48 protein-coding genes, 1 tRNA gene and 1 pseudogene are annotated in these 54,778 nt (G+C 67.0%); 17 read left to right on the top strand and 33 right to left on the bottom strand.

The annotated features are described in order from the left end of the window. Positions 1-137 precede the first annotated feature (137 nt). From ABD243_RS00720 to ABD243_RS00800, 17 genes are all read right to left on the bottom strand, one after another. Complete coding sequence (locus ABD243_RS00720) at positions 138-1,310, bottom strand: flagellar hook protein FlgE (RefSeq protein ID WP_344360922.1); 1,173 nt, start codon at positions 1,308-1,310, stop codon at positions 138-140. Positions 1,311-1,341: 31 nt separating this feature from the next. Further along, positions 1,342-1,776, bottom strand: coding sequence for a flagellar hook assembly protein FlgD (locus tag ABD243_RS00725; RefSeq protein ID WP_344360925.1), 435 nt, complete (start codon positions 1,774-1,776; stop codon positions 1,342-1,344). 18 nt (positions 1,777-1,794) lie between these two features. Next, on the bottom strand, positions 1,795-3,969 hold the full coding sequence (locus ABD243_RS00730; RefSeq protein WP_344360927.1) for a flagellar hook-length control protein FliK: 2,175 nt from the start codon (positions 3,967-3,969) through the stop codon (positions 1,795-1,797). Continuing rightward, entirely contained in the window at positions 3,966-4,688 is a 723-nt protein-coding gene (locus tag ABD243_RS00735; protein ID WP_344360928.1) for a C40 family peptidase, read from the bottom strand. Before ABD243_RS00735 ends, ABD243_RS00730 begins: the two co-directional genes overlap by 4 nt. Continuing rightward, positions 4,685-5,119 (bottom strand): flagellar FliJ family protein, encoded by a 435-nt coding sequence (locus ABD243_RS00740; RefSeq protein WP_344360929.1) that lies wholly within the window; start codon positions 5,117-5,119, stop codon positions 4,685-4,687. The genes ABD243_RS00735 and ABD243_RS00740 overlap by 4 nt, the downstream gene beginning before the upstream one ends. Beyond that, on the bottom strand, positions 5,116-6,444 hold the full coding sequence (locus ABD243_RS00745) for a FliI/YscN family ATPase (RefSeq protein ID WP_344360931.1): 1,329 nt from the start codon (positions 6,442-6,444) through the stop codon (positions 5,116-5,118). Before ABD243_RS00745 ends, ABD243_RS00740 begins: the two co-directional genes overlap by 4 nt. After that, positions 6,441-7,151, bottom strand: a complete 711-nt coding sequence (locus ABD243_RS00750) for a FliH/SctL family protein (protein WP_344360933.1) — start codon at positions 7,149-7,151, stop codon at positions 6,441-6,443. Before ABD243_RS00750 ends, ABD243_RS00745 begins: the two co-directional genes overlap by 4 nt. Continuing rightward, positions 7,141-8,157, bottom strand: coding sequence for a flagellar motor switch protein FliG (fliG, locus tag ABD243_RS00755; RefSeq protein ID WP_344360936.1), 1,017 nt, complete (start codon positions 8,155-8,157; stop codon positions 7,141-7,143). Before fliG ends, ABD243_RS00750 begins: the two co-directional genes overlap by 11 nt. Further along, entirely contained in the window at positions 8,154-9,764 is a 1,611-nt protein-coding gene (gene fliF, locus ABD243_RS00760) for a flagellar basal-body MS-ring/collar protein FliF (RefSeq protein ID WP_344360938.1), read from the bottom strand. Before fliF ends, fliG begins: the two co-directional genes overlap by 4 nt. Then, positions 9,764-10,069 carry a flagellar hook-basal body complex protein FliE gene (gene fliE / locus ABD243_RS00765; RefSeq protein ID WP_116767006.1) on the bottom strand — a complete coding sequence of 102 codons (306 nt, stop codon included), beginning with the start codon at positions 10,067-10,069 and terminating at the stop codon, positions 9,764-9,766. The genes fliF and fliE overlap by 1 nt, the downstream gene beginning before the upstream one ends. After that, complete coding sequence (locus tag ABD243_RS00770) at positions 10,069-10,461, bottom strand: flagellar basal body rod protein FlgC (RefSeq protein ID WP_116767007.1); 393 nt, start codon at positions 10,459-10,461, stop codon at positions 10,069-10,071. The genes fliE and ABD243_RS00770 overlap by 1 nt, the downstream gene beginning before the upstream one ends. Further along, positions 10,461-10,802 (bottom strand): flagellar basal body rod protein FlgB, encoded by a 342-nt coding sequence (locus tag ABD243_RS00775; RefSeq protein ID WP_344360946.1) that lies wholly within the window; start codon positions 10,800-10,802, stop codon positions 10,461-10,463. Before ABD243_RS00775 ends, ABD243_RS00770 begins: the two co-directional genes overlap by 1 nt. 145 nt (positions 10,803-10,947) lie before the next feature. Next, positions 10,948-11,373 (bottom strand): hypothetical protein, encoded by a 426-nt coding sequence (locus ABD243_RS00780; RefSeq protein WP_344360949.1) that lies wholly within the window; start codon positions 11,371-11,373, stop codon positions 10,948-10,950. After that, entirely contained in the window at positions 11,366-11,857 is a 492-nt protein-coding gene (gene fliS, locus ABD243_RS00785) for a flagellar export chaperone FliS (RefSeq protein WP_344360952.1), read from the bottom strand. Before fliS ends, ABD243_RS00780 begins: the two co-directional genes overlap by 8 nt. Beyond that, positions 11,854-12,306 carry a flagellin hook IN motif-containing protein gene (locus ABD243_RS00790; protein WP_344360954.1) on the bottom strand — a complete coding sequence of 151 codons (453 nt, stop codon included), beginning with the start codon at positions 12,304-12,306 and terminating at the stop codon, positions 11,854-11,856. Before ABD243_RS00790 ends, fliS begins: the two co-directional genes overlap by 4 nt. Before the next feature lie 523 nt (positions 12,307-12,829). Then, entirely contained in the window at positions 12,830-14,224 is a 1,395-nt protein-coding gene (gene fliD / locus ABD243_RS00795) for a flagellar filament capping protein FliD (protein ID WP_344360956.1), read from the bottom strand. 133 nt (positions 14,225-14,357) lie between these two features. After that, complete coding sequence (locus ABD243_RS00800) at positions 14,358-15,212, bottom strand: flagellin N-terminal helical domain-containing protein (RefSeq protein ID WP_344360958.1); 855 nt, start codon at positions 15,210-15,212, stop codon at positions 14,358-14,360. A 318-nt stretch (positions 15,213-15,530) separates the two neighbouring features. Here ABD243_RS00800 and ABD243_RS00805 point away from each other — a divergent pair, with 318 nt between their 5' ends. Genes ABD243_RS00805 through fliW form a run of 4 tightly spaced genes read left to right on the top strand, consistent with a single transcriptional unit; the run spans position 15,531 to position 18,739 of the window. Further along, positions 15,531-16,019, top strand: coding sequence for a flagellar protein FlgN (locus ABD243_RS00805; protein WP_344360961.1), 489 nt, complete (start codon positions 15,531-15,533; stop codon positions 16,017-16,019). Positions 16,020-16,029: 10 nt separating this feature from the next. After that, positions 16,030-17,448, top strand: a complete 1,419-nt coding sequence (gene flgK, locus ABD243_RS00810; RefSeq protein ID WP_344360963.1) for a flagellar hook-associated protein FlgK — start codon at positions 16,030-16,032, stop codon at positions 17,446-17,448. Positions 17,449-17,450: 2 nt separating this feature from the next. After that, positions 17,451-18,338 (top strand): flagellar hook-associated protein FlgL, encoded by an 888-nt coding sequence (gene flgL, locus ABD243_RS00815; RefSeq protein WP_344360965.1) that lies wholly within the window; start codon positions 17,451-17,453, stop codon positions 18,336-18,338. Then, a complete protein-coding gene (fliW, locus tag ABD243_RS00820; protein ID WP_116767016.1) occupies positions 18,335-18,739 on the top strand; it encodes a flagellar assembly protein FliW in 405 nt (134 codons plus the stop codon). Before flgL ends, fliW begins: the two co-directional genes overlap by 4 nt. A 48-nt stretch (positions 18,740-18,787) precedes the next feature. Here the strand turns inward: fliW and ABD243_RS00825 are convergent, their stop codons facing one another. The 3 genes from ABD243_RS00825 to ABD243_RS00835 form a co-directional block, all read right to left on the bottom strand. Next, a complete protein-coding gene (locus ABD243_RS00825) occupies positions 18,788-19,333 on the bottom strand; it encodes an AMIN-like domain-containing (lipo)protein (protein ID WP_425547101.1) in 546 nt (181 codons plus the stop codon). A gap of 370 nt (positions 19,334-19,703) precedes the next feature. Beyond that, complete coding sequence (locus tag ABD243_RS00830; protein ID WP_090956868.1) at positions 19,704-20,006, bottom strand: DUF4193 domain-containing protein; 303 nt, start codon at positions 20,004-20,006, stop codon at positions 19,704-19,706. 265 nt (positions 20,007-20,271) lie between these two features. Beyond that, positions 20,272-20,766, bottom strand: coding sequence for a GyrI-like domain-containing protein (locus ABD243_RS00835; RefSeq protein ID WP_344360971.1), 495 nt, complete (start codon positions 20,764-20,766; stop codon positions 20,272-20,274). Positions 20,767-21,146: 380 nt separating this feature from the next. Between ABD243_RS00835 and ABD243_RS00840 the strand changes: the two genes are divergently transcribed. Next, the gene (locus ABD243_RS00840) at positions 21,147-22,718 is read left to right on the top strand and encodes an APC family permease (protein ID WP_254788267.1); all 1,572 of its coding nucleotides are present in this window, start codon (positions 21,147-21,149) and stop codon (positions 22,716-22,718) included. A gap of 714 nt (positions 22,719-23,432) precedes the next feature. Here the strand turns inward: ABD243_RS00840 and ABD243_RS00845 are convergent. Together ABD243_RS00845 and ABD243_RS00850 are read right to left on the bottom strand one after the other, a co-directional pair. Then, positions 23,433-25,280 carry a hypothetical protein gene (locus ABD243_RS00845; RefSeq protein ID WP_344360976.1) on the bottom strand — a complete coding sequence of 616 codons (1,848 nt, stop codon included), beginning with the start codon at positions 25,278-25,280 and terminating at the stop codon, positions 23,433-23,435. 191 nt (positions 25,281-25,471) lie between these two features. Then, the gene (locus ABD243_RS00850) at positions 25,472-27,346 is read right to left on the bottom strand and encodes a hypothetical protein (RefSeq protein ID WP_344360979.1); all 1,875 of its coding nucleotides are present in this window, start codon (positions 27,344-27,346) and stop codon (positions 25,472-25,474) included. Between the two features lie 750 nt (positions 27,347-28,096). On the opposite strand from ABD243_RS00850, the gene ABD243_RS00855 reads away from it, so the two are divergent. Further along, the gene (locus ABD243_RS00855; protein ID WP_344360982.1) at positions 28,097-30,706 is read left to right on the top strand and encodes a phosphatidylglycerol lysyltransferase domain-containing protein; all 2,610 of its coding nucleotides are present in this window, start codon (positions 28,097-28,099) and stop codon (positions 30,704-30,706) included. Between the two features lie 135 nt (positions 30,707-30,841). Here ABD243_RS00855 and ABD243_RS00860 read toward each other — a convergent pair whose 3' ends face one another. After that, on the bottom strand, positions 30,842-31,921 hold the full coding sequence (locus ABD243_RS00860) for an alpha/beta hydrolase (protein ID WP_344360985.1): 1,080 nt from the start codon (positions 31,919-31,921) through the stop codon (positions 30,842-30,844). Between the two features lie 534 nt (positions 31,922-32,455). Between ABD243_RS00860 and ABD243_RS00865 the strand changes: the two genes are divergently transcribed. The 3 genes from ABD243_RS00865 (at position 32,456) to ABD243_RS00875 (ending at position 34,903) form a co-directional block, all read left to right on the top strand. Then, positions 32,456-33,751, top strand: a complete 1,296-nt coding sequence (locus tag ABD243_RS00865) for an alpha/beta hydrolase (RefSeq protein ID WP_344360988.1) — start codon at positions 32,456-32,458, stop codon at positions 33,749-33,751. A gap of 212 nt (positions 33,752-33,963) precedes the next feature. Beyond that, on the top strand, positions 33,964-34,128 hold the full coding sequence (locus ABD243_RS00870; protein ID WP_344360991.1) for a hypothetical protein: 165 nt from the start codon (positions 33,964-33,966) through the stop codon (positions 34,126-34,128). Positions 34,129-34,339: 211 nt separating this feature from the next. Further along, positions 34,340-34,903: a DUF805 domain-containing protein gene (locus ABD243_RS00875; RefSeq protein ID WP_344360994.1), complete on the top strand. Its 564-nt coding sequence runs from the start codon at positions 34,340-34,342 to the stop codon at positions 34,901-34,903. A gap of 34 nt (positions 34,904-34,937) precedes the next feature. Here the strand turns inward: ABD243_RS00875 and ABD243_RS00880 are convergent, their stop codons facing one another. Both ABD243_RS00880 and ABD243_RS00885 read right to left on the bottom strand, forming a co-directional pair. Next, complete coding sequence (locus ABD243_RS00880; protein WP_344360997.1) at positions 34,938-35,099, bottom strand: hypothetical protein; 162 nt, start codon at positions 35,097-35,099, stop codon at positions 34,938-34,940. A 2-nt stretch (positions 35,100-35,101) separates the two neighbouring features. Then, the gene (locus ABD243_RS00885; protein ID WP_344360999.1) at positions 35,102-35,281 is read right to left on the bottom strand and encodes a hypothetical protein; all 180 of its coding nucleotides are present in this window, start codon (positions 35,279-35,281) and stop codon (positions 35,102-35,104) included. Between the two features lie 170 nt (positions 35,282-35,451). Between ABD243_RS00885 and ABD243_RS00890 the strand changes: the two genes are divergently transcribed. Beyond that, positions 35,452-36,102, top strand: coding sequence for a hypothetical protein (locus ABD243_RS00890; protein ID WP_344361001.1), 651 nt, complete (start codon positions 35,452-35,454; stop codon positions 36,100-36,102). A 238-nt stretch (positions 36,103-36,340) separates the two neighbouring features. Further along, a pseudogene (locus ABD243_RS20920) lies at positions 36,341-36,469 on the top strand (SHOCT domain-containing protein); the annotation flags it as partial. 124 nt (positions 36,470-36,593) lie between these two features. On the opposite strand, the gene ABD243_RS00895 reads toward ABD243_RS20920, so the two are convergent. Continuing rightward, positions 36,594-36,670, bottom strand: a tRNA-Thr gene (locus ABD243_RS00895). Positions 36,671-36,913: 243 nt separating this feature from the next. Beyond that, positions 36,914-37,804: a DsbA family protein gene (locus tag ABD243_RS00900; RefSeq protein ID WP_344361003.1), complete on the bottom strand. Its 891-nt coding sequence runs from the start codon at positions 37,802-37,804 to the stop codon at positions 36,914-36,916. Between the two features lie 181 nt (positions 37,805-37,985). On the opposite strand from ABD243_RS00900, the gene ABD243_RS00905 reads away from it, so the two are divergent. The 4 genes from ABD243_RS00905 (at position 37,986) to ABD243_RS00920 (ending at position 43,245) form a co-directional block, all read left to right on the top strand. Beyond that, the gene (locus tag ABD243_RS00905) at positions 37,986-39,506 is read left to right on the top strand and encodes an alpha,alpha-trehalose-phosphate synthase (UDP-forming) (protein ID WP_344361006.1); all 1,521 of its coding nucleotides are present in this window, start codon (positions 37,986-37,988) and stop codon (positions 39,504-39,506) included. Continuing rightward, positions 39,496-40,332: a trehalose-phosphatase gene (otsB, locus tag ABD243_RS00910; protein ID WP_116767021.1), complete on the top strand. Its 837-nt coding sequence runs from the start codon at positions 39,496-39,498 to the stop codon at positions 40,330-40,332. The genes ABD243_RS00905 and otsB overlap by 11 nt, the downstream gene beginning before the upstream one ends. A 276-nt stretch (positions 40,333-40,608) precedes the next feature. Continuing rightward, positions 40,609-41,691, top strand: coding sequence for an ABC transporter ATP-binding protein (locus tag ABD243_RS00915; RefSeq protein WP_116767022.1), 1,083 nt, complete (start codon positions 40,609-40,611; stop codon positions 41,689-41,691). A gap of 135 nt (positions 41,692-41,826) precedes the next feature. Next, positions 41,827-43,245, top strand: coding sequence for a DUF4032 domain-containing protein (locus ABD243_RS00920; RefSeq protein WP_344361009.1), 1,419 nt, complete (start codon positions 41,827-41,829; stop codon positions 43,243-43,245). A gap of 46 nt (positions 43,246-43,291) precedes the next feature. On the opposite strand, the gene ABD243_RS00925 is transcribed toward ABD243_RS00920, so the two are convergent. The 5 genes from ABD243_RS00925 to ABD243_RS00945 all read right to left on the bottom strand — a co-directional run bounded on the left by ABD243_RS00925 (position 43,292) and on the right by ABD243_RS00945 (position 50,850). After that, on the bottom strand, positions 43,292-44,662 hold the full coding sequence (locus ABD243_RS00925; RefSeq protein ID WP_344361011.1) for an FAD-binding oxidoreductase: 1,371 nt from the start codon (positions 44,660-44,662) through the stop codon (positions 43,292-43,294). Between the two features lie 34 nt (positions 44,663-44,696). Beyond that, positions 44,697-46,763 (bottom strand): glycoside hydrolase family 13 protein, encoded by a 2,067-nt coding sequence (locus ABD243_RS00930; protein ID WP_344361014.1) that lies wholly within the window; start codon positions 46,761-46,763, stop codon positions 44,697-44,699. A gap of 17 nt (positions 46,764-46,780) precedes the next feature. Continuing rightward, positions 46,781-47,770 (bottom strand): sugar ABC transporter permease, encoded by a 990-nt coding sequence (locus ABD243_RS00935; RefSeq protein WP_344361016.1) that lies wholly within the window; start codon positions 47,768-47,770, stop codon positions 46,781-46,783. Further along, positions 47,767-49,416 (bottom strand): ABC transporter permease subunit, encoded by a 1,650-nt coding sequence (locus tag ABD243_RS00940; RefSeq protein ID WP_344361019.1) that lies wholly within the window; start codon positions 49,414-49,416, stop codon positions 47,767-47,769. The genes ABD243_RS00935 and ABD243_RS00940 overlap by 4 nt, the downstream gene beginning before the upstream one ends. 135 nt (positions 49,417-49,551) lie before the next feature. Beyond that, positions 49,552-50,850: a sugar ABC transporter substrate-binding protein gene (locus ABD243_RS00945; RefSeq protein WP_116767027.1), complete on the bottom strand. Its 1,299-nt coding sequence runs from the start codon at positions 50,848-50,850 to the stop codon at positions 49,552-49,554. Between the two features lie 337 nt (positions 50,851-51,187). On the opposite strand from ABD243_RS00945, the gene ABD243_RS00950 reads away from it, so the two are divergent. Both ABD243_RS00950 and ABD243_RS00955 read left to right on the top strand, forming a co-directional pair. Beyond that, positions 51,188-52,978, top strand: coding sequence for a glycoside hydrolase family 13 protein (locus ABD243_RS00950; protein WP_344361022.1), 1,791 nt, complete (start codon positions 51,188-51,190; stop codon positions 52,976-52,978). Positions 52,979-52,980: 2 nt separating this feature from the next. Then, entirely contained in the window at positions 52,981-54,015 is a 1,035-nt protein-coding gene (locus tag ABD243_RS00955) for a LacI family DNA-binding transcriptional regulator (protein WP_116767028.1), read from the top strand. Positions 54,016-54,076: 61 nt separating this feature from the next. Here ABD243_RS00955 and ABD243_RS00960 read toward each other — a convergent pair whose 3' ends face one another. Beyond that, positions 54,077-54,583 (bottom strand): SRPBCC domain-containing protein, encoded by a 507-nt coding sequence (locus ABD243_RS00960; RefSeq protein ID WP_344361027.1) that lies wholly within the window; start codon positions 54,581-54,583, stop codon positions 54,077-54,079. Positions 54,584-54,778: the final 195 nt, after the last annotated feature.

Below are 54,778 nucleotides of genomic sequence, written 5' to 3' on the forward strand. Positions count from 1 at the left end.
CCCGACCCACCCTGAACCTGGAGACCCCAGCCAACCGGCTGAACCAGCTGCTGCACGCAGCCTAAACCCCGGCGTTGCTCCAACCAGTTGACTTTGCCGCTCGAATAGCAGCCATAAGTGATAGAGCAACCCCGGGGCTAGCGCTTCAGCTGGGTCAGTTCCTGCAGAACCTCATCCGAGGTGGTGATGATGCGGGCGTTGGCCTGGAAGCCGCGCTGCGCGACGATGAGGTTGGTGAATTCCTGGGACAGGTCCACGTTGGACATTTCCAGGGATCCGGCGGTCAGGGTGCCCATGCCGGGGTCGCCCGCAGCACCCAGCTGCACGCCGCCGGAGTTGCCGGTGGCCACGTAGGAGGAGCCACCGGCCTTCTCCAGGCCACCGGGGTTGGTGAACTTGGCGAGGGCGATCTTGGCCAGGACCTGCTTGATGCCGTTGCTGAAGGACCCCACCAGGGAGCCGTCGTTGCCCAGCGTGTAGGACTCGAGCTTGCCGACGGCTGCGCCGTTCTGGCCGCTGACGGTCAGGGAGCTCATGGAGGCGTAGCCGGAGACCTTGGAGAGGTCCACCGTGATGCCGGATACGCTCAAGGCCCCGCTGGGGGTGAGCTGGCCGTTCGACTGCTGCGCGAGCTGAATGGTCGACGTCGTTGCCCCGTCTTTTGCGGTGACGTTCCAGCCGCTAGCGCTCTTGGCGAATGTCACTGTCAGGCTGCGCTCGGCGCCGGCCGCGTCGTAGACATTGACGACGCGGTCCAGTGGAGCGTCGGTAACGAGGGCATCGCTGGGCAGGTTCCCGTCCATGGTCACCGTGTCCGTGGCCTTCGCAACCATGGTGTTGGGGTTCAGCGTGATGTCGCCGACGGGAGAACCGGCGTTGATCACGCCGTTGGTGGCGGTCCAGCCCTGGAGGATGCCGCCGTCGGGGCTCACCAGCTGGTTGGCCGCGTCGGGGCTGAACGAGCCGGCGCGGGTGAAGAGCTGCTGGCCGCCCTTGCTGGTCACGAAGAAACCGTCGCCGGAGATCATCATGTCCGTGGCGCGGCCGGTGCTCTGCGAAGAGCCCTGGCTGAAGTTGGTCGTGACTCCGGCCACGCGGACGCCGAGACCGATTTGGGCGGGGTTGCTGCCGCCGGTTCCGGCCTGCGGACCGGAGGCGCCCTGCTGCAGCTGGGACAGGGTGTCCTGGAACTGGGTGGAGGATGCCTTGAAGCCGGCGGTGTTGACGTTGGCAATGTTGTTGCCGGTGACGTCGAGCATGGTCTGGTGGGCGCGAAGGCCGGAGATTCCGGAGTACAGCGAGCGGAGCATGGGAACTGCCTTTCTACGGGTAAAGAACTGGTTAGGATGCGGCCGGAGCAGTAAGCCCGGTGATGGAGTCGAGGGGAACGGTGATGTCGCCGACCTTGACGGCCGGGACCGAGCCCGCATAACTGACGGAGCTGGCGATGCCCGTCCCGGTGGTGCCGTCCGCGAGGGTGTAGCCCACCGACTGGCCGATCAGCTGGGCTGCCGCCGTCCGCATCTGGAGGGAGAAACCCTCCTTGCTGTTGGTGGTCAGTTCAGTCATTTTTTCCATCGTGGAGAGCTGGAGGGTCTGGCTCATCATCTGGTTGGTGTCCATGGGCGCGCTCGGGTTCTGGTTCTTGAGCTGGGCCACGAGCAGGGTCATGAACACGTTGGCATCCATGGACTGAGCGGGTGTCCGGGCAGCAGACGCCGGGGCGGCTGCTCCCGCCGGCGTCACTGGCTGGGATGCGATCGGCTGAATCGTCATATGTCGCGTTCCTTCGTGTCAGACAAGAATGTCGAGGGTGGTCTGGGGGCCGTTCAAAATCCTGGCGGCGCGCACGGCTTGGCCATCAGCCAGCGCGTCCCAGCGGTGACCGGGGCGCTGCTCGGCCAGGTCGTTGCGGCCGCTGGGACCAGAGCCGTTTCCGCCGCCGCCGGACTCCCGTCCGGCTGCGTACTGGGTGCCCGCCCGGTCCTGGGCCGTGCCGTGCTGGCCTCCGTGCTGACCCCCGTTCTGGCCGAGGCCCATGGGACCGCTGTGATCGGACAGGTCAAGGCTGGCCCCGAATCCGGCGTCGGCGAGCTCCTTGCGGAGTTCGGGCAGGATTCCCCGGACCGCCTCACGTCCAGCCTCGCCCGGCGCGAAGAGTTCAATCCGCACACCCGCGGCGTCGATCTGGGCCCGTACCGTCAGCGGACCCAGATCTTCCGGGCTGACCTTGAGCGTCATGATGTGCTCGCCGCGGGGCGCCCCCACCAGGGTGAAGAGCGGTTTGGCCAGCTGAGGCTGAAGGGGTTCCGCGGGCTGGGGCGCCGGCTGCGACGGCGGCTGGGCAGCGGCCTGCGCAGCCGGCTGGGGCATGGTTGTGCCGGCTGTCAGCGACTGAACAGGTACCGCCACTGCGCCAGCCGGACCTCCACTCACCTGATCCGTCAGCGCTTCCGCGGTGCTTGGTGCCTGTGCCTTTGCTTGTGCAGGGTCCGTTAGGGCTCCATGCGGCACCACGGCGGCTGCGGGGGCCACTCTGCTGCCCAGGACATTGCTGGCTGCGGTGCTGCCGGCCGAGGTAATCGCCGATTGTCCGGCGGCTGACGGAGCGACGGCGGTGGCTCTGACGGTCGCTACGGCGGCGGCCTCTCCCCTGCCCGAAAGCGGAGCTCCCGCCATGGCAACAGGAGTGCTGGCCGCCGGGTTGACCGGTGTCGAACTGCCAAGCACCGCACTGCGTCCCGGCCCTGCCTGGGCCGATTCACCTGCCGTGGCCTTCGTTGGCGCCTTCGCTTGAGCAGTGGCCGCCGCGGCCTCGCGCGGCAGCGTGGTTGCCTCGGCCGTGGCGGAAACTGCACCGGCGGGCGAGCCAGCGAGCACCGAGGCGGGACCCGCTGCAGACGCGGCACCTGCCGCGCCGGTGGCGGGCGAGGCCGCTAGCGCACCCACACCGGGCTCCGGTGCAGCCGCCAGGGCAGGAACGGGTGCAGCGGACGCGGCACCGGCTGATCCGCCAATGGCTGCCGTCGGCCCCGAGGACGGTACCGCGCCCGCGATCTGCGCGGCAGCAACGGCAGACGAATCACCGCCCGCGACGGGACGAACGGGGATCGCGCCGGGCATCTGGAGCCGGGCGTCGGGCATTCCGAGGGCGGCGGGTGCGGCTGTACCCTCTGCCGCGGCGGCCGGCACGCCGGCGGGACCCGCTGCCGCGGGCGTAGGGGCGGGTGCGCCTGCTGCCGCGGGGGCGGGGAAAGCCGGTGCCGCAGCGCGGGGGCTACCGTGACCGTCCGAGGCCACGGCCTGGGCTGCTTGTCCGGGCTGCGCTGGCGGTCCCACCGGGGCTGGCTGTCCGGGTTGCGCGAAAGCGGCAAATTGGGCGGGGACCCACTGGGCGGAGGCATACTGCGCCTGCCATGCAAAGCCGGCAACGGCGGGAGAAGCGGCGTCGGACGGCGCGGAACCTGCTGCAGAGGGCGCGGAATCGGCTTCGTCGTCGGCCGCCGTCGTCGGTTTTGCAGCGGCGCCTGCCGCTGAAACACCGGTCAGGTCGCCGTCACGCACGGGCACGTCTGGCGTCCGCTCGCCGACCGCCGTTGAGGCGGCTTCGGGGAAGCCGGCGTTGGCGGGCACCCAGTCGGACGCATTTTCCGTGAGTCGGCCGGATGCCTGATTGGCCGGACGGCCGGCGCCCTGAAGCTCGGGCCGTCCGGGCGTGGCGTTGGACTCGTTGTCAGTAGCGGGCTCGGGGTTGGCGGCGGGCTCTGCCTCGGTGGCGGGGTCCGCGAGGTTACCGTTGCCTGCTGGGCCGATCCCTGCCGAACCCTGGACGTCGGTGAGAACCGAGTCGAAGGACGCAGTGTCCGGGCTGCCGTTGCCGGGCCGCGGGTCTGCTCCCTGACGTGCTGCCCGGGCCGGTGCCGAGGCGGCCAGCGCGGTCGCGAGATCCCCCGATGCCGCGGCCTTCACGATGCCGTCCCGGCAGGAACTATGCGCCGGATGGAAGTCAGGTTGGACTGCTGCTCCCAGGCGTCGCGGATCTGGATGGTCTTGCCGGGTACGGGTGCGTCGATCGCCTTGCCGTTGCCCAGGTAGATGGAAACGTGGTTGCCGCCGAAGCTCACCAGCAGGTCGCCGGGTTTCGCTTCGGCGAGGGAGGCCACCGGGGTGCCTTGGCGCATCTGGTCGCTCACCACGCGGGGAATCTCCACGCCGAGGTCTTTGAACACCCGCTGTGTGAAGCCGGAGCAGTCCATGCCGGTGGCCGGATTGGTGCCCCCCCACACGTAGGGAACACCGATGTACTTCTTGGCCGCCGCCACCACGTCGTTACCCGTCGCCGCCGCGCCCGTGTGCACCGTGCCCGTTGCCTGGGCGCCGGTGAGCCCGGCCACGCCGGTGAACCCGGCCATGCCGGTCCCCGTCGTGCTGCCGAGTCCCAGCGAGCTGCCGAGCCCCAAGCTGTCCGTGAGGGAGGATGCATCCGTGGCGCCGGTCCCGCCCATGGCCGCGGCGAGTGCCTGCGTGAAGGAAGCGGAGTCGCCGGTGCCCGTGGCGGTCGCGAGCGAGGTGGCCGCGGCTGCCTTGACCGCGGCCGCGTTGGTCTCCGCCGTGGCCGCCGGCCGGGACAGTTCCGCGATCATCGCTTGGATGCCCTGCATCCGGCCGATTGCCTCTGTCATGCTCATGGCTTCACCTGCTGTTCGTCGCGGTGCCAGAGCGTCGAGGCGATCTCGTCGAGGGCGGACTGTTCGGCGCGCAGGTCCGCGGAATTGATCTCGGCGTCGTGGCGGGCTTGCAGTTTTTCCAGGCCCACGGAGCGCGTGCGGGCGGCGATGAACTCGGCGCGGGCGGCGGCCTCTTCGGCTTCGGCCAGGTGCGTGAGGTTTTGCAGGTCCGCGAGCATGCTGTGGGAGGAGGACCGGGCGGCGGCCACGGCACGCAAGGAGGCCGAGCTGGAGATGGGGTCATCCGTGGCGGCAAGCTCGCGCTGGGCGGCGGCTTCGCGGACCCGGACGGAACTGGAGCGTGAGCGGGCCCGCGCCAGTCCGGTGGCAGCCTGGTCCTGCTGGAGCTGGCGGAGGCGCAGGAGCCCTGCCAGAGAGAATTCGCGGTTCATGCTGCTGCTCCCAGGATCGAAGTAAGGTAGCCGAGCCGCTGCCAGGACTCGGAGTGCGCCGTGGATTCGTCCATCGGCTGTTGGAGGAACGCGCTGACCTCGTGCTCGTGGTTCAGCGCGGCGTCCACCAGCGGGTTGGTCCCGGCCTGGTAGGCGCCGACGTCGATCAGGTCCTGTGCGCCCTTGCGGGCCGCGAGGACCCGGCGGAGTGTGGCGGCGGCGTCGAGGTTCGGCCGGGCATTGACCTTGCTGGCCACCCGGGACACCGATCCGAGCACGTCCACGGACGGAAAATGCCCTGTGACGGCCAGTTTGCGGTCCAGCACGACGTGACCGTCCAGGATGGACCGGGCCGCGTCGGCGATGGGCTCGTTGTGGTCATCACCGTCCACCAGGACGGTATAGATGCCGGTTACGGAGCCGGTTTCGGCAGTGCCGGCGCGTTCCAGGAGACGGGCCAGGATGGAAAAGGTCGACGGCGGGTAGCCCCGGGTGGCCGGAGGCTCGCCGGCCGAGAGGCCGATCTCGCGCTGGGCCATGGCTACTCGGGTGAGGGAGTCCATCATCAGGACCACGTCCTGGCCCTGGTCGCGGAAGGACTCGGCGATCCGGGTGGCGGTGAAGGCTGCGCGCATCCGCATGAGGGCGGGTTCGTCGGAGGTGGCGACCACTACCACGGAGCGCGCCAGGCCGGCGGCGCCGAGGTCATCCTCGAGGAACTCCCGGACTTCGCGGCCGCGTTCACCGACAAGGGCAATCACCGAGACCTCGGCGTCGGTGCCGCGGGCGATCATCGACAGCAGGGAGGATTTGCCGACGCCGGACCCGGCAAAGAGGCCCATGCGCTGGCCCTTGCCGAGCGTCGTCATGGTGTCCAGGACGCGCACCCCGGTCTGCAGTGCCGTATCGATGCGGGCACGTTTCATGGCGTTCGGCGCCTCGTTGTCAATCGGCACGCGCGGACCGCTGAGCAGCGGACCCTTGCCGTCGATCGGACGTCCGAGCCCGTCAAGGACCCGGCCGAAGAGGCCCCGGCCGGTGGGGACCAGCACGGCGCCGCCCTTGGCACGGACGGGGTCTCCGGCGGCCACACCTGCGAGACGGCCCAGTGGCATGCAGCGGACGGAGCCCTCCAGCGCGGCCACCACTTCGGCGTCGAGGCAGGGGTTCTCCCCCACCGTGACGAGGTCTCCCAGCGCGCAGTCGAGCCCGGAGACTTCAAGGCCCAGCCCAACGACGGAGGTGACGACGCCGACCCTCTGCGGGGCAGCCGCGGCCAGCGCGGCGGCGTAGTCGGCACCCTTCGGGCGCCACTCGGCGATCATGCCTGGCCCCGATAGGCGCCGGCGCCGGGAAGGCCGCCAGCCGGCAGTCCGCCGCCAATAACGCCGGTGCCAGAACCGGCGTCGGCCTGCCCGGACTCCCCCAGCAGGGCCGTGCGGGCACGTTCCAGGGAACTGCGCAGGCCGGCGTCGAACCAGCCCTGCTGGTATTCGACCTTCGCGTCGCCCCGGCCCAAGGAGGGATCCGGGACGAGCGGCAGCCCGGCGGGCAGTTCCTGCCCTTCCCGGGTAAGGACGTCGATGTCTGCAGGGTGCAGCCGGATCGCCAGCACGGTGGCGGTGTCGCTCCCGGAGAGGGCACGTGCCAGGGCGGCGCGCGCGGTCCTGGTGCCTTCGGCGAGTTCGTAGCCGAGGATGGCCTCGGCCAGTTCCAGCGCGGTACGTGCCAGGATCTCTTCGGCGTCTTGCAGGGCCTGCACGTTGCGGTGGGCGAAGTCGTTCCGGGCGACGGCCAGGGCGCGCACGGCACGGTCCAGGTCCTGTTGCCCGGCGGCCAGGGAGGCGGCCTGTTCGGCGGCCATGCGGTCCCGCCAGCGGCGCTGTTCCTTCGCGGCGGCCCGCACGCCGGCGGCGTAGCCTGCGGCGTGGCCCTCGGTGTAGCCGGCCTGTTCGGCGGCCGGCCCGTTCGCCCGCAGCGAGGGAAAGACGACGCGCGCCGGGGCAGGGGCTGCGCCGCTGTCAGTAGACATAGTCTTCTTCGTCCCCGCGCTGGATGGTGACCTGGCCGTCGGCTTCGAGCTCGCGGATGGACCGGACGACGGCGGCACGGGCCTCTTCGATCTGCGAGGCACGCAGCGGGCCAAGGGCAGCGATCTCGGATTCGAGGATTTCGAGGTTGCGCCCGGAGACGTTGGTGGTGATGGTTTCCAGGACCGTCTCGGAGGCGCCCTTCATGGCGATCGCCAGGACAGACGCGTCGAGGCCGCGGAGCACCAGCTGCACGTCGCGGCGTTCCAGTTTCACGATGTCGTCGAACGTCACCATCTGGGCGCGGATCTCCACCGCGAGGTCGGGGTCGAGCAGGTCCAGGCCGTCCAGCACGGATCGTTCCGTACCGGCGTCGGTCCGGTTGATGATCTCCAGCAGCGGCTGGATGCCGCCCACCACTTTTGAGGCCTGCTGGGATACGGCGGCACCGCCGCGGAGTTTGAGGGTATCGGCGACGATCCCGATCGCCTCGGGCGCGCCGGATCCCATGGTGGCGATGCTGAGGGCGACGTCGGCGCGCAGCGAGCCGGGCAGCCCGGACATGACGGCCGAGGCCTTGCGCGGGCTGAGGTGGGCCAGGACCAGGGCGATGGTTTGCGGCAGTTCCCCGTCGATCAAGGCCAAGATCTGCACGGGTTCGATGTCTTCGAGAAACTCGAAGGACTTGCCGGCCATGTTGACCGTGAGGCGGTTGATGAGTCCGGCCGCCTTTTCCGAGCCGAAGGACGCCTCGAGCAGGCCTTCGGCGAGTTCCCGGCCGCCCCGGGCCTGGCGGGAGTTGGTCTGCGCGGCCTGGTGGAAGTCCTTCATGATCTGTTCGGCGACGTCCGGGTCCACTTTGCGGAGCTTGACGATCTCGGCGGCAATCTCCTCCGCCTCCGTGTCAGTGAGCTGGGCCATGACCTTGGCGGCGTTCTCGGGGCTCATCTGCATCAGGACGACGGCGGCGCGCTGGGTGCCGGTCAGGACGGTATCGGCTGGTTTCATGCCGGCTGCCTGTCATCCATGAGGCTGCGCAGGTAGTCGGCGGCCCGCTCCGGGTTGGCGGCGACCATGTTGTCGATCTCCAGCCGGCGTTGCTCGGACTCCAGCTGCTCGGTGGTCGGTCCCGGAAGCGGCGGCAGGGCGGAGATCGGGATCGCCGACGTCGCCGGGGCCGGCGGAAGGGCGGTGACGGGCGCGACCACCGGCACGATCTCCAGATCCAGGCGTTCACCGAGGTCCACGGGCTCGCGCTTCTGGCGGCGCCGCAGGATGATCGTGACCACCAGAGCCAGGATCAGCAGGCCGAGCAGGATGCTGCCGGCCGTGACGAGGGTTCCGAAGAACGCGGCCTGCCTCTCGGCCTCCGCGTTGGCCTGGGCCTCGGCAAGTGCTTTGGCGGCGTCATCGGCGGCCGCGGTGCTGAACGGCACCACCTCAACGGTGACGACGTCGCCGCGCGTGGCATCGACGCCGGCTGCGGAGGTGACGAGGTTCTTCAGCGACACGAGGTTCAGGCCGTTGGCGGCGGCCTGGCTGACCGCTACGGAAATGGTCTGGCGTTTGACGGCTCCCGCCGGGATGACCCGGTCCTCGGTGACCTTGTTGACGGCGTTGTTCTTGGTCTCGGTGGTGGAATCGAAGTTGCCGTTGCCACTGGTGCCGCCGGGAACGGCGATGTTGTCCGGGCCGAGGACGCCCGCGGCCCCTCCCCCGGTTCCCGTGTATTTCTCGGTCTTGGATGATTCGCTCAGCGGCAGGGCGCCGGCGGTGTTGGAGAACGTTTCGCTCGTCTGCTGGGCGGATTCCCCGGTGACGTCGGCGGCGACCGCTACCGTGGAATTCCCGGGACCCACCACTCGGTCCAGGACTGCCTTCACGGCGTCGGACGTACGGTTCTGGTAGTCGCTGGCCTGCTTGGAGGTCGAGCCTGTGGCGCCGCCGCCGACAGTGGAGAGCACATTGCCTTGGGAGTCGACCACCGACACGTTGTCCGGCTTGAGGTTCTCGATCGCGGCGGAGGTCAGGTGGACGATGGCCTGCACTTTGTCGCTGGAGAGCGTGGTCCCCGCGGCGGTTTCGACAAAGACTGAGGCCGTGGTGTCGGGGGTCTTGGACACAAAGACGGTCTTCTCCGGGATCGCGAGCCGGACGGCGGCGGTCTTCACGCCGTCCATGGCTTCGATCGTGCTGGCGAGTTCCCCTTCGAGCGCCCGCTTGTAGGTGACGGACTGCTGGAATTCCGAGGACGTCACCCCCATCTTGTCCAGGAGGGAGTACCCGGTTGCTGCAGCGGTCGGCAGGCCGGCGGAGGCCGCCTTGAGCCGCTCGTCGTAGACCTTGTCCTGCGGGACCAGGATGGTGGCGCCGCCGTCGCTGAGTTCGTACTGAACGTTGTCCTTTTTGAGCTGATCCACGATTCCGCTGGCATCGGTGCTCTTCAGGCCAGAGAACAGCGGGGTCAGGGCCGGGCGGGTGAGCCAGGCGGACAGGGCCACGATACCCACCACCAGCAGGGCAGCACCGATCACGGCGAGGGTGCGCTGGCCGGCGGTGAAGCTCTTCAGGCCCGTGCCGACGCGCTGGAACAACGCGGTTATCTGCGGAGGCATCAGGCCTGCATCCTCATGATCTCGTTGAACGCGTCAACGCCCTTGTTGCGCACCGTGGACATGAGTTCCAGCGTGACCTGGGCGCGGGTGGCGGCGAGCGTGGCGTTGTGGATGTCGTCCAGGTTGCCGGTGACGGCGGAGACAGCCAGCTGGTTCGACGTCGACTGCAGCTGCTGGAGGTTGTCCACCGCACCGGTGAGGGAGGTGGCGAAGGCGGAGCCGTCCGTGCCGGCGACAGGGCTGGCGCCGCCGACGTAATTGGTCGGCAGGACACCCTGGACGGGGGCGATGGGGGCAACAGTCATTAGGAGCGTCCAATCTCAAGGGCGGCCGTGTACGTTTCGCGGGCGCGGTCCACCACCTGCGCGTTGGCCTGGTAGCCACGCTGGGCGATGATGAGCGCGCCCATTTGTTCAGCCATGTCGATGTCCGGGTACTTCACGTTGCCGTTGGCATCAGCCAGCGGGTGGTCCGGCTGGTAAACGATCCGGCCCGCGGCGCTGCCGAGCTGGGTGCTCTTGACGTACACGCCGGAGCCGTCCGACCCTTCGGCGGCCTCGACGTACCGGGCCTGAAAAGCGGGGCCGCTGGTGGCGGAGGCGTTGTTCATGTTGGCGAGGTTGTCCGAGACAGCATCGAGCCACTTGCGGTGGACGGTGAGGGCGGAGCCGGCGATGCCGATCATGTCGAAGGTCATCAGCTGGTCCTCAGGGCGGAGCGTATGGCGGTGAATTCGTTATTGACGGCGCGGGCGGCGAACTGGAAGCGCAGCACGGTGTCGATGTTGGACAGGGTCTCGGTGTCCAGGTTGACGTTGTTGCCGTTCAGCTGGGTGGGTTCCAGGGATTCCGCCGTCGTTGCCTGCACGTGGCCGTCCCCGGACTGCACTGACGCCGCCAGGGCGTCCTCGAAGCTGACGCGCTTCGCGTGGTAATTCGGTGTGTTGACGTTCGCGATGTTGTTCGCGATAGTGCGCTGGCGAAATGCCAACCCGTCCATGGCGCTGGCCAGGGCGGCGGAAGTCACGGATTCGAGCACAGAGTCCTGCCTGGGAAAGGTGAGGGTGGCCAATCCGTGGCCGGTAAACGAGCGATCCGTGCTCTTACAGTGGTTATCGGCACTGGTCAGCGCTGCGTTAGGAGAAAATGCGACTGTTATCCGAAAGATTCGGGCCGAGGAAACTTCAGCCGTTCACGTCGAGGTAGATCGCACTGGACGGGTCTCCGACGCCCGGTACTGAGGACACCGCCTGGAGCTGCCGGGCCATGTCCTGCCGGGCCTCCTCCAGCCTGAGGGCAACGCGTTCCTGGGCCGCGGCCAGGGCGACGGCGCGGCGCCGTGCTGCGGCCGGCAGCGGCCCGGGCACCGACGGCGGGGACCAGCGTCTTTCCGCCCGGGGCTCCGCCACGGATCCTGCTGCTATGGCGAGCGGGCCCAGCGGATCCTTCAGGGTGCGCTCGGCAGCCTGGACCGCCATTTCAAGCACGTCCAAGACAGCCATCCAAGCGGCCAAGCCGGCGTCGACGGGCATGGCCTCCGCAGGAAGTGATGCGGCGTTGGTGGATCCGGCTTCCCCAAGGCCGGACTCCGTGTCGGTCTGGTTAGCCAAAACCGAGGCTCCCGCCACCTGTGCCCGGCTGGGCGTTCCAGGTCCCGGTGCCGGCAAAGGCGGGTGCAGCCGCTGCGGAGGGGACTGCCGGTGGCGCCGGAACGGACGCGGCGGCTTCATGCCAGGCCTGGCGCAGGGGTTCCAGGAGGTCAATTGCCTCCCGTGTGAGGGCCGGGTCGCGCTGGATGTTGGCGTTAACCAGCGCGGTGAAGGCGTAATTGTAGATGCCGAGGAGTCCGTCGGCACCGTCCCAGGCGTCGACCTTCAAGGACGAGGTCAATTCAGCAATGATGGCCTGTGCATGCAGGAGGTTTTCCGCGGCGACCGGCCAATTGGCGCCCTGCTGGGCCGTCTCGGCCCGTCCAAGATCCAGCAGAAGGCGGTCGTAGAGCATGGTCAGGAGGCGTGCGGGAGGAGCGGAGAGCACAGAATCCGCCAGGTACTGGTTCCGTTGGGCTGCGCTTCCAAAGCTTGTGGTGGTCATGCTGGTGTGCTTCCTGTGGAGGGACCGAAGATCTGCGAGGAGAGCCAGGCAGACTGGGACTTAATTTCACTGAGTGACACTTCGAGCGCGGCCTGCGAACGCTGCAGAACGGACTTTCGGGCGACGAGCCCGCTGTCCCAGCCGGCAGGAAGGTCCGCCGAAGCACCGGCCTGCTCGCCGAATTTTACGTGGGCGCTCTTCCCGTTCAAGTCGGCGACGATCGTTGCAGCCGCACCGGATTTGGACGCCGCAAATTCCAGCCGGTACTGGCCGCCGCCGGCAGGCACCTTACTGGCCGTAACGCCGGCATTTGCGCCGTTGACCGCGGCGGCAACATCGTCAATGGAGCTGGTGGCTGGCGTGACCGTGACGATGTTGCCCTCGCTCTTGATGGTGATGGTGGTGAAAGGCCACACGAAAACCTTCTGCGAGGAGGACACATGGGACATAGCGGCCTGCCTTCCGGGTAGGAACAACACGGCCGATTTCGTGGCCGTGCTTCGGGTAATCCCTGCTTACCTTCTGCTCTCGGCATGCGAGGGGTCATGCGTTAGCAAAAAATGCCGGGCTATCTCCGGCGGGTTCCCGTGAGACGCGGTCACATCCACACGGGAGGTCATGTCAGCCCCGGACGTCAATGAGCAGTGCGTGGCCTGCTCCGGACGATGCCGGGACTAAATTGAGAGCCTCCAGGTGCGCTGCGGCGACCTGCCTGGTCTTCGTGAGGATAGCAATGCTTTCCTCTTGAGCATTCAGGACCCGGCGCGCTCGGTCTTCCAGCTCGGCCGGGATGGGGCCCGGTAAAACGGGAGGTGCCCACGGTTCGGGTTCCACCCCTGAAAAGGCCACCCCAATGTCAGCCTCGAGCCGGTCCAGGATCGCGGTCCAAACTGCCCTGGTATCGACGCTCCCCGGGGTGCTATCGAGCGGGCGGCCGGGGCCCCAGCGATGGACAGCGCTGCTGGACATTGGCTAGTTTCCGCTCGAGCTCGAGGATGACGTGGAGAGCCCGGCAAGCTGGCCTGTAAGCCAGGATGACTGCGCCTTCAGCCCACCCAGCAGAACTTCCATATTGGTGAACTGGGCCTGAAGGGTCGCCCGGCGGTTCGCTAGCCGCGTATCCCAGTTGGAGATCTGGTCGTTCAGGTCTGCGACCTCGGATTGTTGACCCTTGATGAGGGACGTCACGGAACCCTGGACCGGGTCTGTGGCGTTGTTCGTCGAGGTGGCGACGCGGGAGGCAATTGTCTGGAGCGCGGCACTGGTCCCGGCCGGGTCGCTCGCCATCGCCGCCGCCAGCTTGTCCTTATCGAAGGTGAAGTTCCCATCGCGGGTGATCACGATCCCGTACTCGGACGGGGACTTGCCGTTGACCGGGGCCGCCATTGCGGTGAGCAGGGCATCGCCGACGGCGCGGACGCTGGAGTTGCCGGTGAAGATTCCGCCTTTGGCGGCCGAGGTTCCGTCCGCCGTTGTGGTGGTGGTGACGGAGCTGTTGTCGGAGATGAAGCCGAGTGCATCATTGACAGCTTTGACGAGATCCGATGCCTTCTGGGATATCGCCGCGGTGTCGCTGGCGACGGTCACGGTTACCGGTGCGGCGCTGACAGCCGTCGCAGTGACCGAGACGCCGGGGAGCAGGTTGGTGAAAGTGTTCGTTGCCGAGGTGATTTTCTGCTCGGCGGCGGTGCCTGCGTACAGGACGGCTTCGGCGTCCTGGGCGGTCCTCACGACGGCGGCGGCAGGATCGGACATCAGGTCCGTGGCGGTGCCGGCAGTGACGTCCGCGGCGCTGCCCTGGTAGATCTGAAACGCGCCAGCTGCGCCGGATGCGGTCGCGGTGAGCTGGAGGCGGTAGGTGCCGTTGCCGGCCGGGACTTTCACCGCGGCGGCGCCTCCGGAAGCGGCGTTAATGGCGGTGACGACGTCGTCGAGCGACGTGGAGGCCGGGGCGATCTCGGTCTGCTTGCCTATGGCATCGACGATTGTCAGCTTCGCGGGCGCTCCCCCGGCATCGACGGGCCACGATGCCATCGCTGCGGTGACATCGACCTGGGTCTGCGCGAGCTTGGTGACCGTGACATCGAGGGACCCGGCCGCCGCAGAGGTGTTCGCGGTGGCGGTGAGGGACGGCGCCGAGGTGCTCGCGGTGAACAGATTCAGTGCGTTGACGGTGGCATCTCCGGAGGCGGTGCTGTTGAGGAGCGTCAGACGGGTGTTGAGGCCCTGCAGCGATGTGATCATCGACTGGTCGGAGGCCAGCTTCGTCTTCAGTTGCGTCTGCGGCAGTGCCTCGACGGCCATGAGGGAGTTAATCATGGACGTTGTGTCCAGGCCGCTGGACAGTCCGTCGATTGCTGTTCCCACGGGGGTTCCTTCCGGAAAAGTTTGGGGCCGTGACCGGCGGCGTAGGTCAGACGCCAGTGGCGGTCAGGCGGGATGGGCCCGACCTAACCGCCACAGGCGACCATGGAATCCGTTGTTACGGTTCCGCTATTGACTAGCGCAGGAGCGACAGAACGCCCTGGCCGGACTGGTTGGCCTGAGCCAGCATTGCGGTACCGGCCTGGGACATGATGTTGGCCTTGGTGAACTTGACCATTTCCTGTGCCATGTCGGTGTCGGTGATGCGGGACGCAGCAGCCGACAGGTTCTCGCCGGAGACCTGGAGGGTCTTGGTGGCGTGTTCCAGGCGGTTCTGGGTTGCACCCAGGTCTGCGCGCTGAGCGGAGACAGCAGCGATGGCGGTGTCGATGGTGCCGATCGTGGTCTGGGCGTTGGCCGCAGTGTCGACCAGGAAGCCTGCAGAAGCGGCAGCGCCAGCCAGCGTGCCAACGGCGGTGGGAACGTCACCGAGGGTGATGTCGATCTTGTCGTTGGCGGTGCCGCCGGTGCCGACCTGGATGCTCAAGGTAGCGCCGCTGTTGCCAGCAGCACCCTGGAGCAGGTCGATGCCGTTGAAGTTCGTGGACTTGGTGAGGCGGTCCAGTTCCTTGCCCAGCGAGTCGCCTTCACCCTTGATGGCGTTGCGGGCAGCCACGTTGTTGGTGTCGTTAGCGCCCTGGACAGCGAGGTCACGCATGCGCTGCAGGATCGAGTGGACTTCGGTCAGGGCGCCTTCGGTGGTCTGGATGACGCTGATGCCATCCTGGGCGTTGCGTGAAGCCTGCGCCGAGCCGGTGACCTGGGACTTCAGGCCTTCAGAGATGGACAGGCCGGCAGCGTCGTCAGCAGCACGGTTGATGCGCAGGCCGCTGGAGAGCTTCTCCATCGACTTGGACACAACGTCCTGGGTGTTGTTGAGGTTGCGGTAGGCGTTGTTCGCCATCGTGTTGGTGTTAATCATCATGCCCATGGTGTTTCCTCCGTGAGTGGGACTGTAAGCGACGGCCCATCCGTGGGCCTTCAGGAGTAGTTATCGCCCGGCGGATAACTCAGGTAAGGGGAATCGGCGAAAAAGTTTTCCCAGTTCACGCGCTCTTGTCCGCGCTCCTGCCCGATTGCCAAGAACGCCCTTGTTATCCGCCGCATTGCTGCTAACGCATCCCGCAGCCCTGCCGATAGTTTCTACGAACCCTGCTGGTGGCTGAATCGTCCGCACGATCAATCGGCCTCCCCGGCACCACCGCACCTGTCGCCCGCTACATTCACACATGAGGGAGCCGTCCCGAACATGGCCATCCACGAACTTTCAGCCCTGCTGTGGCGGGAGCGTGAACTCCTGGACGTTCTCACTTTCAAGCTGGAGGAAGAGCAACTGCTCCTCACCTCAGGCAAATCCCGCTGGCTGGCTCACGGCACCAAAGAAGTCGAGCAGGTCCTCGAACACCTCTCCAAGGCGAGCCTGGCGCGCACCATCGAGGCCGCCGTCGTGGCCGAAACCTGGGGTTTGCCGTCGGACGCGTCCCTCGGCGAGCTGGCTGCCGCGGCCCCGGAGGGTGCCTGGTCCGAAGTTCTGACCGCCCACCTGGCCGCACTGACCCGCCAGACGGCCCTCATCAAGGAACTGCGCGACTCCAACGAGCAGTACCTGCGCACCGCAGTCCGCTCCACCCAGGAGTCCCTGGCCGATCTCCGGCCCGCCGCGGCCGCCGGCACTTACGACTCCCATGGCAAGACCGGGGAAACCGCCGGCTCCCGCCTCTTCGACAAGCAATTCTAAGGAAGCGACCATGAGCACCTTTGGCGCCCTGAATACCGCCTACCGGGGGCTGACCGCCGCCCAGCAGGGCCTGAACGTCGCCGGCCAGAACATCGCCAACGCGGCCACCGAGGGCTACACCCGGCAGCGCGTGCAGCAGTCCTCGATTGCTGCCCCGGCCCCGGGTCTTTTCGGCTCAGGCCGCCCGGAGTCCGGCAACGGTGTTTCCGTGGACGGCATCGCCCGGCTCGGCAGCAGCTTCCTGGATGCCGGCGTCCGCTCGGCGGGAGCCCAGGCCGGCTTCGCCAGCGTCCGGTCCTCCGTGCTCCAGGGCATCGAGGGAATCCTGCAGGAACCCGGCGACAACGGGATCTCCGCATCCCTGCAGACGTTCTGGTCCGCCTGGCAGGGCGCGGCCAACCAGCCCGGGGAAACCGCTCCGGCGGGGCAGCTCCTGCAGGCCGGCAATGAGCTCACCGCCAAGATCTCGTCCGGTTACCAGTCGCTCACCGCGCAATGGAGCAGCGTTCGCGGGCAGGCCCAGGACAACGTCGACGCCGTCAATGCGGCGGCCGCTCAAGTGGCCGCTTACAACGCCACCATTCGTTCCACCACCGCAGCGGGCGGTTCGGCCAACGAACTCATCGACGCGCGGGCCAAGCTCACCGAAACGATCTCCCGGCTGACCGGCGGGACCGTGCGCGAACAGGCAGACGGCACGGTGGACATCCATGTCGGCGGCAATGCCCTTGTCATGGGAACGTCCGTCAGGGCTCTGGCCCTCTCGGGCACCCAGTCCGGGGATTCGCTTGGGTCTTCGGTCCAGCTTGAATGGGCCGACCGGCCTGGCCAGGCTGTACCGGTCACCGACGGCGAAATCGCCGGCGCGCTGTCCGTCCTGGCGCCGGCAAACAGCAACGGCACCGGCGGCGCTATCGCCGAGGCGGCGGCGTCGTACAACACGTTTGCCGGAAATTTGCGGGACGCCGTCAACGCTCTTCACAACGGCGCCCAGACTTCCACCGGGGCCGTGGCCGGCGACTTCTTCAGCCCCGCCTCGGGCATGCCGGCGGCGTTGAGTCTCGCCGTGCTGCCCCAGGACGTCAGCGCTATTGGCATTGGCGCCGGCGCAGGGAAGCTGGACAACAGTGTGGCGGACAAGATCTCCCAGCTCGGCACGGGGCCCGGGTCACCGGACAGCCTCTGGGCCGGCGTCGTGACGGGAATCGGCGTCCAGTCGCGGGGCGCCCAGCAGCATGAGTCGCTGACCACCGCCTCGGAGTCGTCCGCCCTCGCCAACCGCGCGTCGTCCGCGTCCGTCAGCCTGGACGAGGAAAACGTCAGCCTGCTCACCAACCAGCACGCCTACCAGGCCGCCGCCCGGGTCATGACAGCCGTGGACGAGGCCCTGGATGTTTTGATCAATCACACCGGACTGGTAGGAAGGTAGCCATGCTGAACCGGGTAACAAGCCTGACCATGACCTCTGCCGCCCAACGCAACCTCCAGGCACAGCAGTCCAAGCTCGCCGAGCTGCAGGACAAGGCCGGCACGCTAAACAAGCTCTCCCGGCCCTCGGACGATCCCGCAGCCACGGCCCAGGCCCTCCAGACCCGCTCCCGGATCGCCGCCGCCGCCCAGTACGGCCGGAATATCGACGACGGCGACAGCTGGCTCACGGCAGCCGACTCAGCCCTGTCGCAGGCCACCAACGTGGTCCACAAAATGCAGGACCTCACCGTCCAGGCCGGCAACGGCACGCTCAACCAGACGGGCAGGGACGCGATCGCCCTCGAGCTGGAAGGCCTGAACAAGGACCTGCTGTCGATCGCCAACAGCAGGCACCTGGGCCGCAACATCTTTGCCGGAAGCTCGGACGCCGCCAGCGCGTTCACGCCCGGCAACCCGCCCACGTTCAACGGCGTTGCCAACAGCTCCGTGGAGCGCCGCATCAGCGATACCCAGACCGTCCGGGTGGATGCCGACGGCGCGGCCATCTTCGGCGACGGCACCTCCTCGATCTTCCAGACCGTCAGCGGGATCGTCGACGGGCTGCGGAACAACACGGACGTGACCGCGCTGGCGGCCCAGCTCACGACCGGTGTTCAGAACATCGTCAACGGGCGTGCGGAGGTCGGAACACGCCAAGCCCAGCTGGACCGCGCCAGCAGCGTCAACACAGATTTGGAGGCCACCTTGGATGCACAGAAGACGGGCATTGAGAAAGCAGATCTTGGCAGTGTCATCATGGACCTGAAACTTCAGGAGACTAACTATCAGGTGGCTCTCGCCGCGACGGCCCGGGTCCTGCAGCCCACCCTGATGGACTTCCTGCGGTGAGCACCCCCGTCATGGACACCCCCGTCGCCAGCCTGCCCGTCACATTCACCGCGCCCATGCCGGGCTTTGAGGATCTGCACGACTTCTCGCTTCGGAGCGTCCAGGGCGCGACAGGGCTGTTCGCGCTGGAGGCCGCTTCCACCCCGGTGCGGCTGTTCCTGGCCGATGCCGCCGTGTTCGCGCCGAGCTACGCTCCGCCGATCCCGGCAGCCTCCCTGGAGGCTCTCGGGCTCGACGAGCGGGAGGCACTCCAGGTGCTGATCGTGGTCAACCATGCCCCCGGTTCCACGACGGTCAACCTCATGGCTCCGATCATTCTCAACCGCGGCACGGGACGCTGCACGCAGCTCGTGCTGGACGGTCGGGACTACCCGCTCCGGGCCGAAATCGACTCCCTGTAGTCAGCCGCTGGCGAGCCTGCCACTCAGAGCGGCCCGTCGCCGTCGGACTTACCAGAAATGCGCGACGTCCACCACGAGCCGTGAGCCGGAGCCCGGGCCGGGCAGGGTAAGGACCCGGAACGGCAGCCGCGCGCGGACCCCCAGCCCGAGGCTGCTGTAGCCCTCGAAGCTGCCCGCCCACGCCACCTGCCGGAACGTCTGGTACCCGGCCACGTTGGAGAGTTCATTCTTGTTGGCCGGGTTGTAGGTGGGGTTGCCGGCGTCGTCATAGGCCGGCGCGTTGACCGTGAGCTGAATGAAAGCCTGACCCCGCAGCGGAACCGGCAGCCCGGACCCATCCTGCACCACCTGGGGAACGTAGCGCACGGTGTAGCCAGCCACGGGGCCGTTGAGGTCAATGACCAGCCGGTCAAAACAGTAATGCTGTCCGGTCCGGACGTTGACCACCTTGGCCTGGCTCATGGCCGGATCCGTCTTGAGCAGTGAACCCCATACCAGGCCGCAGTAGGGGTCCGCGGCGGCCGGGGATGGCGACAGCACCCCGAGGCCCACAGCCATCAGCACTGCCCCAAACAACGCTTGGATCTTCTTCAACCGGGTCTTCTTGACCTGAGTCTTTTTCAAAGCCTTCAAAGCCGCCACCCCCTGAAACTGGCTGAACAGCCAGCACGATCAGACCCTCTCAGCGTAGGCGGGCCCGAACCGGCGGGCGAGGCCCTCGACCGTTTCGGCGCCCAACTGTTAAGGTGACGCGTTGCTGATCACGGACTGATGTCACCAGCGAAGGCCATGGCCTCATCGCAGGCCGAGCGGCGGTCCGTGCCGGGAACGGCGAAGCGCCGGCACCCTTGCGGGTCCGGCGCCTCAAGTTGCTTCACTGTGCTATCAGTCTTGGGCCATCAGTGTTGGGCCATCAGTGTTGTGTCAGCCGCTGCGGGGAGCAGCCAGACTGCCAGCTGGTTCCTTAGCCTTCGCAGTCGCGGCAGTACTTCATGCCGTTCTTTTCGCGGGCCACCTGGGACCGGTGACGGACGAGGAAGCACGAGGAGCACGTGAATTCATCGGACTGCTCGGGAACAACAATGACGGTCAGCTCTTCGCCGGACAGATCCGCCCCCGGAAGATCGATGCCTTCCGCGGTGTCGTTCTCGTCGACGTCGATCACAGCGGTCTGGGCGCCACCACCGCGGGACGCCTGGAGGGCCTCCAGTGATTCAGCGGGAGACTCTTCTTCTGTCTTGCGTGGGGCGTCGTAATCGGTAGCCATATCGGGGTTCACTTTCGTTGCTGCGCAGCGCCATTTCAGGCACCTCAGTGAAGCAGTTTAGGACATTATGCATGGAGTTGAAGAAAAGTGTGGCCAATCAGACACTATGAGTCATTGGCGGCACCGGAAGCGACGGGGCATAGCCCCTAAACGGCGCCCTAAGGGGCGCCCTGAACAGCGCCCTGAACACGGCGCCAACAGCGCCGGACGCTCGCTTCCAGACGCCGTTCCGGACATCCTTCCGGCGGTTGTTCCGACGGGCATTTCAGGCGACCGGCCAGACCACAAGGGTCTGCCATTTTGCCGGGTCCGGTTCGGCGCCCGGATCGCTAAGGTAGTACTCCCACATTGCCTCGCCCGGACTCACTCCGTCTTCCCGCATCCGCTCCATGATCGCCCCGTAGGTGTGCTGCAGCGATTCATAGGAACCAATGTGCAGTGCCTCGTATGCCTGGCCGGCGGGGAGAGTCCCGGCCGTGACCGTAGTGGCCTCACCGCCGGCGTTCGTGAAGGGCGCGGCGAGCGGGAACCCCGCCTCGACGTCGACGACGTCGGTCGGCATCCCCCGATAGAGCGCGAACGGGGGTCCGGCCAGCTGGACATGCTGCGCCTGGACCGCGCCCGTGACGGCGCCGAAGGCACGGCCAAAGAAGTCACGGAGCGCGTTCATCGGGACGGTCTCGCGTACTACCGCCGTCGGCTGCTCCTTGAGTTGGGCGGTCTTGATGTCCGGAGCCGGCCCCAGGTTCATTTCAGTCATACGCCCAGAGTCTGCTGTGTCCATTCCATGGTCTAGGGCCTTACGGCCCGCGCCGCGGGGAGGGCTCGCCCGTGGCGGGCCGGCCCCGAGGGCCGGCCGCAGGCGCAGGTCTCGGCCCCGCCGCAGGTACACGTCCCGGCGCTACCCTGCCGCAGGCGCAGGCCAGCGCCGAATAAATAAATGAACTTTATTCATATTAGGTCTTGCCTCGCGCCGGGATCGCCCCAATACTAAATGAACACAGTTCATTTATGTGATGCCCGTCTCACTGGAGTAGCCATGATCGACATCTTCGACGCATGCCATCTCTTCGCCCGCGGCGGTGGCATCCACGGCATCACCCGACAGCAACCATCCGTTTCCCAGAAAACAGGTCACCAATGAGTCAAACTATCGGCCGCGAAGACGGCATCACCACCGCGCACGACGTCGTCGATCCGGCCGGTTCCAAGCACGGCATCACCGGCAAGGGACTCAAGGGCGGCCAGCTGGGCCTGCTCGCCGTCGTCGTCCTGGGCATTTCCTCCGTGGCACCGGCCTACAGCCTCACCAGTTCACTGGGTCCGGCGGTCGGCGCCGTCGGCCTGCAGCTGCCGGCGATCTTCATCGTCGCGTTCATCCCCATGATCCTGGTGGCGTTCGCCTACCGCGAGCTCAATGCCGATTCCCCGGACAGCGGCACCACCTTCACGTGGGCCACGAAGGCGTTCGGGCCGTTCGTCGGCTGGATGGGAGGCTGGGGGCTGCTGGCTGCCAACATCATCGTCCTGTCCAACCTCGCCGGCGTCGCGGTGGACTTCTTCTATCTCTTCTTGGCTCAGATGTTCAACAACCCCGACCTCGCGGACCTGACCTCCAACACGGCCGTGAACATCATTACGTGCCTCGTGTTTGTCGCACTCGCCGTCTGGGTCAGCTACCGCGGCCTGCACGCCACAAAGCTCGTGCAGTACACCATGGTCGGATTCCAGGTGCTGGTCCTGGGCATCTTCGTCGTCATGGCACTCACCCACGCCGCCTCGGGTGACGCGGGCACCTCCATCGCCTTCAGCTGGGACTGGTTCAACCCGCTGAAGATCGGCAGCTTCGAGCAGTTCACCGCCGGCATGTCCCTGGCCGTCTTCGTCTACTGGGGCTGGGACGTCTGCCTCACCGTGAACGAGGAAACCAAGGGCGGCAAGGGCACCGCCGGCCGGGCAGGAACCACGACGGCGGTCGCCGTCCTGGCCCTCTACCTCGTCGCGATCGTGGCCACCATGATGGTAGCCGGCACCGGAACCGACGGCATCGGCCTCAACAACCCGGACAACCAGTCGAACATCTTTGCAGCACTGGCTTCCCCCGTCATGGGCCCGCTGGCCATCCTGATGTCCCTGGCCGTGCTCTCCGGCACCGCATCGTCCCTGCAGTCCACCATGGCCTCCCCCGCCCGCAGCCTGCTCGCGATGGGCCACTACGGCGCGCTCCCGCCGCGCTTCGCGACGGTCAGCAAGCGCTTCGGATCCCCCGGCTACGCCACGATCCTGGCCGGCGTGATCTCCGGCGGCTTCTACGCCGTCATGAAGGTGGTCAGCGAGAACGTGCTGAACGACACCATCATGGCCCTGGGCCTGATGATCTGCTTCTACTACGGCCTCACCGCATTCGCCTGCACGTGGTACTTCCGGCACAGCCTGTTCTCCAGCGTCCGCAACTTCTTCATGCGGCTCCTGTTCCCGGTGGTGGGCGGCCTGGTTCTCACCGTGGTCTTCTTCCAGACCGCTGTGGACAGCTGGTCGCCGGAATTCGGTAGCGGCTCGGAGGTCTTCGGCGTGGGCCTGGTGTTCATCCTGGGGATCGGCATCCTCGCCCTCGGCGTCGTGGTCATGCTCCTCGCCTCGAAAAAGCATCCGGGCTTCTTCCGCGGCGAAACCATCCGGAAGGACACCCCCGCCCTGGTGGTTCCGGAGTAACCTCCGGATTTCCAAACCCGTACGGCCCTGCTCCCCGGACTCCGGGAGCAGGGCCGTACGTTTTTGTGCCTGCGGTGCCCTGCACCGCGTGCGCCGACCCGCCGTGTTCGCCCCGGTACCGCGACCAGCCGACGGCGGCCAGGCCCACCACGGCGCCGGCCAGAATGCACGTATTCCCGGTGCCGTCGATTTCGAAGGCATTGGTGACCGTTCCGAGGTAGAAGGTCTGCTCCAGACCCAAACAGAGCAGGACGAGGCCCGCGAGCGCGGCGACGGCCCAGGCGGTCCGGGCCGTAATGGATGAAACTTTCATGAGCCCACCGTCTGTCTTCGGTGAACTGAAACGTTACCGACGGGCTGTACCGCCATCGAGCGGCAGGGTGAAGGACCCGTACGTTACTGCCTGGGATTTGGCCGTATTCCGCACGTAGCCGTACGTGTCCCTATCCGGATCATAAGCCGGAACGCTTCCGTCTGGGTGAATGCCAGCTCCCCTGTTGGGCTCATGGCGTCGGTCAGTTGTCTCACAAGAATGGGCGAATCCGACGTCGGCTACCCCAAGCGGGCGGCCGGGCCCCAGGCCGGCACCTCCGCGGCAGGCTTGAGCGTTCCCCCGAAGGCGATTCAGACTGTTCTTTCATGGCTGCGCGGCAGCCGGGACGGACCGGCCAAAGCCCCGGGCCACGTCATGCCGTGTGCCCGGGGAGCCGTGGGTTAGCTGGCGATTCGCGCCGCGCTGGTCCGGGAGACGGTCGTGTAACCGAACCGGGAGCCCGTGACGCGGACGGTGAGCTTGGTGCCCTTGTCGGCGGTCCGGACCTTGTAAGTCGACTCCGTGGCGCCCGAGATCGGGACACCGTTGCGCAGCCAGCGGTACTTGAACGCCGTGCCCCAGGTCCAGGTGCCCCGCTTCACGGTCAGGACGTTCCCGGCCTTGACGGTGCCTTCAATCGCCGGGGTGGCCGACGTCAGGGGCAGACCCGCCACCCTCGCCGAAGCGTTGATCGTCTGGTACATGCCGCCCGTTGCAGTCGGGTTCACGTAGGCCGAGAGCTTCGTGCCGGCGTCGGCCTTCGTCAGAACGTAACTCCAGCCGTACGCTCCGGCGATCTGGACGCCGTCGCGCAGCCACATTACGTCCGAAGTGATCCCTGCCCGGTCATACCAGGGGTCGGGAGTCAAGGTCACCTTCGACCCGACGGCCAGGGTCCCGCTAATGGCCCGCGTCGACTCACGCGCGGTCACGGGCTTGGGTGCGGTGACTTCTACCCAGGCTGTGGTGTAACCAGGGGCTGAGGCGGTCACAAGAACGGTCAGGGTCTTGCCAATTTGGGGCTGGTCCGGGGTGAAAGCCGCTCCGCTGACCGGTTTCTCCTGGCCCGGGACCACCCAGTCGTAGGTGACGTTCAGTTTATCGGCCGCTACGGACCAGGTGCCGGCCGACACTTTCATCACAGCGCCGGTCACGGCGGTCCCGGTCACGACCGGCTTGGTGACGTTCGTCAGTTGCTTCAGCTCCACCCCCGCGGCCGCCGGCACAACCACCCGGTTGGAGTAGGGATGGGTGCCGTCGAATCCAAGTTCGTCGGTTCTCAGAACCAGGGTGTGACCCTGGTCCTGGGCCGTGATCTTGTAGGTCAGCGCGGTGGCTCCGGCAATCGCGACGCCGTCGCGCAGCCATCTGTAGTGATGTTCGAACGGTTTGAAAGACCAGGGAACATCATCGGCGCCGGTGAGGACGTCCCCCAGGCCGGTGCCGCCGGTGACCACGGTGGCAGGAGTGGGGTTGTAGTTAGAGACGTTTCCCGCTTTGGAGGTCCCGGTGGCCGGATTGAACCCGGGAGCGTGGCCGGTGACACGGACGCTGAGCAGCCCCGTCGGACCCCATCCCGTCGCGTCGAACATGCGTGCGGTGGCACCTGGGATCGGCTTCCCGTCGCGGAGCCACTGGTACTGGCGGTGGACGTCCGGAGCGCCCTTAAAAATTCCCCCACCGTACACGAGCACGCCGGGCATATCCGGGTTGTCGCTCGGTGTACCGAAGTAAACGTTCTCCGCAACGAGAGACGGGACGGCGCCGCCGGCGTTCGTGACGAGGGCGGTTTGAGCGGACTGCAGGGTCGTCTTTGCATAGCCCGGGGCTGTTGCCGTGGTCTCGACCCGGATGCCCTTGCCGAGGTCCGCCGTGGTGAGCAGGTAGGTAGCGCCGGTGGCGCCCGGGACCGGCACATCGTCGCGCAGCCACTGGTGCGTGAGCATCGCGTCCGTGGGGTCCCAGCTCCCGTCAACGACGGTCAGGGTGCTACCCACCTGGAGGGCACCGCCGATGCCGGGAGTTCCGTCTTTGCCGGGCGCCACGGCGCCACTGACCTGCACCGGGTAAGGATGCCCGTCCGGTGCCGTGCAGAATCTGACGGAGTCGACGACCGGGCCACAGGGATCGGCGGGTGCCGGCGGAATGGCATGCATCAACTCATCGGCCTGCGCCGGAACGGCGAGGCCCGCAAGCGAGAGTGCGGCGAGTGCCCCGGCGATACCGAGACGGATGGTCTTGTTTTTCAATTGTTCCCCCAAGTCTTCGGGCCGGTCCCCCCGGGCCCATGATGATAGTAGCGCCCGGTACCGGTTTGCGACTACGTCGTTGCAGGTCAGGGTGCAGGAATCACAGTGAAGCCTCACCTGGTCACCAACGAGGGCAACGGTGCCCGGGGCGACGCCAGGACCCTTTGCCTCGTACCAGGCGAGGACTGCGATCAGCGGGCGAAGTACGCTCCGCTGGTCTGGGTGACGGTCGTATAGCCGAGCCGTGAGCCTGTGACACGGACGGCGATCCTTTTATCCCTGTCGGCCGTCCGGACCTTGTAGGTCGACTCCGTTGCAGCGTAGATCGGGACGCCGTTGCGCAGCCAGCGGTACTTGAAGGCAGTGCCCCAGGTCCAGGTGCCGGGCTTCGCGGTCACCACTGTTCCGGTCTTGACGGTTCCGGCGATCGTCGGCGTGGCCGAACGCAACGCCGCAGCAGCCACCTTCGCCGTAGCATCGGTCGTCTGGGTCTTCAGGATCCTGCCGCCCATCGTGGACGTGACCTTGACAGAGATTTTGTTGCCGAAGTCGCCGCCCACCAGGGTATAGTCCCGGCCGGTCGCCCCGGCGATCGGGGTGCCGTCACGCAGCCACTGGCGGGTCTCGGTCAGCCCTAAGGTGTAACCGGACCAGGTGCCGGTGGAGACGGTGAGCTTCTCTCTCACCGTCGCGTTGCCCTGGATGGCCGGGGCTTTGGCCTGGGTCGGGTCCGGCGCGGTCACGGGCTTGGGCGCGGTGACCTTTGCCCAGGCGGTGGTGTATCCGGGAGCGGTGGCGGTCGCTATGAGCGTGACCGTCGTCCCAAGCTGGGTCATGTTGGGGGTAAACGTCGGGCCTGTGGCCGATACCTTCCCGTCCGGGGACTGCCAGTAGTAGATGACGGTCAGATTTTCGGCAGGTTCGGACCACGTGCCGGCCGTCGCGGTCATCGCCGTGCCAATCACGGCGTCACCGGTCAGGACAGGCTTGGTGACGTTCGTCAGCGGCTTCAGCTCAACCTTCGGGGGCTCCGGGGGTGCCGGGATGACCGCGCCCCCGGCCGGCGGGACGGTCACTGCGTTGGAGCTGGCCTCGGGCCCGCCAGACGTGGTCACCATCTCCAGCGTGTGGCCTTGGTCCTCGGCGGTGATCGTATAGGTCAGTTCGTTGGCGTCGGGAATTCGTATGCCGTCGCGCATCCACTGGAAGCGGTGCTCATTCCAATCGCTGGTGTTCCGGTCTGTGTGGTCAAACCAGGGAAGGTCGACAGCGGTGAGGACGTCCCCCGCCTCGGTGCCGCCGGTGACCACAGCGCCGGGCGTCTCCGGGGTAAAGGTTCCGCGGCTAGCTGCGGAGGTCACGGAGACCGGATCGAGGCCGGCGGCGTAGCCGGTGACCCGGAGGCTGAGCAGCCCCGTCGGGCCCCATGTTGTCCTATCAAATCTTGGGGCGGTGGCACCAGGTATGGGCGAGCCGTCACGGAGCCACTGATACTGGAACTGGACGCCACTCGGGCCCCAGTCCCCCAGTTGGGCAACGACGACGGGCCGGTATTCACCATCTTCTGCGCCCAGGGATTCGAAACCAACATACCCCGCCCGGACAGTCGGAACGGCGCCGGCGGCGTCCGTGATCGACGGCGTCTTGGCCGACTGGACGGTGGTTGCCTTGTACTCCGGAGCACGGCCCGTGGTCTTGACCCGGATGCCCTTTCCGAGGTCCGACCTGGTCAGCCGGTACGTTGTACCGGTGGCGCCCAGGATCGGTACGTCGTTGCGCAGCCACTGGTGCGTGAGCGTCGCGTTGGAGGGATCCCAGACGCCGTCGTAAACGGTGAGGGTGTTGCCGACCAGCAGGGCGCCCCCGATAATCGGCCGCGGGCCGGCAACCGGGCGGTTGACCATCACCGGCTCCTGGCTCCCGTCCGGCGCCGTGCAGAGCTTGATCGAATCAACGATCGGGCCGCAGGACGGCACGAAGGCTGCCTGCGCCGGAACGGTGGGGCCGGCCAGCAACAGGGCGGTAAGGGCCCCGGCGCCGCCGAAACGGATGGTCTTGTTTTTCAATTGTTCCCCCCAGGGTCTTCGGGCCAGTCCCCCGGGCCCCTTGATGATAGTAGCGCCATGACTGCCATGCGCCGCCATGTTGTTGCAGGTCAGGGACGGGCAGGATTCATCACGCCCTCAAAAAGCGAACGCCATCCAAGTCGCTAGGATCAGGCGTCGAAAACAACGGTGTCCGAATCGGGATTGCCTTGGGACGCAGTGGGCGGCAGGGACACACGAGCCGTGTCGGTCGATGACCGACTTGGAGCGTCTTGGCCAGGTTTCTTGTGTCACGGTTGGAGGTCAACTGCGCCCGTCGATTATCCAGTGATGCTCATGGTTTTCCCAGCCACGCATCGGAGAATGAAGGTATGTATTTGGTCGAAACCGGCGCCTACGAACAGGCATCGTCGCACATCGCATTGGCATCTGGTTCCGGTTCCTGCTCGTTGTCGACCTTCGAGGGGCGCCGCTGCTGAACCTGATAACCCGGGGTGCGCTACCTGGGCGACGTCAGCGGACGCGTCCTCAATAGCAGCCATACTTGACGCCGGTGATGGAGCGGCCTTTCTTGCGTGCGTTCCAGCCCTCCACTTTGAATAGGATGCACGCTCTCGACACCGGCACTCGTGAACAGCGGCGAGCCGGTAGAACGTGCATCCGGCCGGCAGGTCCGGGGTCTCACCCTTGATGCCGGCCGCCCTGAAAGGAATCCTCGTGACTGTGCTGACGCCTGATCACGCAAGCACGCCATTTTCCGTTGCCGGGCCCTTGAAGAAGCTACGCGCCGCTCCGGTGACGGTGGGCTTTGTCCTCGCGTTCTGGGCTGCGGGAGCATTGTCCTCCTGCCTGATCTCTGGCCCGAGCCCGTCCCTGCGGACCCACTTGGCGGCGACAGCGCACTCCCTGCCGGGGAACTGGTGGGCTGTGCTGACCTGTGCGCTCTGGGCACAAAGCCTCGGCGGGTACCTGCTGGGCACGGCGTTGGTCCTCGCCGTCGGCATTCCGCTTGAACCTCGGATGGGAAGCCTGAAGTTCGCCGCCGCAGGTCTGGCTTCACACGTTCTGGGCATCGGCGCAGCCCTGGGCTTCCTGGCCGTGACACAGCAAACGCTGAGGAGCTTGACCCTGGAAATGAGCGGGCATCTGTTACTGGGGCCCAGCGCACTGATCGTGGGAGCCCTGATGGCCGGGACCGCCATGATGCCAACCCTGTGGCGGCGCCGGGTCCGCCTGGTCGTCTTCGCGTTGCTGATACTCCTGGCCCTCTACAGCGGCGGGTTCGCCCACCTTGTCAGGCTCGGCGCCGCGGCGACCGGAGCTCTTCTGGGCCCGATCCTGCTGGGCAGGCTTCCCACGTTCGGGCGCCCGGTGAGCTCCAGGCATGAAGGCCGGGTCTTGATCGCGCTCCTGCTGGCGGTTTCGGCCGTCGGCCCGGTCGTGGCCGGTCTTGTCCCGCATGCCGCCGGCCCCCTGGCGGTCCTGCGATTCCTGTTTACCAACATCCAACCGGTGGATCCGCAGAACCTCCAGAACCTGTGCTCCGACCCCGGCCAGGCCAAGGACTGTGCCGCGGCCCACCTGCAGCTGCGCGCCGGGGCCGGTGGCATCTTCATGGGAATCCTTCCATCGTTTCTGCTGTTGCTGCTTGCGGACGGCCTCAGCCGCGGGCGCCGCTTCGCTTGGACCGGCGCCGTACTGATCCAGCTCGCGCTCTCGCTGCTGGCCGGCATCACTATTGCCGGGGTTCTCCTGCGAGCAGCACCGGACACTTCGGCCATGGAGGGGATCGGCGCCATCGCAGCATCGGGGTACGCACACCCGTTCAGCCTGATGGTTCCGTTGCTGTTGCCAATCGCGCTGAGCCTTCTGTTGCTGATAACGCGCAGGCTCTTCTTGGTGGCGGCTCCGTCTGGGACATACACCCGGCTCTTGTCACGGGTTCTTGCCCTGGGAGTGTCCCTTGGTGCGTTCTACCTGCTCGCGGGACTGGCTCTTGCCGGTGGCTTCGCACCCGTTCCCGGGCCGGCCGAACTGTTGGCGGATATTCCGGACAGATTCCTGCCGCTCGGATACATGGTGGACGTGTCGCCGGCGTTTTTCCCCCAAAGCACCGCAGCGGTTCTGCTGTACGAGGGCATCGGCGTCATCTTCTGGGCCGCGACCGCCGTTCTGGTGCTGAACACCTTCTTGCGTCCGGTCCCGATCCAGCACAACGCCGGCGCTGCGCGCGCCCGGGACATACTGAAAACGCGGGAAGGCAGCTCGTTGTCCTGGATGACGACCTGGCAGGGCAACAGTTACTGGTTCTCCGCCACGGGAGAGAGCTTCGTCGCCTACCGCGTCATCGGCGGGATCGCCCTCACCATGGGTGTGCCGGTCGGTCCCGGGCCGGACCGCGAGGACGCCTTCGCGGACTTCACCAGCTTCTGCACCAGAGAAGGGTGGACTCCGTGTTTCTACTCCGTCCCCCAGGACCTGCGGGACCATGCCGCGTCACGGGGCTGGCGGTCCGTTCAGGTGGCTCAGGAGACGGTCCTGCCGCTGGACTCGATGTCCTTCAAGGGAAAGAAATTCCAAGACATCCGCACGGCCATGAACAACGCCGCGAAGGCCGGCATTCGCGCGGAGTGGATGACATACGCCACCGCACCGTTCCCGGTCCTTGCCCAGATCCAGGAGCTCTCCGAAGAATGGGTGGCGGACAGGAAAATGCCCGAAATGGGGTTTACCCTCGGCAGCCTGGACGAACTCAACGACCCTGATGTCCGCCTGCTGCTTGCCATCGACGGGCATCACAGGGTCCACGCCGTCCTCTCCTGGCTGCCCGTCTACCGCAACGGGACCATCGAGGGCTGGACCCTGGATTACATGCGTCGACGCAGCACCGGGTTCCGTGCCGGCATCGAATTCCTCATCGCCTCCGCGGCACTCAGCTTCAAAGACGAAGGATGTGGCTTCATGAGCCTGTCCGGGGCGCCCCTGGCCCGGGCGAATGTGACGTCACCGGACCTGGCCGCCCCGTCGGATCCGCAGACAGTCGGCGGCCTGGACCGGCTGCTGGACCGGCTGGGCGCAACGTTGGAACCCGTGTACGGGTTCAGGTCCCTGCTGGCCTTTAAGGCAAAATTCCAGCCCCGTTACGAACCCCTTTACATGCTCTATCCCGATGCGGCATCACTGCCCGCCATCGGAAACGCCGTCACCCGGGCCTATCTCCCCACCATCAATTTCGGAGAAAGCCTTGCACTGGCCCTGCGAATGGTTCACCGGCCCACCCGAGAGCGGTCCGCAGCGCTCCGCCATCCAGCGCCGGTCCCCGCCGCCAACCACGTCGACGAGCCCAAGGATGAACGGCCCGGTGCCGTCACCCCCGGGTGACGTCCCGCGGACCGCCGGGACGATGCCGGGGCGATGCGACGCGCGGCGCGGCATCGTCGGCGAGTGCGGTCGGGTGTGTGCCGCGTCTTGAACGCCGAGGTCTTCGGCGCGGTGGCTGCGAAGCGACTGTTCAGTTCAGGGCCGGACGAGGCCGAACCTTTGGTTTAGCAGCGGGAGCCCGGATCTGAGGCCGAAGTTAACGGCGTCCCCGAGGTGACCTATCCCGTCGCCGACGAACCGGCTGGTAGTCATGCCGGCGGCCTTAGCGTCCGCCTCGGCCTTGGCGCCCTCCGGCCCGTACCTGGAGTCCAGGGCGCCGTTGGTGAAAATGGCGAGTTCGTCGTTGTATTTGTGTGCTTTGAGGATCGTGGCGGGTTTCTCCGCAGTGAATGCGGCTTTGTCGCCGCCGAAGATGGTCTTCACCGTGTTGTCGGCGTTGCGGTCCACGGGGTTCAGCTCTCCCGAGATGTCCAGCAGCGAGCCGAAGATCTCCGGCCGCTTGGCCGCGAATGAGAGGGCGCATTCCCCGCCGTTGGAGTACCCGGCCACAGCCCACTGGGTCCGGCCGCTGGCCACGTTGAGGTTCTTGTGGATGTAATTGACGACGTCGGTAGTGACGTAGGTGTAGACGTTGCCTTTGGCGGAATCAACGCAAACCGGATTTCGGTAAGGATTGCCCAACTGGTCGATCGTGAGCATGATCGGTGCCAGACCGTTGTTTTGCTGCGCCAGCGCGTCCAGCTGCTGCACGGCGGTTTTGCTCTGTTCCGGGCCGCCCGGCTGGCCCATCATCATGACGATGATCGGCAGGGCCGGCGGATTGTCCACCAGGGCCGCGGGCGGCAGATATAAGAAGGCGTCGCGGGCGTGGAAACCGGACGCGTTCGCGGGTATCGTGACCGAGCCGCTCACTCCGGCTGACGGGATCCCCGCCGGGGGTTTCCAGCTCTGCCACAGCGCTGTCCCACTTTGTGCCTGCGGCACAGGGTTGAGTTTCGGCAAGACCAGATGGCTGGTATGGTCCACGCCCAGCATGGCCCCCAACGTCGGGTTCAGCCCGTAGCCGGCGTTGATCCCCAGCGCCGCCGTCACAACGAACACCAGGCTGGCGGCGATGGCGGCCACTTTGCGCCACCAGCGCGACCGCCACAGGTTCACGACGGCGAGACCGACGCCGGCGAACGCAACGATGACCCAGGTGCGGGTGCCCGGCATCCAGTGGCAGTCCGAAGACGTTCAGCACGACTTCGCAGACGAACAGGGTAACGGCGCCTGACAGGGCGCCCCCGGCAACACCCGCGGTGGCGGTGATGATCCACGAACGGCGTCCTGGCCCCGTGGTCCCGCGGCGCAGCTGCCGCGGCAACAGCACCGGGCGCACGAGCAGGTAGAGCGCTGCCAGAGCGGAAAGGGCATAGACGGTGTAGAGCAGTGACGTGTCGATGACATTGAGGTTGAAAAGCTGTTCCACCCCGCCTCCTCCTGTATGGCATGGCCCGTGCTGGCAGTCCCGGTCTGGACAGATCCACGGCGGGCCCCGGCAGCGGCGACCCCCGGAACGTTATAGCACGGCAGTCATCATGGACGCTGGGAATCCGTCCTCCCAGCCGGCAGCAATCCTCAGCCGCTATGATCAGCGGCGTGACCGGACGGGCAGTCCGGGATGGGTTCAGGGGCGTAATGGCCCCGGCACGCCGGACGATGCCGTTCCGGCGGGACGCTGGCCGCAGAATATGGTCGACAGGGGACATGAAAAAATTCATTCTGGCTCTCAACATCGTTGACGGTCCCTTGATCGTCGCGGCATACGTGCTCAGCGCGGCCTTATGCGCGGCCCTTCTGGTGCGACGCGGGCCTAAGCCGGTCGCCATGACGGCACTCTGGGGTGCTGCCGGCGCCGTGGTCGGGGCCGTCACCTTAGTGGTGGCGGAGAAGATCGTGCAGGCATTCGGCAGTCCCCTCGACTGGTCCGTTCGGATCTGGGTCATAGTGTTCTTCGCCGGCCTCGGCGTCTGCGGGGCGAACTTCCGGGGATCCGGCATCTGGCGGAAGGTGCTCGCATCCGTGGCGGCTCTCTGCTTTGCTGCCACGGCGACCCTGGGAATCAACGCCTACTACGGACTGAACGTGACGCTGGCCTCCTTCCTGGGGGTCTCCCTGGCCCCAAGGATTGACTTGGGACCGGTCCCGCCCCACGCCGCCGCACCCCAGAAGCCCCTGTGGGATACGTGGAAGGCGCCGGCCGGAATGCCCTCCGAGGGTTCAACCGCCCAGGTGGTCATCCCGCCCCAAATATCCGCGTTTCCCTCACGCCCGGCTGGCCTGTACCTGCCCCCGGCGGCACGGGTCCCCAATCCACCGTCCCTGCCACTGGTGGTCCTGATGATGGGTCAACCCGGCGACCCGGACCCGCAGTACGCAGCCGCAGTCCTGGACGACTACGCAGCACACCACGACGGACTGGCACCGATCGTCATCGTCGCCGACCAACTCGGCGACCCCATGGTCGACAACCTGTGCCTCGACTCGCCCCTTCACGGACGCCCGGAAACCTTCATCAACCGCGACGTGGTCGACTGGGCACGAAGCCACCTGAACATCATTGACAACCCGAAATACTGGACCATTGCGGGCTATTCAAACGGTGGCCAGTGCGCCATTTCCTTCGCCGCCAAGTACCCCTCGATCTGGGGCAACGTCTTGGACATATCCGGGGAAGAATACCCGGGGGCCGAGGACCCCGAGGGCAACCTCCAGGATGTCTTCGGCGGCAACCAGGCAGCCTACGACGCCCAGAAACCGGTCAACATCATGAAACAACAGAAGTACCCCGATACCCGTGCCATCTTCACGGCCTCAACCGACGACCCCGTCTACCTGGACGCGGCCCGTCACGTCTCGGCAGCGGCCGCGGCCGCGGGAATGACCGTCACCTACTACGAGGTCCCCAACGGGGGACACGTCATCGGGGCGCTGAACGGGGGCCTGAACAAGGGATTCGAAGTCCTCTACCCCCGGCTCGGCCTCTCCCGCCCCACCCCGTAGGAGCCTCCCGGCAGGCGCTTGAACGCGCCGGCACCGGTCTCCTCAAACCCCACGTCTCCCACCGTCATCTCCCACATCGGGGGCTATACCAGCTTCGCGTGGTGGCCGTCCTACCGGATCGAAATGGCCCAGACCTAAGGGACCGGGAAGTCACTGCAGTGCGTGGCCCTGCACGAATGCGCCCACATCGCCTCTTTCAGCTAACCGCACGGATGAACGCCATCTACGGCAGCCGGCCGGCGGGCAAGGAGCAACTCGCCGACTGCATGGCGTACGCGATGGGCGCCGACAAGAACTATGGCGGCACCTACACCCGGGACTGCAGCGGCTACCGGGGCACCGCCGCCCGGAAAATCTTGGCCGGACAGAAGCCCTGATGCGGGGGCCCCCTTCACCGGGACGGCGGCCGTTGGCAGTGGCCTCGTCCACCTGCAGGCCATCGGTCCTCGTTTTCCGTGTCCTGACCTGCGAAAACACTGCGCCCGATACCGCGGCCCGAGGATGTTTCGCCGATACGATGGCAGCGCAGAACCCGGTCGAAAGCGGCGTCCGCTGATCTAGCCTTATCCACACCATTGAAGGAGCACGATGTCAGGTCTTCAACCTCCGCAGGGCCCAGGCCAGCAGTCGTGGCCGAGCGAGCAGCCGCGGCATACCCAGGGGTGGGCGTCCAACCCGTACGCCGCGCCTGTCTACCCGGGCTCGGTATCCGGGCCGGTGCCGCCCTGGGCACCGTTGTACGGCGCTTCCCTGCCGGAGGCCGTGGCGAGATTCTTCAAGAAGTACGCAACGTTCTCCGGCCGGGCCAGCCGGAGCGAATACTGGTGGGTGGCACTGGTCTCCGGAGTCCTCTCACTCATCCTGAACATCTTCACGCTTGTCGGCGGATCCGCCGGCGCGACCCTGCGACCCGACGGCACCACCGTCCCTGGCCCCGGGTACATCATCGGACTCATCCTGTCCGTCATCATTTCCCTGGCCATCATCGTCCCGTCCCTGGCAGTATCCGTCCGGCGGCTCCACGATGCGAACATGAGCGGCTGGATGTACCTCCTGGTGCTGGTTCCTTTAGTCGGGCCCATCCTGATCCTCGTCTTCCTGGCGCAAGGCCCCAGGCCGGAGGGCCAGCGGTTCGACAGGCCGACCTGGTAGGCAACTTGCTCCACGGTGAAGGCGTGCTGCGCTATCAGGCAGGAAGAAGTTCCCAGCCATCTTCTTCATGGGTCAGGCTCCGGACGATCCGGTAATCCCCAGAGGCCTTGAGCGCCGGTACGGCATCGAGGGCGGCCTGTGCCGCTTCGAGGCTGCCATGAGTGACGACGCCGTTGCGGCCGGGCAGAAACTGCACGCCTACTCGAAGTAGGTCTCTTCGAACTCGGTGAAGTCAGCCTCGAACTGCTCTTTCGTCAGCAACAGTCCAAGGCAGGACGCGGTGACGCCGTTCTCGACGAGGTAGGCGACGATGCTGGCCTGCCGTGCCGGCCGGCCGGTAACGACCCGCTGGAACGACCGTGGTGCACCGTCTTCCATGTCCGGGCATACAGCGACCTGCTCGCCGAACTGGACACGGCCGCCTGACCGGCGCGGCGCAGCGGCCCCGGGCACGAACCGCGGGGTAGAACAAACAGGGGGAGTTTCGGCTCCCCCTTTCTGCTGTCCGACCGGGCACGCTCTTCCGACCCGCCGAACACATGAGGACCATGACCTTCTCCCGCCGCCGCATTGCCCTGCTCGCCACTCTCCTCGTCACCGCCCTGGTGGTCGTCGGCTACCTCTACACCAGTTCACGAAACTCCCACGCCGCAGCGCCGAAAGCATCAGCCTCCGCAGCCCCGTCAGCGTCCGCCGGTCCCGCGCCTGCGGTGAAGTCGGTGCACTCCCCCGACAAGGTCGCCGTGGACGAGACGCTCGCCGCCGGCCAGTGCAAGGCCCGCACCGTGGACGCCAACGCCGGACTCTACCTGCCCGATCCGGCCTGCACCCCCGGTGCGATTGATCCGGCCGTCACCCAGGACAACCTTGCCTCCACCATCTGCACGTCCGGCTACACGACCACGGTCCGGGCGGGCACGACCCAGGCCAAGAAGCTCAGCCTCCAGCAGTACGGCCAGACCACGGCGCCCTCCACCGAATACGACCACCTGATCTCCCTCCAGCTTGGCGGCACCAACTCTGTCTCCAACCTCTGGCCGGAACCGAACCGTGCCGGTGCCCCGGGGACCACCAACCCCAAAGACGCGATCGAGACCCGGCTGAACAAGGCCGTGTGCGCGCACAAAGTCACGCTCGCCGCGGCGCAGAAGGCGATCGCCGCCAACTGGGTCACCGCCGAGAAAGGCCTCGGCCTCTAAGCGCCAAAAGTCCAGAGAAGGGAGGCGGGGATTGGCTGGCAGACGCAGCGGCACGGCGGAGGCAGGCAGACTCCGTGGGGCAATGGCCCGATGCGCAAACAATCGGCCACGGTCAGACGTCCGGCCTGGCTCAGGCACGCTTCACTGGAACAGCCCATGATGACCATTTCGCGCCTTGGCGGGTAGGTGGCGTAAGAGTTGAGGCGCATCCGCGCCTCTCCTTGGCAGTGCCATTACCATGGCGATCATTCGCTGCAGTCAGGCTAGCCGGACCAAGACGGCGAAGCCGACCGTCGCATCCCAGATCGAGGACTTGGCCCGGCTTAGAGACAAGGGCCTGTTGACGCCCGACGAGTTCGAGTTGAAGCGGCAAGAACTGCGCGCCGTCCGAGTCGCCGCTTTGCGGTCTATGAATGAAGCGTGTCGTGCCCTGTTGGCACACACACAAAAACCCCTCCATCCCGGACAAAATCACCGGAAGGAGGGGTTCGTGGGGCCCCCTGTCGGATTCGAACCGACGACCCCCGCTTTACAAGAGCGGTGCTCTGGCCAACTGAGCTAAGGAGGCATTCCTGCGGCCCGGCCTACCCACATCAGATGCAAAAGGGGGCAGATATCAGGACGCTAGACAAGGGTAGCCCACCGACGCCCGGTGAGAAAAACGCGCAACGCCCCCGCCGCGAAGCAACGGCCAACGCGACGGCCACCAGGAAGGCCCGGCCCCCGAGAAAATCCGGGGCCGGGCCTTCGGCTGCGGGCCATTAATAGCTGCCCCCAACAGCCGCTTCAACTGCGGCCGCGTGATGTCCGGTTACTTCTTGGCGTCGACCGCGGCCTGGAGGTACTGGTCGAACGGCGTCTGGGCGCTGTCGCCGACGCCCCACTGCTTGCCTTCGACGAAGACGGTCGGGGTTCCGGTCACGCCGATCACCGCGGCCTCCTGGGTGGTGTGCTTAATCCACGGACGGAACGTCTTGTCATCCACGCACTGGTCGATGCTCTTGGCTCCGACGTCGGTGGCCATCTTCTTCAGCTCGGCATCGGAGAGCCCGGCGCTGCCTTCGGCCGGCTGCTTCGCGTACAGCTGGTCGAAGAAGTCCGAGTACTTCTCCGGGGACTCGTTCACCACGCAGGCTGCAGCGGCGGCCGCGCGGGAGGAGTAGTTGGTGGTGGAGCGGCTGTCGAGGAAGCCGAGCGGGCGGTATTCCACCGTGATCTTGCCGTCATTGCGCAGCTTGGTGAGGGTCTCGTTGTACTGCGTCTCGAAGTTCTTGCAGACGGGGCAGATGAAGTCGACATAGAGGACCACCTTGACCGGCTTGCCGGCCTCAGCCTCGGCGCCCGGGGCCGTAACCGGCGACGGCGGCGTGGCCGGCGCGGCGGGGAGGTCGGACAGCTTCACCGTGGCCGGATCGGTCCTGGCAACGTGGTTGTTCGCCAGCAGGGTGACGCCGCCGTGGATGTTGCCGTTGGCCGGGGTGGGCCCCTCGTCGGCGACCGGGGCGTTGTTCTTGATGTTGGACGTGACAACCAGCGCCACAATCACGATGATGGCGACGACGGCGGCAACAATGCCCCAGCCGATCAGCAGCTTGTTGCGCTTGTCCTTTTTCAGCTGCGCCTCGCGGATCTCACGGGCTTTCTCGCGCGCCGCGGCAGTGCGCTCTGCCTTAGACTGTCGGGGTTCGTTTGCGGGGCTCATTGGTTCCTCGGGTCGTTCGGCCAGGGGCGGTCCACTCAGTGGCAACTTCATCATTTTAGGGGAGAAACCCGAGAACTTGCGCTTTCAAGTTTCCCTTCCGCCTGCCCAACGGACGAATAGCCCGGAAGATTCCATACAGCTAGGGTTGATAGACAGCCACGAGCGACCCCAGGGGGCACCAATGGAAGCAACGGACAGCGCCGATCACGGCGCACGAGACACCACTGAAGCGGCGAAAACAGCCACCGACGGGGCAGCAACTGCTGCCGGGGCGGGGGGCCAGTTCGACTTCATCGTAGTGTCCAACCGGCTGCCCGTTGATCGCTGCTCCCCCGAGGACACGGGCTGCGAGGACGGCTGGCGCCGTTCCCCCGGCGGACTCGTGACGGCGCTGGCTCCCATGATGACCAAGACGGACGGCGCCTGGGTGGGCTGGCACGGCGCGCCCGATGAAACGGTCAAGCCCTTCAGCCACGGCGGCATCGACCTGGTCCCGGTCCATCTCAGCACGGCCGACATCGAACTTTTCTACGAGGGCTTCTCGAACGCCACCTTGTGGCCGCTGTACCACGACGTGATCGCCCCGCCGGAGTTCCACCGCACCTGGTGGGACTCCTACCGGAAGGTCAACCGGAGGTTCGCCGACGCCGTCGTTCACCACGCGGCCGAGGGCGCCACCGTGTGGGTGCAGGACTACCAGCTGCAGCTGGTCCCGAAGATGCTGCGGGAGGCCCGGCCGGACCTGAAGATCGGGTTCTTCAACCACATCCCGTTCCCGCCGCCGGAGATCTTCGCGCAGCTCCCGTGGCGCCGTGCAATCATCGACGGTCTGCTGGGCGCGGACCTCGTGGGCTTCCAGCGCAGCAGCGACGCCGGGAACTTCATGCGCTCCGCCCGTCGCTTCCTGGGCGCCAGCGTCAAGCAGCAGCAGGTGCACGTCAAGGGGAACGACGGCGACACCACCCACATCGCCCGCGCCCAGGCCTTCCCGATTTCCATCGACGTCAAGCAGATCAGCGAACTGGCGCGGAAGCCGGAAGTCATTGAGCGCGCCCGCCAGATCCGCCGGGACCTGGGGAACCCGAAAACCATCCTGCTCGGCGTCGACCGCCTCGACTACACCAAGGGCATCCGCCACCGGCTCAAGGCCTACGAGGAGTTGCTCGCCGACGGCAAGGTCACGGTGCAGGACGCAACCCTGATCCAGGTGGCCAGCCCCAGCAGGGAACGCGTGGAGCAGTATCGCCTGCTCCGCGAAGAGGTCGAGGGCACCGTCGGCCACATCAACGGCACCTACGACACCATGGAGAGCACGGCCGTCCGCTACCTCCACCACAGCTACCCCATCGAGGAGATGGTGGCGCTGTACCTCGCCGCGGACGTCATGCTGGTCACCGCGCTGCGCGACGGCATGAACCTCGTGGCCAAGGAATACGTCACCGCCCGGACAAACAACGACGGCGCGCTGGTGCTCAGTGAATTTGCCGGCGCTGCCGACCAGCTCAAACAGGCCCTGCTGATGAACCCGCACGACATCGACGGCCTCAAGGACACCATCATGAAGGCCGTCAACATGCAGCCGGCCGAGGCCTCCCGGCGCATGCGCGCCATGCGCAAGCAGATCCTGGATCACGACGTCGACCTCTGGTCCTCGGACTTCCTGGCAGCCCTGGCCGAAAAGGTGGTGCGCGATGACTCCTGATGCCACCGGCAGGAATTCAGACACCAGTAATTCAGACACGGCCCCGCTCTCCCTCTCCCCCGAACTGCTCGAGGCGGTGCGCCGTATCGCCGGCACCGAGCAGCTGCTCGTGGCGATGGACTTCGACGGCACCATGGCCCCCCTCGTGGACCATGCGGCCGACGCCCGCGCCCTCCCGCGTTCGGCCGCGGCCTTCGCCGAGCTCACCGGACTTCCGCGGACGACGACGGCGCTCATCTCCGGGCGCGCCCTGGACAGCCTGCGGGCCGTTGCATCCCCGCCGGAACACACCCTGCTGATCGGCAGCCACGGCGCCGAGGTCTGGATGGGCCCCGGCTCTTCGGAACTGATGCTCGACGACGCCCAACGGAAACTCTTGGCCGAAGTCCGGAAGGAGCTTGAGGGAATCGTCGAACAGGCCCCCGGGACCCTGCTGGAAGACAAGCCGGCCGGCGTCGTCCTCCACACACGGCTGGCCGCCGACGATGTCGCCGAGGACGCCGTCGCCGCGGCGCGGGCAGTCCTGCAGGACCGCAGCGGCGTCTTCCTCAAAACCGGCAACCGTGTTCTGGAGACCTCCGTGGTGCACGCCTCCAAGGGAGAGGGCATCGCCTTCCTGCGGCAGGCCACCGGAGCCACGGCGGTAGCCTTCGCCGGGGACGACACCACTGACGAGGACGCCCTGGCCAGCCTCATCCCGGGCGATCTCGGCGTGAAAGTCGGGCTTGATTTCACCCGGGCCGAGTTCCGGATCGAGTCGCCGGTGCACGTCTGCGAACTGCTCGAAGCCCTCCTCCGGGAGCGCAAACGCGCCGTCGGGGCCTGAACCTAAAACCGCGGGGAGCACGAAAAACGGCCGCCAAGCGGGCCCGGGTGGGCAGCATCACATGTGACATCCGTAACTTTTTGGCCCAATTGCCACAAATCTGACATACTCTGTTTGTGATGTGGCGCACAGCTACCGTGCGGCGTCACTGGATACTCCTCGGCTTCGGCCGAGGAGTATGCGCATGAAAACCCACAATTGAATTAACAACTGCATAAAAAGACCATTCACTACGGATCGTCCGGCACGTACCTGCCGGTGAAGGGATTGATAACTGTGGCTACAGTTACTTTTGATAACGCAACACGTCTGTACCCGGGCACCGATAAGCCCGCTGTTGACAAGCTCAACATTGACATCGCCGATGGCGAATTCCTGGTCCTCGTTGGACCCTCCGGCTGCGGAAAGTCGACCTCCCTGCGCATGCTTGCAGGTCTTGAGGACGTCAACTCCGGCCGCATCCTGATTGGCGATCGTGACGTCACTGACGTTCCGCCGAAGGACCGCGACATCGCCATGGTGTTCCAGAACTACGCCCTGTACCCGCACATGACTGTCGCGGACAACATGGGCTTCGCGCTGAAGATCGCCGGCGTCAGCAAGGAAGAGCGCGCCGAGCGCGTCCGTGAAGCCGCCAAGCTCCTGGACCTCGAGCCGTACCTGGACCGCAAGCCGAAGGCACTCTCCGGCGGCCAGCGCCAGCGTGTTGCCATGGGCCGCGCAATCGTGCGTAACCCGCAGGTCTTCCTCATGGACGAGCCGCTGTCCAACCTTGATGCCAAGCTGCGCGTGCAGACCCGCACCCAGATCGCATCCCTGACCCGCCGCCTGGGCGTCACCACGGTCTATGTGACCCACGACCAGGTCGAGGCCATGACCATGGGCGACCGCGTCGCCGTGCTGAAGGACGGCCTGCTGATGCAGGTCGACACCCCGCGCAACCTCTACGACAAGCCGAAGAACGTCTTCGTGGCCGGCTTCATCGGCTCCCCCGCCATGAACCTCCTCGAACTGCCGGTCGTCGACGGCGGCGTGCAGTTCGGCGGGACCGTCTACCCGGTTCCGCGCGACGTCCTCGAAGAGGCCCACGGCCAGACCGTGACCCTCGGCTCCCGCCCGGAAGACCTTGAGACGGTCGCCCAGGGCGAAGGCCTCCAGGTCGAGGTCGACGTCGTCGAGGAACTCGGCGCCGACGCCTACGTCTACGGCCACACCACGCTGGACGGCACGAGCCACGACATCGTGGCCCGCGTCGATGGTCGCCGCCCCCCGATGAAGGGTGAGTCCATCTGGGTCCGCCCGCAGTCAGGCCACGTGCACCTGTTCGACACCAAGACCGGTCTGCGCCTCGGCGACTAGTCCCCACCGGCCCCCTAGGCTGCAACCGACGGCGGTCCTCCCCAGTGGAGGGCCGCCGTCGGGCTTTAACTGCTCCGCGTTAGGCGCGGCACCATAAACACGGAAGAATTGACCCATGACCGAGGAAAACCCCACATGACCGAGGAAAACAGTGCCCAGTGGCACGACGAGCCCACCGACTACGGTCAGATCGGGAAGCTGCCCCGGTTCGAGGCCGCCAGCGCCAATGATGACAAGGCCTCCATGGCGTCCAGTTCGCTGAGCATCACGGCCGCGGCCACCGAGCCCGAGCTCCTGGACCTGCCCTGGCACATTGCCCTCGAGGACTGGGCGGCAGAGTACCTGGCGGCGCTGCCCCGCGGTATCTCGCGGCACATCGTGCGCTTCGCCCATCTTGGCGGGTCGGTCATCGCCATCAAGGAGACCTCGGAGCACGTCGCCCGGCACGAGTACCACATGCTCCGCAAGCTCGCCCGGCTGGACGTGCCCTGCGTGGAGCCGGTGGCCGTCATCACCGGACGCACCACCCCCGAGGGCCGGCCGCTGAACCCCGTGCTGGTCACCCGGCACCTGAAGTTCTCGATGCCCTACCGCGCGCTCTTCTCCCAGATGCTGCGCAAGGACACCCTGACCCGGCTCATCGACGCCCAGGCGCTGCTGCTGGTCCGGCTGCACCTGATCGGCTTCTACTGGGGCGACGTCTCGCTCTCAAACACTTTGTTCCGCCGCGACGCCGGCGCCTTCGCCGCCTACCTTGTGGATGCCGAGACCGGCGAGCTGTACCCGGATCTCTCCACCGGGCAGCGCGAGTACGACCTCGAAATCGCCCGGGTCAACATCGCCGGGGAGCTCATGGACCTCCTCGACGGCGGCCTGATCGAGGAAAAGGTCGATCCCGTGGCCACCAGCGAGCTCATCATGGACAGCTACCGGCGGCTGTGGACCGAACTGACGGCCAAGGAGTCGTTTGAGATCGGCGAACGCTGGCGGGTGGCCGCCCGCATCCGGCGGCTCAATGAGCTCGGCTTCGATGTCGAGGAATACGCCATCAAGACCACGCAGAACGGCTCCACCATCCAGCTCCAGCCGAAGGTCGTCGACGCCGGGCACCACCAGCGCCGGCTGCTGCGCCTGACCGGCCTGGACGCCCAGGAGAACCAGGCACGCCGGCTCCTGAATGACATGGACTCGTTCCGGGCCGACAACAACCCGGGCATGGACGAGGAATACAGCGCGCACCTGTGGGTCAGCCAGATCTTCGAGCCGATCGTGCGGGCCATCCCCCGCGACCTCTCCGGCAAGCTCGAGCCGGCCGAGGCCGTGCACGAGGTCCTGGAGCACCGCTGGTACATGTCCGAGGCGGAGAACCGGCACATCCCCTTGGCCGAGGCCGTCCAGTCCTACATCGACAACGAGCTCCGCCACCGCCGGGACGAGGCAGCGATCATGCTCAACCCGGACACCGGGCTGCTCAAGATCCTCGAGGTGGAAACCGAGGAATCACGCTACGGCGCCGACGAATCCATCGCCGAATACCCGGACTCCGACGACTAGGCAACGCGCCTAGTTCCAGCGCCGGGCGCGTTGTGGCACGGGCGGGCTAAATCGCCTTTCCGGGGTTCAGGATCCCGGCCGGGTCGAACAGCTCTTTGATTCGGCGCTGCAGCTCACGCACCGGTTCCTTCTGCTCCAGGCCAAGCCAGCGCAGCTTGTACTGCCCGATCCCGTGTTCGCCCGTGATGGTGCCCCCCATGGCCAGGGCCACAGCAATGGACTTGTCCAGGGCGGCGCCGAGCCGGGCCATGGCATCGGCGTCCACGGCGTTGTCCACGCGGTCGATCCAGAAGGTGGGATGGAGGTTCCCGTCGCCGGCGTGGGCCACGACCTTGAGCTGGACCCGGTGCTCGGCCGCGATGGCCTCAAGCTCTGCGACGTAATCCACCAGCCGCGAGCGCGGCACAGCCACGTCCTCGCCCACCCGGTATTCGTCGTCCACCTCGGTTCCGCGGCTGTTGCGGCGCAGTTCGACAAGCTGCTCTGCCTCGGCGTTGGCTTCCATGGTCACCACCGCTCCCCCGGCGGCGAGGACCGGACGGATGGCCGCGGCTTCGGCTGCCGCGCCGAAGCCGTCGGTCTGGATCAGCAGCAGGGACGCCCCGCGCGCCGCCAGGTCCGAGCCGTGGATGTCGTCGAGCTGGGCGAGCGAGCCGCCGTCGAGCAGTTCCATGATGGCCGGCTGCACGCGGGCCTTGCCGACCGCCAGGACGCCGGCCGCGGCGCTGCGGAAGTCCGGGTAGAAGGCGGCGATCGTATGGACCTCGCGCGGCAGGTACTTCAGCCGCACGGTCACCCCGACCACGATCCCCAGCGTCCCTTCCGAGCCGACGAACAGCCCCGTGAGGTCATAGCCGGCGACGCCCTTGAACGTCTGGTGGCCGGTGTGGATCAGGGTGCCGTCCGCGAGCACGACGTCGAGGGCCAGGACCGAGTCCCGCGTCACCCCGTACTTCGCACACCGCAGCCCGCCCGCGTTGGTGGCCACGTTCCCGCCGATGGTCGACATCTTGAAGCTCGCCGGATCCGGGGCGTACATGAGTCCGTGGTCGGCTGCGGCTGCGTTGAGGTCCGCGTTAATGACGCCGGGTTCGACGACGGCGGTCTCGTCATCCGGGTTGAGGTCCAGGATGCGGTTCATCCTCTCGAGGCTGAGCACCACGCAGCCCTCGCTCGCGTGGGCGCCGCCGGAGACGCCGGTACCGGCCCCGCGGGCCACGAGCGCGACACCGCGGGCGGCGCAGGCACGCACGGTGGCCTGGACGTCGGCCACCGATTCGGCGCGGACCACGGCCTGCGGGAGCTGGTAGTCCAGGACGGGTGCCTGGTCCACGGCGTAGGCGGCCAGGGTGGCGGGGTCCACGGCAATCTTCGCCGGGCCCAGGGCAGAGGTCAGCTCGTCGATGATGTTGCGCATGCGGTCTCCAGTTCGGTCGAATCCGGCTCCCAGTCTAAGACTGCGGGGCCGGCACCCGGGTCCCCGGCAGCACCCACGCGGCGGCCGCCGGGCCCAGGGTGCAGATCAGGGCACTTCTGGCAGCCCCGTCCGCCCTGATCTGCGCGGTAGAGGCTTCCAGTTCCGGTGCCCTCCCCGTGCCGGTCTCCCTGTCCGCCTCCGTGTCCGTGCCGGTCTCCCTGTCCGTCGCCGTGTCCGGGCTCAGCGTCACGCTGACTCGGGCCGTCGCGTATGCAGGCGGCCGGCCCAGGGCCGCGAGCTGGGTGTCCGCGAGCGCGCCGGGCGCCAGCCGAACCCCGGCGCCGGCCCGGGCCACCACCACCAGCACGGCGCTCTGCGCGGTTTCGCGCACAAACGCCAGGACGTCCCCGTGGGCGTACAGCCAGCGCACGCCGCCGCCGGTGAGTGCGGGCTGTTCCCGGCGCAGCGCGCTGAGGGCCGCGTAGTCCGCCCGGAGGTCGGCGGGGATGCGGCCGGGGTCGTTCCACGGCATGGGTGTCCGGGAGAACTCCCCGTTGTCGCCTGTGAGCCCGAATTCATCCCCGGCGAACAGCACGGGAACCCCCGGCAGGGTGAACATCAGCAGCGCGCCGAGCCGTTGACCGCCGTCGATCATCGCGGTGGCCGCCCGTGCGGTGTCATGGCTGTTTAGGGCGTTCATGTTCTGCTGCCGCACGTCCCAGCTGAACGCGGAGGCGAGGTCCAGGTGTGTGGCCAGGAAGTCCTCGGCGCCGGTCCGGTTGGGCCCGGGCAGCGGGGTTCCGAAGAAGTTCACGTGCCGGGCGTCCCCGGCCAGCCAGGACCACAGCGGACGGGTGAAGTTGGAGTAGGTCATGGCGCCGTGCCAGTGCTCGCCGCTGAAATCGGGCGCGGCGTCGTTGGTGGCCTCGGCGAGCAGCGCGGCATCCGGGTTGATCGAGCGGACCCGGTCCGCGATCAGCCGGGCGACGTCCTGGTTGAGGTCCGTTCCGCCGAGCCTCCCGGTCATGTTGCCGACGTCGATCCGCCATCCGTCCAGGTTGAACGGCGGCCGCAGCCAGCGCGCCACCGGGGAATCGTCGTCCAGGACGAATTTCTCGCGCAGGCCGCGGGAGGCCCAGTTGAGTTTGGGCAGCGACGGGACGCCGTACCAGGCCTCGTACTCCGTGTGCTCGGCGTTGAAATAGTAATACCCGGCCTCCTCCGAGGCAGGGTCCGCCAAGGCGCGCCGGAACCATTCGTGGGCGGCGCCGGAGTGGTTGGCCGTGAGGTCGCCGATGACCCGCAGGCCGCGGGCGTGCGCGGCCTCGACCAGTTCCACGAGGGCCTCGTCCCCTCCCAGCAGCGGATCCACGCAGCTGAAGGTGGCGGCGTCGTAGCGGTGGTTGGAGCGGGCCGGGAAGAACGGGGTCAGGTAGATGACGTCGGCCCCGAGGGCCTGGATGTGGTCCAGCCGTTCGGTGATGCCCCGGAGGTCGCCGCCGTAGTACTGGTAGGGGGTCTGCGGGCCTGCGCCCTCCACGGGGGTGTCGTCCCAGCTGCACGGCACGGCCCAGTCGGGGACCTGGCGCGCCGGGCCGGGCGCGGACGCGGAGCGGGCGAAGCGGTCCGGGAAGATCTGGTACATCGTGCCACGGCGCAGCCATTCGGGCGCGGGCCGGAACGTCGTGAGGCGGAAGTCGGCGTAGTCGGAGACGTCGCGGCTGAACAGTCCCTGCGCGTTCAGGCTCCAGTACCGCAGGCTGCCGCCGGCTTCTGCGCCGGTTCCGGCGCCGTCCGCACCACAGTCGCCGGCGGCACCGGCGGGGACTTCCAGGAGGAATCGGTAGCGGGCCACCGGGTTGGTCACCGCCGTGGCGGCCTCCCACCAGACCCAGCCGTCTGCCTCGCCAAGGGAGCTGGCGGGATCGTAGCGGGGCTCGCCGTCGTGGATTGACCGGAGCCACACCTTGGAGGCCTGCCCCCAGCCGGCGGGCACGCGGAGCCGCAGGCGGATCTCCGCCCCCAGGTCCGCGTGCCCGGGTGCGTGGAGAGCCGAGCCGTCGTGGTGCGGCAGGGGGCCCGTGCCGCCCGGCGGTGTCATGCCCGTCCCGTGCATGCCTAGCCCTTCACCGAGCCCTGGGTGAGGCCGCTGACGATGTAGCGCTGCAGGTAGAGGAACAGGGCCATCACGGGGACGGCGGACAGTACGGCGCCGGCGGCAAAGACTCCCCAGTTCTCGGAGCGCTGCTGGGCCACGAAGGAGTAGAGCCCGACGGCGAGCGTCTGGCTGTCCGGATCCGTTAGCACCACGCTGGCGATCACGAACTCGCCGGAGATGGCGATGAAGCTCAGCAGGCCCACCACGGCCAGGATGGGGGTGACGAGCCGCAGGATGATGCCGAAGAAGATCTGCGCGTGGCTGGCGCCGTCGATCTTCGCCGCCTCGTCGAGGGACTGCGGCACGGTGTTGAAGAAGCCGTACATGAGGTAGGTGTTTACGCCCAGGGCGCCGCCGAGATACACCATGATCAGGCCCAGCTGGCTGCCCAGGCCGAGGGCAGGGATGACCTCGGAGATCCCGCTCAGGAGCAGGAAAATGGCGACGACGGCGAGCAGTTGCGGGAACATCTGCAGCAGCAGCAGGCTCAGCAGGCCGATCCGGCGACCTGTGAAGCGCATGCGGGAGAATGCGTAGGCCGCCATGGCGCCCAGGAACACGGTGGCCGCCGACGTCACGCCGCCCACCACCATGGTGTTGACGAACCAATGGGCGAAGGGCCGCGAGGGATTGTTCATGAGCTCGGTGAAGTTGCCGAAATCGATCCGGCTGAAAAGCGCGTTGGATCCCACCAGGGTGCCGGTGGAGTTGAAGGCCGCGGAGAGCACATACAGCAGTGGGAAGATCGCAAAGATGGTGACCACGATCCCCACAACGTGCCGCCAGCCCTTGTCCTTGAACCAGGCGCCGAAGGGCTTGCGGCGCCGGAGGGCTGGGAGCTCGCCGGCGAGCGCGGGTTCAGCGCCGATTTTCTCGCGTGTGTTGTCCCCTGCGGCGGCGGCCAGCGGCTGGTCCGTGATGGAGACGACGCGTTGTGCGGGCCCGTTCATGAGTTCACTTCCTCAAGTGCCTTGGTCTGCTTGAAGCTGATGGCCGATACAGTGGCCACGATGATGAAGATGATGATCGCCAGGGCGCTGGCGAGGCCGTAGTCGCGCCCGGTGCCCTGCCCGAAGGCCACTTTGTAGACAAGCGTGATCAGGATGTCCGTGGCCCCGATGTCCCGGTCCGTGTCCGCGAACCGCGGACCGCCGCCGGTGAGCATGAAGATCACGTTGAAGTTGTTGAAGTTGAAGGCGAAGGAGGAGATCAGCAGCGGCGCGATCGAGACCAGCAGGAGCGGCAGCTTGATGGAGCGGAATACCCGCCACGGGCTGGCGCCGTCCATCCGGGCCGCCTCGTCCAGTTCAGTGGGCAGGGACTGCAGGGCCCCGGTGCAGACGAGGAACATGTACGGGAAGCCGAGCCAGAGATTGACCACCAGCACGCTGATCTTGGCCAGGACCGGGTCCGTCAGCCAGCCGATCGTGGCCCCGCCCAGCAGGGTCTGGTTGAGCCAGCCGAACTGCGGGTTGAGGATGCCGGACCAGACCAGGCCGGAGAGGAACGCCGGAAACGCGTAGGGCAGGATCATGAGGATCCGGTAGACCTTCTTGCCGCGCAGGTCCTCGCGGTTGAAGGTGATCGCCAGGAACAGTCCCAGGGCGAAAGTCAGGGCCACGGACGCGACGGCGAAGGTGAAGGTCCAGAGTATGACGCCGAGCAGCGGACCGCGGAGGCTCGGATCGGTGAAGGCACGCGCGAAGTTCTCCATGCCGACGTCGATCTTCCAGCCGGTGCTCAGGGTCTCCCCGCTGTCCGTGGCGAACGCTCCCTTGCCGTTGTCCCGGTAGACGGCGCCGGTGTCCGTGTCCGTGAAGGTGCCGGCACCGGCGTCGTACTTCAAAGCCGGTTTGAACTGGTAGGCGGAGCTGCCGTCGGCGGTGCGCAGGGTGCCGTCGGCGGGGTTGGCCGAGACCGGAACGGTGATGGCCAGGATCCGCTGCTGGTTGGCGACGATCTCCTGGAAGTTCAGGGTCCTGTACCCGTCCAGGGCGTTGGCCTTCCCGGTGGAATCCGTGCCGGCGCCGGAGACCTCTTCCAACGGTTTGCCGGTGCTGCCCAGGGATATCTTGCCATCCGGGTCCGTGAACAGCAGGTAGAAGGACTCGTCCTTCGACAGCACGGCCGCCTTGTACGCCGGGGAATCGGGAACGCGCTTTTGCGCCGTGAGCTGGATGGCCGCGATCGCGTCATCCTTGGTGCTGTTGTGCCCGTCGCCGTAGTTGGTGAAGGCGATATAGCCGCTGAAAAACACCACGAAGACCTGGAACACGAGCAGGAACAGCACGCCAGGGGCAAGATACTTCGCGGGCAGTCCGCCCTTGCGCAGGTAGATCCAGTTGATCACCAGCACGACGGCAGCGGCGACGGTCAGCACACCCCAAGACTGGCTGAGGAACAGCATCATAAGCACGTAGACGGCGACGGCGTCCACGAGGCCCAGCAGCACGATCTTGGCGACCGTTCCTTTGGTGGTGTCGGGGCCGAAAGTTCGGCGGCGGGGCACTGCTTGTTTCCCTGCGGGTTTCCCGACGGGGCTGCCGGGTGCTGCGGGGGCGGAATCGTCGGCCGGGCGGAGTTCGGTGTCTGTCATGGCTGTCTAGGGTCCTCGGGAGAAAGCTGGGGGTGGTGCAGGAACGGGCCGGGCGGCATGGTGTGCCGCCCGGCCCGGTGCTGTGCGGTGTCCCGGGTCCTTGGGAGCCGGGGAACCGCGCGGGGGCTGACTGTACTAGCCCGCGATCTTGGCCTTGATGCTGGCAGCCATCTTGGCCCAGTCAGCGGCGGGATCGCCCTGGCCCTTGATGAGGGCGAGCTCGGTGGCTCCCCAGTCCGCCCAGACGGCACTCATTTCCGGGATGGCCGGCATCGGGACGCCGGCGGCGCCGATCTTGCCGAAGGCTGCCACGACGGGGTCGCTGGCGGCCTTCTCGAAGGAGGCCTTCAGGGCCGGCGGACGGCCTCCGGCCTTGTACATCGAGTCCTGCGCTGCCTCGGTGGTGAGGTAGTTGGTGACGAACTCATTCGTGGCGAGGGCGTTGGCGCTCTTGGAGCTGATAAAGAAGCCGTTGACGCCGATGAACGGCTGGGCGGGCTTGTCACCGGCGGTGGGCAGCTCGTCGACGGCGAACTTGATGCCCTTCTTCTGCACGTCCGGCACGTTCCACGGACCGGTCAGGTAGTACGGGGACTCGCCGGCCAGGAATTTCTCCTTGGCGATGTCACCGGTGATGTTGGAGTTGATGATCTTCTCACCGGCGTCGCCCCAGGCGGCCAGCTTCTTGGCGAACTCGACGCCGGCAGCGTCGCCGATCAGCAGCTGCTTGGGATCGTAGCCGCCGTCGGCAGACTTGCCGAAGACCTCTGAGCCCATGGAGGACTGCAGCGGGTAGAGGTGGTACGGGTCGCCCTGCTTCGGGTCCATGCCGACGAGGAACGGGAACTTCGCCTTGCCGTCGGCCACGGCCTTCTTGCCGTTGGCGATGACTTCATCCAGGGTCTTAGCGCTCTGGGGCACGAGGTCCGTGTTGCGCAGCAGTGCGATGTTCTCGATCGCGTACGGGACACCGTAGACGGAGCCGTTGTAGGTCATCGCCTTGATGGAGGAGTCCTGGAACGCGGACTTCTTGTCGCCCAGTTCCACGGGCGCGATCACGCCGTTCTGGACGAACTTGCCTACCCAGTCGTGCGGGCCGACGATCAGGTCCGGGCCCTTGCCGGTGGGAACCTGGGTGATGAAGTCGTCGCGGACTGCGGCGAAGTCCTTGACGACGAGCTTGACCTCGATGCCGGTGTCGGCCTGGAACTTGGCCGTAATGTCCTTCAGCGCGGGTGAGCGCTCGGCGTCGACCCACATGGTGATCGTGCTGGCGCCGGAGGCCTTCAGGTCAGGCTTGGCCGTCGCGGTGGCGGGTGCGGTGGCTGCGGCGCCGCCGCATGCGCTGAGGGCCAGCGCGGCCACTGCGGAGATCGCGCCCGCGGTGAATACGCGGCGGGTCGTCCCGTTTGTGAGGGTGTTCTGCACCTTCATTGGTGTCCCTTTCATAAAATCCTGCATCCACGCATAAGGCCCTGGAAGTCCATTCCAGAGCCCCGTGGCATCGTCGGTGATGTGGCTCACAGCTGCAAGCGCTTCCAAAGTACACGCTAAGTGCGGCTTTGAAAAGTCAGCCTACCGAGCAGTAGCGGGGCCGCGGGGTCCCGCCGCCTCACGACGCGGCAGCGCTCTGGGGGTACCGTTTGCCGCCCCTCCTGGCCTGGACGCCGGGGCTGCGGCCGGCAATAGTCCAATCGCTTGCCGAAAATACTCGGCCGAATATGACTGGAAGCGTTTTCAATTTCGGTGGTCGGGGCTTACGATTACCGCCATGTCCGTTGATTCAGTTCTCTTCTCCCCCGCCGCGCTGGCCGGCTTCCCGGCCGGCCCCCTGACGGGTCCGTTGACCCCGGTGCACGCCGCAGACCAGCTCCCCGGGTGGTGGCGGTCCGCTGTCATCTACCAGGTCTATCCGCGCTCGTTCCGGGACCTGGACGGCGACGGCATCGGTGACCTCGCCGGCATCACCGCTGAACTGCCCCGTCTCGCCGAACTCGACATCGACGCCGTCTGGCTTTCGCCGTTCTACCGGTCTCCGCAGCGTGACGCCGGCTACGACGTCAGCGACTACTGCGACGTCGACCCATTGTTTGGCACCCTGGATGATTTCGACGCCATGATGGCCGAGGCCACCCGGCTGGGGCTGCGGATGATCGTGGACCTCGTGCCCAACCACTGTTCGGACCAGCACCCGGCCTTCCAGGCAGCTCTGGCCGCTCCCGCCGGCAGCCCCGAGCGGGACATGTTCATCTTCCGGGACGGCCGCGGGACGTTTGGCGAAGAGCCGCCGAACAACTGGCAGTCCCACTTTGGCGGACCGGCCTGGACCCGGATTACGGAGCCGGACGGCGCCCCGGGCCAGTGGTACCTGCACCTCTTCGATTCCTCCCAGCCGGACTTCAACTGGGACAACCGCGCGGTCCACGATGAATTCGAGCGAGTCCTGCGCTTTTGGCTGGACCGCGGGGTTTCCGGGTTCCGGGTGGACGTGGCGCACGCCCTGGTCAAGGCCCCGGGCCTGCCCGAGTGGGGCGGCCGCGCCGACGGCAACAGCTGCGACGGCTTTCCCGGCCACGACGCTCCGATGTTCGGCCAGCCGGCCCTGCATGACATCTACCGCCAGTGGCGGCGGATTCTGGCAGAGTACGGCCCCGACCGGATCCTCTGCGCCGAGGCCAATGTGGACCCGCTCCCCCGCCTGGCCGATTGGGTCCGTCCGGACGAAATGCACCAGGCCTTCAACTTCCCGTACCTTCACGCGGGCCTCGACGTGCACCGCATGCGCCACGTCATCACCGAGTCCCTGACGGCGCTGGACGCCGTCGCGGCTCCCAGCACATGGGTGCTCTCCAACCACGACGTCGTCCGACATGCCACGCGCTTCGGATACAGCGGACAGGCGCCGCGTGACGGTGACGGAATCGGCACCTCGGACCCGCAGCCCGACGAGGAGCTGGGCCGGTCCCGAGCGGCCGCCGCGTCCATGTTCATGCTGGGGCTGCCCGGCGGGGCCTACCTCTACCAGGGTGAGGAGCTCGGCCTCCCGGACGGAATCGACATCCCGGACGCCCGGCGCCAGGACCCCACCTTCGCCCGCACCGGCGGCGCGCGGCTGGGCCGCGACGGTTGCCGTGTCCCGCTGCCCTGGCGGGGAGGGGAACTCCACGCAGGATTCGGCGACGGGCAGGATCCCTGGTTGCCGCAGCCGGAGAGCTTCGCGGGCCTGGCGCGCGATGTGCAGGCTGCTTCGCCGTCGTCGCACTTGAACCTGTACAAGCGCATGCTGGATTTGCGCCGCGGGTTGGACATGGGCCGCGGCTCCCTGTCCTGGTACGAGGACCTTTGCACGAACACGAGCCTGGCCTTCCTCAACGGGACCACGTTGGTGCTCCTGAACACCGGCTCCGAACCGCTGGAGATGCCTGCCGGACGGGTTCTGCTACGCAGTTCAACGCCCCCGGGCGCAGGCTACGCAGCCGGGGACATGTCCAGTGCCGGGGATCAGTTAAGCTCAGGTGAAACTGTTTGGCTGGAAATCTACATCGAGGACACGGAGGGGTAGGAATGCCCGGCATCAAGGACGTCGCAGAACGGTCCGGCCTCTCCATCGCCACCGTTTCGCGCGCCTTGAGCGGCAAGGGCAACGTCTCCGCCCGCAGCCGGGAGCGCGCCCGGGCCGCCGCCGCCGAGCTCGGCTTCGTCCTCTCCTACCACGCTTCCAGCCTGGCCTCCGGGCGTAACCACAATGTCGGCGTCGTGGTGCCTTCGGTCCACCGGTGGTTCTTTTCCTCGGTGGTCGAAGGCGTCTCGGCGACCCTGCTGGACGCCGGCTACGATCTCACGCTGTACAACGTGAGCGAGGGGCAGGAGCGCCGGCACAGCGTACTGAACGACTTCCTGCTGCGCAAACGCGTGGACGCCGTGATCGCGGTATCCCTGGAGCTCTCCGAGGCGGAAATTGACCAGCTGCTGGCCATCCACCGCCCGATCGTGGGGATCGGCGGCCCCCTCCCCGGAGCCTCGACGATCCGCATCAATGACTCCGGCATCGCGGAGGCTGCGGCGCGGCACCTGATCCAGCTCGGCCACAGCAGGATCGCCCACATGACCGGCGACGCGGCCTATGAGCAGGACTTCCGCCTACCGGGGACCCGCCAGGCAGGGTTTAAGAAAGCAATGCGGGATGCTGGACTGGCCGTCCGGCCGGAGTGGCAGGTCTCTGCCGATTTCACGATCCAGGGAGCCTATGCCAGCGCCCGGCAGTTGCTAGGCAGCTCGGCGGAACGTCCCACGGCTGTCTTTGCCGCCTCCGATGAGATGGCGATCGGCACCATTCTCGCGGCCCGGGATTTCGGCCTGAGCGTGCCACACGACCTCTCGGTCATCGGCATCGACGGCCATGAGCTGGGCGAGGTCTTCGGGCTGACCACGATCGATCAGGACGCGCGGGGCCAGGGCGCGCTGGCCGTGCGGCGCCTGCTGGCAGGGCTCGACGGCGGCGAGGACGCGGGGGCCGCAGACACCGAATACCCCACTCGCTTTGTGATCCGGTCCAGCACTGCTGTTCCCCCCGTTGACCAGGGGCCCTTGCGCAACTAGGCATCGGGCTGCGCAGCCGCGTCAGAGGGTGCGGTCGCCCAGGAGTGCGTCTACGGCTCGCTCAGGCGTCCGGGCTGCCGGCACCGGCGCCGCCCATGAACCGGACGAATCGGTCCAGGACACCGGGCCAGCCGGCCGCATAGTCGGCCCGGGCTGCCGCGGGATCCTCGGCGCCTTCCCAGCCGCTGTGCACCAGACGCAGCTCCGTCCCGTCACCGACCGCCTTGAACGCCACCCGGAGCTCAGTGGACCACATGGCCGTGGTTCCGGGGTGCCAGCTGGCGTGGAAGGACAGCGGAGGCTGCCAGTCATCAATCGAGCCCCAGACGGCTGTCCTGCCATCATCCGAGGTCTCCAGGATGAGGCTCTCCTCGAACTCCACGTAGGAGCCGAGGCCATAGACGCTGTGGTCCTCCATCGGCCACCAGAGGTGCGTGTGTTCGGTGAAGCCCATGAACGCCCGTGCGACAGCGCCAGGGACCACAACACTGACGACGACGGGATCAAGTTCGTCGGCCGGCTCAGGTTCCGGCGCGCTCGACGGAGCATGGCTGAAGAGGTTATCCATGGGCAACCACTCTACCCGCGTGACGCTCCCGCACGTTTCGCACTGATCGGTCCGACGCTCCCGCACGTCTGACAGGGATCGCTGCGGTGCTGCCGCACGTCCCGGGGGTGTGCCGGTGGTGGGGGTGGGTCGCGGGGTGTGTGATGTCTCAGGTGATGGGTTTTGTTGGTTAAATGCGGGAGGACCCCCAACCTG

The organism is Arthrobacter humicola, from assembly GCF_039531445.1.
Lineage (GTDB): Bacteria > Actinomycetota > Actinomycetes > Actinomycetales > Micrococcaceae > Arthrobacter > Arthrobacter humicola.

What these genes read in the sequence shown, in the direction of transcription:
- ABD243_RS00720 (WP_344360922.1), bottom strand. Translation starts at nt 1,310, where the DNA reads ATGCTCCGCTCGCTGTACTCCGGAATCTCCGGCCTTCGCGCCCACCAG.
- ABD243_RS00725 (WP_344360925.1), bottom strand. Translation starts at nt 1,776, where the DNA reads ATGACGATTCAGCCGATCGCATCCCAGCCAGTGACGCCGGCGGGAGCA.
- ABD243_RS00735 (WP_344360928.1), bottom strand. Translation starts at nt 4,688, where the DNA reads ATGAGCATGACAGAGGCAATCGGCCGGATGCAGGGCATCCAAGCGATG.
- ABD243_RS00740 (WP_344360929.1), bottom strand. Translation starts at nt 5,119, where the DNA reads ATGAACCGCGAATTCTCTCTGGCAGGGCTCCTGCGCCTCCGCCAGCTC.
- ABD243_RS00745 (WP_344360931.1), bottom strand. Translation starts at nt 6,444, where the DNA reads ATGATCGCCGAGTGGCGCCCGAAGGGTGCCGACTACGCCGCCGCGCTG.
- ABD243_RS00750 (WP_344360933.1), bottom strand. Translation starts at nt 7,151, where the DNA reads ATGTCTACTGACAGCGGCGCAGCCCCTGCCCCGGCGCGCGTCGTCTTT.
- fliG (WP_344360936.1), bottom strand. Translation starts at nt 8,157, where the DNA reads ATGAAACCAGCCGATACCGTCCTGACCGGCACCCAGCGCGCCGCCGTC.
- fliF (WP_344360938.1), bottom strand. Translation starts at nt 9,764, where the DNA reads ATGCCTCCGCAGATAACCGCGTTGTTCCAGCGCGTCGGCACGGGCCTG.
- fliE (WP_116767006.1), bottom strand. Translation starts at nt 10,069, where the DNA reads ATGACTGTTGCCCCCATCGCCCCCGTCCAGGGTGTCCTGCCGACCAAT.
- ABD243_RS00770 (WP_116767007.1), bottom strand. Translation starts at nt 10,461, where the DNA reads ATGACCTTCGACATGATCGGCATCGCCGGCTCCGCCCTCACCGTCCAC.
- fliS (WP_344360952.1), bottom strand. Translation starts at nt 11,857, where the DNA reads ATGACCACCACAAGCTTTGGAAGCGCAGCCCAACGGAACCAGTACCTG.
- ABD243_RS00790 (WP_344360954.1), bottom strand. Translation starts at nt 12,306, where the DNA reads ATGTCCCATGTGTCCTCCTCGCAGAAGGTTTTCGTGTGGCCTTTCACC.
- ABD243_RS00800 (WP_344360958.1), bottom strand. Translation starts at nt 15,212, where the DNA reads ATGGGCATGATGATTAACACCAACACGATGGCGAACAACGCCTACCGC.
- ABD243_RS00805 (WP_344360961.1), top strand. Translation starts at nt 15,531, where the DNA reads ATGGCCATCCACGAACTTTCAGCCCTGCTGTGGCGGGAGCGTGAACTC.
- flgK (WP_344360963.1), top strand. Translation starts at nt 16,030, where the DNA reads ATGAGCACCTTTGGCGCCCTGAATACCGCCTACCGGGGGCTGACCGCC.
- flgL (WP_344360965.1), top strand. Translation starts at nt 17,451, where the DNA reads ATGCTGAACCGGGTAACAAGCCTGACCATGACCTCTGCCGCCCAACGC.
- ABD243_RS00830 (WP_090956868.1), bottom strand. Translation starts at nt 20,006, where the DNA reads ATGGCTACCGATTACGACGCCCCACGCAAGACAGAAGAAGAGTCTCCC.
- ABD243_RS00835 (WP_344360971.1), bottom strand. Translation starts at nt 20,766, where the DNA reads ATGACTGAAATGAACCTGGGGCCGGCTCCGGACATCAAGACCGCCCAA.
- ABD243_RS00840 (WP_254788267.1), top strand. Translation starts at nt 21,147, where the DNA reads ATGAGTCAAACTATCGGCCGCGAAGACGGCATCACCACCGCGCACGAC.
- ABD243_RS00860 (WP_344360985.1), bottom strand. Translation starts at nt 31,921, where the DNA reads ATGCCGGGCACCCGCACCTGGGTCATCGTTGCGTTCGCCGGCGTCGGT.
- ABD243_RS00865 (WP_344360988.1), top strand. Translation starts at nt 32,456, where the DNA reads ATGAAAAAATTCATTCTGGCTCTCAACATCGTTGACGGTCCCTTGATC.
- ABD243_RS00870 (WP_344360991.1), top strand. Translation starts at nt 33,964, where the DNA reads ATGAACGCCATCTACGGCAGCCGGCCGGCGGGCAAGGAGCAACTCGCC.
- ABD243_RS00875 (WP_344360994.1), top strand. Translation starts at nt 34,340, where the DNA reads ATGTCAGGTCTTCAACCTCCGCAGGGCCCAGGCCAGCAGTCGTGGCCG.
- ABD243_RS00885 (WP_344360999.1), bottom strand. Translation starts at nt 35,281, where the DNA reads ATGGAAGACGGTGCACCACGGTCGTTCCAGCGGGTCGTTACCGGCCGG.
- ABD243_RS00890 (WP_344361001.1), top strand. Translation starts at nt 35,452, where the DNA reads ATGACCTTCTCCCGCCGCCGCATTGCCCTGCTCGCCACTCTCCTCGTC.
- ABD243_RS00900 (WP_344361003.1), bottom strand. Translation starts at nt 37,804, where the DNA reads ATGAGCCCCGCAAACGAACCCCGACAGTCTAAGGCAGAGCGCACTGCC.
- ABD243_RS00905 (WP_344361006.1), top strand. Translation starts at nt 37,986, where the DNA reads ATGGAAGCAACGGACAGCGCCGATCACGGCGCACGAGACACCACTGAA.
- otsB (WP_116767021.1), top strand. Translation starts at nt 39,496, where the DNA reads ATGACTCCTGATGCCACCGGCAGGAATTCAGACACCAGTAATTCAGAC.
- ABD243_RS00920 (WP_344361009.1), top strand. Translation starts at nt 41,827, where the DNA reads ATGACCGAGGAAAACAGTGCCCAGTGGCACGACGAGCCCACCGACTAC.
- ABD243_RS00925 (WP_344361011.1), bottom strand. Translation starts at nt 44,662, where the DNA reads ATGCGCAACATCATCGACGAGCTGACCTCTGCCCTGGGCCCGGCGAAG.
- ABD243_RS00930 (WP_344361014.1), bottom strand. Translation starts at nt 46,763, where the DNA reads ATGACACCGCCGGGCGGCACGGGCCCCCTGCCGCACCACGACGGCTCG.
- ABD243_RS00935 (WP_344361016.1), bottom strand. Translation starts at nt 47,770, where the DNA reads ATGAACGGGCCCGCACAACGCGTCGTCTCCATCACGGACCAGCCGCTG.
- ABD243_RS00940 (WP_344361019.1), bottom strand. Translation starts at nt 49,416, where the DNA reads ATGACAGACACCGAACTCCGCCCGGCCGACGATTCCGCCCCCGCAGCA.
- ABD243_RS00945 (WP_116767027.1), bottom strand. Translation starts at nt 50,850, where the DNA reads ATGAAGGTGCAGAACACCCTCACAAACGGGACGACCCGCCGCGTATTC.
- ABD243_RS00950 (WP_344361022.1), top strand. Translation starts at nt 51,188, where the DNA reads ATGTCCGTTGATTCAGTTCTCTTCTCCCCCGCCGCGCTGGCCGGCTTC.
- ABD243_RS00955 (WP_116767028.1), top strand. Translation starts at nt 52,981, where the DNA reads ATGCCCGGCATCAAGGACGTCGCAGAACGGTCCGGCCTCTCCATCGCC.
- ABD243_RS00960 (WP_344361027.1), bottom strand. Translation starts at nt 54,583, where the DNA reads ATGGATAACCTCTTCAGCCATGCTCCGTCGAGCGCGCCGGAACCTGAG.